This is a genomic window from Desulfosporosinus sp. FKA, from assembly GCF_002196785.1.
GTDB lineage: Bacteria > Bacillota > Desulfitobacteriia > Desulfitobacteriales > Desulfitobacteriaceae > Desulfosporosinus > Desulfosporosinus acididurans.
In genome coordinates this window covers 115344-173014 of sequence record NZ_NAHZ01000029.1, presented here as the reverse complement: position 1 = coordinate 173014, position 57671 = coordinate 115344, and the positions used below count along the sequence as shown (strand labels likewise).

Here is a 57671-nt window from a genome sequence, read left to right as displayed (position 1 = left end):
CGGCAAGCTTCCAGTTGGGATTGCTCTTGATTTTTTCAGTATAGTAGGATACCTGGGCTTCATAGCTGGTTTCCTGCTGCTCCAGCGTAGTGCTGACGCGGCAGTATGCCGCAACCCGCAGGGCTTTAAACTGAGGCTTTATACTCCTGTCATACTCCGGCTTGGAGGGTATCATAGATATGCTTTTCTTTTTTGCTGTCGCTGTCTGCATCATTGTTTCTCCTTCCTTGGTTTAGTATCTGGCTTCCAAGGTTAATCTGTTTATAAATTCAAACACTAGCCGATGGTCGGCATAGACCGTGATTTGCTTTATCACCATCATAAACAGTTCCTCATCAAATTCCGTGAGAAGCTGTCTGCCTGAAAACGCCTGCTTCATCTTTTCGGTGTTATATTTGGCGTCATCGATTTTCGCTGTTTTATAAAAAGCTTGCGCTCGCTTAAAAATAAGAGCCGGAAGCTCTTTGGACGAAAACCGCCCTTCTGCTTCCAGCTCTCTGATCCGCTGATCCAAGCTATTAAATTCAGGGTTATATGAAATTGGTTCTTTCTTAGGCTTCCGGTCGAGGATTTGTAACCTTGCCAGAATCCGGTTAGCTGCCTCAAGGAAGACCTTTTCAAGCTGCTCATCCGTAAGAAAACCGCACCGGCAGCAAACTCGGTTCTTGTAAATATACCTTTTGCACTTCCAGAAGGACTTCTCCGATAGTTTCCCGCAGTGCTCAATGTATTTGCGGTAAACCTCGCCGCATTCTCCGCACCGTAGCTTACCGGTGAATGGATATTGATGGTTTCCGCTGTTTGGCTGGATGCTTCGCCCCAGCTGATCACAGCGTTCCTTGCGGCGTTTCTGCACCTGCTCAAAAAACTCGGTGCTAATCATCTGAGGGTAGAATTCATCACCTAGGTATTTGACATTCTCCAATATCTTGCCGATGGACCCGTGGTTCCAAGAGGCTTTGTTGTTGGCGTTTGGAAATCCCATTTCGGTCAGCCGTTTTGCAAGCGCAGAGGTGGAGACTCCGGACAGATAATCTGAAAATATCTTTTTCACAACAGCGGCTTTGGGTTCATCAAGCCGTATTTTCCCATTTACCAGCTCATACCCGATGGGCATATGCCTTTGTATCATCCTCAATCTCCCCCTTCCTGCAGGGTTCGGACAGTTCGAGCCGGTTGATGAGCCGGAAGGTGATTTGGCCGTTTTTCTGTACGATGACCTTGTCTATTGCCTGTAAAAATAAATCCTCACGGTATTCTTCTATAACGTGGGGATTGTTTCTGATCAGCTCCAGCAGCTGTTCTGTACCGCCAATCTCTATGTCGAAGCCGTTGTTGTCCAGAAGCTGGCTTCTTTTCTTTTTCACAGCGGCAAGCTCTATGGTCAGGCTATTTTGCCGCTCTATAAATACCGCAGGATCGATATACCTTTTCGATACAAGTCTGCTGAGTATATGACCCTGCTCTGTCAGTTCCATGATTCTATTGCTGCATTCCCCAATTTTCTGCTCTTGTTGCTCATCCATCCGGAGCTTTTTAAGCGTATCCAATAAGGGAGTGAGGATTTCGGCATAATTGCTTACGAGCTTGTTCCACATTACGGTGAAAGCCCATTGAATATCATCCTCCCGGATTGCCTTCTGGCTGCATCTGGTGTTGTGCAAAATGTGCTGCCGACAGCACCATTGGACCTTCTCATAGGGCTTGCCGATGTAGATTTTCTGTCTTCGGAACGTACCTCCGCATTCGCCGCAGAGGATTTTACTGCTGAAGGTATATCGGCTTTGGTATTTCTCCGAATCGTCCATCCCCATCTGCATTCTGCGGTATTCAAGGATTTCCTTTACTGCCTCCGCCTGTTCATGTGAGATAATGGGTTCATGGTTATCCTCAACCAGATACTGAGGAAGCTGCCCTTTGTTCCTCTTTTTCTTAAAGGGCAGCACCTCTGTGGTCATGGTTTTCTGATATAGTAGATTTCCTATGTATATGGGATTTAAAAGCATTTCCTTTATCACGCCGTCGTTCCACTTCTCAGCCGAGCGTATTGTGGGGATTCCTTCCTCGGACAAATCCTTGGCGATTGCATAAGTGCCCTTTCCATTTAAGTACTCCCGGAAAATGCGTCGGACTATAGCAGCTTCTTCCTCCTGAATTATCAGCTCGCCCTTATCATCCTTGGTATAGCCGTAGGCTGGAGTGCCGAGGATGAAGGTGCCGTCTTGAAAACGTTTAACTGCTGCCCATTTATTGTTGGTGGAAATGCTTTCGGATTCGCCCTGCGCCAAAGAGCTTAAAATGGTCAGCATCAGTTCGCTTTTCTCCGACAGGCTGTTGATATGCTCCTTTTCAAAATAGACGGCGACGCCAAGCTCCTTCAAGCGACGGATGGCCTGGATGCTGTCCACTGTGTTTCTAGCAAACCGGGTCAGGGATTTGGTTATGACCATATCTATCCTGCCATCCTCGCAGTCCTTCAGCATCCTTAAAAAGTCATCCCTTTTTTGCAGATTTGTTCCGCTTCTTGCTTCATCGGCGTAGATTCCGGCAAACTGCCAATCCTCTTGATTTTCAATCAAAGCGGTGTAATACTCCATCTGTGCGGTAAAGGAATTCTGCTGCTCACGGGAGTCGGTGCTTACCCGGCAATAGGCGCAAACCCGCTTTTTCGGCTGTAATTGCCGGACGATCTGCTGCTTTACAGGATCTATTTTTACTACGTTCTTAGCCATGCGTTCTCTCCTTTCTCTCGTTTTTGACTCCTGTCAGCAACACACAATACCACACAAGCTTTGAGATATCCAGGTGTTTTTACGCATATACCTTGGAAAGCTCCGGAGTGAACGTTTGACGGTTCAATTCATCGATTTTTTTGTACTCAGCAGGGGAGATAAGGCCGTTTCGGAGCAAGATATCCAAAAGCTTTAACGCTGCCTTATACTTGACTTCATTGGCCGTCTGATTATTTGACATATCGCTCACCCCCTATTTTACTGCAGAGAAAGGGATGGGCTTTGATATTCCAATTGGATTTGACCCTCCAACGGCGAATAAAGTTCAATGCCCAGCTGATCCAGACCTCTTTGAAGCTCCAGTAATTTGGCTGTATCCCGCTTCAGGCAGTCAACCTTCTTTACAAGCAATACATCCATTATGCTATTTCCGGCAGCCTTCATGACCTCCGCAAGACCGGTACGGTCAAAATCCAGCTCGCTTCCTATATCCACTGATTCGCCGACAACAACAAATCCCATCTGTTCGGAGTAATCCATAAGTTCCTTTTTCTGGCCTTTCAGAGCGCCGTGGGTATCCTCCGGCGCGTCGATCCGACAGTAAATCCATGCTCGCTTCTGGCTTCCATGGCTTAAAAATTCAAGAGCCTCATCAACGCTCACAATCGGAATATTTACAGGCTCCTTTTCGCCTTGCTGCATGGGTACCAGTTCTTTAGTGATCCCTTTCAGAAGCCTCTGATCCGGGCAGCGGTTGATAAATTCGCCGAAGGTGTCCAGAACCAGCCTGTCCAGCGTATCTGTTAAAACCATCTTGTCCGCATGCTCTTTTTTCAGCATGATAAAGCTTGCAATGCCGGACGGGGATTTCTCAAAATAGAATTCCTGACTCTCTCCGTCAAGCCCGTACACGTAACCGATAATTAGCTCCTTCTTTAGCAATTCAGCCAATGCTTCCTTTTCCATTTCGTTTTCCTCCCTGATATTTTGAATTTAATCTCAGAAGGATACGGCAGGGCGTTAAAAAAATAGCCCTGCCGCATTGTTTCTGAGATCAAAAATGATCTGCTTGTTCTTCATTACGAATTGCCGCTTCTATTCGGCACTACTTCCCGAAGCGGAAAAGCCTTGCGGCTCTCAGGGCGGCAGCATAAACGGTTTGCCGGTTAAGCAAACACCATAAGAATTTTACCTCCCCCAGGATCTCTGGGAGCCGCCCCCATTGCTTAAGCCTGTGGCTGGACGGAAGTAGCATTATCACTGTCCATTTCATTGCGAAACAGTCCACCACGGACCGTTCAATGACCGGGCGTTCCCGCTCGTCACCTTCGATGCCATCGGTTCGACGGATGAAATTCATCCGCAGGCAGTCTTGGCGCGCCCGTCAACGTCGCTGCCGCTTTTCACACGGCTGGATAGCTCATGTATCTATGCTGCCGGATATAATATTTTCAAAGAACAACAGGAGAATAAAAAATTCCCCTCACTTCTTTAGGGAAAAAAGTGAGGGGTTGGACCAAAAAACTTTTATTTTTCTAAAAGTTTTTTGAGCTGACCAAATATTCGTTTTTTGCGATTGTGTATGGTCATGCGAGGAATACCTGTTTCTGCAGACAATTGATGCTCGCTTTTTTTGAGGTAATAAAGCGCTATAATCAGCTGGCGTTCAGATTCATTTAGCAGCAACAGACATTGTTGAAGCCTTTTAATCATATCACGCTGAACAATTTCATCCTCCATGGAATCCTCTGCAGTAGAAATTGTATACTCCACAGAGATGCCTTTCTCATTGCATCCTTCAAGCGAGATATTGTTATCCCCCGCCAGCCTGTCCAGGTATTTTTCTCTGTCCCGGCAGTGGTAATAGGCTTTGTAGACCTCCTTGGTCACTGTGACACGCGTCCCTCTGACCAGCAGGGTATATTTTTTATCATGATTATTCATAAGCTTGTCCTCCATTTCGAGAATCTAAAAATCCGGAAATGAAGAACAAGCGGAGGAGATCTGCAGCGAGCCGCTGTTTTGTTATTGCATAAAATAAAAGCCACTCGTTTTGCTCCTTTCTGGGGAGCCAAACGAGCAGCTTCTTCTAATGCAGAACCGGCCGGGCCTGACGCATAGCAATAGTGCTACTCGTCAGGCCCGGCCGGCACCTTTATAATCACTCCGCTTTACAAGGGGAGGATAGCGTCAAGCGCTGGAATCGAATATCATAAGTTCATTTATTTGATTGTGGAGTCGCCTTATAACTTGAGGTCTGAGAACTTCTTACTCTCATAGACCTCGTTATTGTCCAGCAAAATTGAAACCTGAGACTTGCATAGATGACACTTTACGTTTACAACATCACTTTCAGCCTCACTCGTTTCAGCTAACAGGGCCAGTGCCTCAGCATTTCCGCTGTAATCAGCAATTCGGCGTCCGCAATTTGGACATTTGAGCCTTTTCTTTTTTACCATCTCATACCCTCCTGCATCATTTATCTCTATCAATACAAATACCTGCTCTGAAAAAGGGCAGGCATTCGCAAAGATCGGCAACCAGGCTGTCATAGCGCGTCAAACGCTTTAGACCCTCGGCTTTGCGTCCCTGCCTTTAGACAGGTTTGCCCTTAACTTTATCTATTTTTAGCTGTCAGAGTAATTAAAGCCGTCATGCGCTTTGCAGACGGTAATTTCCCGGCAATCTGTTGGGTTCAATCATTTTCACAGAAGAAATAACTCTTGACACCATATGCAACATGAATTATTATGAATGTGCAGGTTATCTGCATATTTGAATTATATGCAATCTACTTGTATTTGTCAATATATAACATGAAATTTACCTGCTTATACTTAGGAGGGCGGTCTACATGAAATTCGGAGAAAAAATAAAAAATGCCCGCGTCGCAAAAGACATGACGCAGGCGGAACTGGCGCAGGCAGTCGGAGTATCTCTCCGCACAATGGTCAGCTATGAAAACGGAGATTGCTATCCTAAAAAACGCGAGGTGTACGGGAAGCTGGCTGAAGTTTTAGGTGTTGATACGAATTATCTGCTGACCGAGAATGAGGAATTTATAAACGCTGCCGGAGAAAAATACGGCTACCGGGGAAAGAAGTACGCTCAGCAGCTCATCACAGAGGTCAACGGCCTTTTTGCCGGAGGCGACATGGATGACGAGGATTTGGATGCCGTTATGAGAGCAATCTCCGACGCTTATTGGATAGCCAAGGAGAAAAACAAAAAGTACACGCCGAAAAAGTATCGTAAAGCAGACAAGGAGTAGTCCGTTTTTTCGGACTGCTGCTGTGATAGAATTAGCATAGGGGGGGAATTCATTGAACAAGGCGCTTATTTTTGAATCAGCTGAAAAATATATCAAGCGCTTCGGAACGCGTGATCCTTTTGCCATAGCAGACGAGCTGGGCATTGAGGTTCTGTTCCGCAATGACTTCACTAAGCTGAAAGGGCTTTACCGCGTGATTCAGCGCAACCGCTTTATCTTTTTAAATGGTAACTTGCCGGAACAGGTGCAGACCTTGGTATGCGCCCATGAGCTCGGACATGACGCACATCATCGGAATCTTGCCGATGACAGTCCGTTCCGTGAATACGTTCTTTATTCCATGAATACACGTCCTGAGTATGAAGCCAATTTGTTTGCGGCTTCACTGCTTCTTCCCGATGATGAGGTTCATAAGTATGCCCGTGAAGGTTATGACGTTGTCCAGATTGCAGCCATGATGAACACAGATATTAACCTCATGCTGATAAAGCTGGGAGATATGAACTCCAGAGGCTATTCGTTCAATACAGCTTATACACCACGCTCAGATTTCTTGATCAGATAACCGTTCTTTCTAAGGAGGGTTTGAGGGTAATGTCTCAATTACCGAAAATAATATCGGCCGCTGGTTTGTTGAGCGGAGATAAAGATAATAACACGAAAGCCCTTCTTACTGCTCTGTAAGAGGGGCTTTTGGATGACTGATGCTTTTAGATTTTTCTGTGTAAAATATACCGAAATAAAGACTACTCGGTGCACATTATATTTCCATTTTGTAAAATGGACTTAAATTAATAAATAGCTGATTGTCGATTTCCGGTAATTTCTCTGCTGATTATCTCTATTAACTCCTCTTGTCTTGGCTGCCTAATGTCAGTTGATATAACGACAGTATTTTAATTAAGCGATTGTATCGCAAGTGATCCTGGCTCAACTGATACATCGGAACGATACGTTTAATCTTGACTGGAGCTGCTTCTCCATCCGTCAAACACCAGTACGGAACAAGATTCGGCAGATCTCCCTTTTCTGTTTGTGCGGCTTTTTCAAACATAGCATCCCATGTTTTTTCACTGCTGTATTTGTGTGCAATATTCTGGTGCACTGCAAGGCACTTGTACCGATTAATACATCCCTCACGCTGCTCCAGGTCTATAGGGTTTGACGGTAAGTTCCAGCACATGACCTTGCGGCAGTGGAATTGGAAATCCAATCCTTCCTGTCCGATTGATGTAGTGGACAACACAAACGGACGGAATGGTGAATTAAATGCTTTGCGGATTTTCTCAGTTCTCTGCACATTTTCGTTGCTGATGCGAGCATTGAAATATCCAACAGCAAAGTGCGTGCCCAGACACGGCTTTTCTTTTTCTGCTCCTGTAAAGGATTCCAGCGTATCTACCTGCAGAGAGGCCGTATCCGAAAAAGCATCGATCATCGCATCTGCAAGAGCATCTCCCTGTTCGCCAAGTATATGAGCGTATTCATCCAGCATAGCCTGCAGATTACCGCCACACAATATCGAAAGACATTTTCATAATAGGAATCGCCGCCCTTGCTGCCATACAGCAAGTCAAGAACAGCCGAGCTTTCGGCTTTATTAAATAAGCTGACAAATACTTTTTTAGAAAGCTCCCTGGGTATCACTTCGTTAGAATTAAAAAGCCTGTAGGCACAAATGGCAGGTGAACCAATTGCCATGTTGACTAATATGCCAACATTCCAGCTGGGATAGTCGAAGGTGTCGCTGATGGATTGCTGTCCAGTGCTTTTATGAGCTCTATCAGCGACTTTGCACCGGCAGCTCCGCTTTCGGAAAGCTTGTATTTGGCTTTAACGGCATTCAGCTTTGGCTGAAGCTTTTCGGCAAGCTCTCTCCTGATTTGCTTAATATCCTTGCCGATGTGCTCATCTGGATTATAAAGCCGTGCAAGAATGCCGGATACATGGCAAACAATATCTTCCGTCACGTTTTTAAGCCTTGTAGTACCAAAACGACGTTCTTCCCTAGTCGCAAAGTATACTCTGCCATGCTTCAGTTTTGCGTTATGAGAGTTTGCCGATTGTCAGCCTTCCGCTTCATAAGAAAGCATAACCGACACCATTCTCGGCACCATTTCCCATGAGGAAAATACGAGTACCTTTGAATAGTCTTTGTTTTTATCAAATATACTACTTCCTGTAGGAATTATTGTAATTTATATTCTTATTAATTTAGAAGTTAATTCAAAGAAGACTTTACAAACAAGGCCGTGTAGAAACTTAGTTTTCTCACGGCCCCGTCGACATAGCTTATTAGATTCCACAAAGAGGTAAGATTTGAGCTAATACTATTTATTTTCTAGTACAAATTATTTATTCTCTTTTTAAGGTCTAAGACCTTTTGTTCAATTATTTTAACGGTTTTTACAAACTCCTCCTTATCTTTACCAGTTGGATCTTCAAGCCCCCAGTCTTCCCTGTATTTACATGGCAGAAAAGGACACTTTACGTTACATCCCATCGTAATTACAACATCGACAGGGGGAATATCAGATAGTAATTTTGATTTTTGAGTATCGTTCATATCCACAGCATAGAGTTCCTTAATTACATTTACCGCATCCTGATTAATTTGAGGTTTAGTTTCAGTACCTGCTGAATAAGCTTCAAAACTATCTGCAGCCAAAAGCTTCGAGAGAGCCTCAGCCATCTGGGAACGACATGAATTATGCACACAAATAAAAGCGACTTTTATTTTTTCTGACATATTAAGCTCCCTTTACATGACGTTTTGGCAAGCCATTCTCGTCAAAATATTTCCGTTTGAAAATTAAGGCAGCATTAACTAAAGCTATCATTACTGGGACTTCGATCAGGGGGCCTATCACGGCTGCAAATGCCTGGTCTGAACCAATCCCGAAAACTGCTACAGCAACCGCTATTGCAAGCTCAAAATTATTACTTGCCGCTGTGAAAGCTAATGTTACGGTCTGATCGTATTTAAACCCACCTTTGTAGGACATAAAAAAGCTTGAAAAGAACATAATTGCAAAGTATATAAGAAGGGGTATGGCGATTCTAACTACGTCACCAGGAAGCTCTACGATATACTGACCTTTTAAAACAAACATTACAATTATAGTATATAATAAAGCAATTAAAGCAAGGGGAGAAATTTTAGGAATGAATACTTTTTCATACCACTCCTTGCCTTTTACACCTAAAAGGCTAAACCTAGTCAAAAATCCGGCGGCAAAAGGAATTCCTAGGTAGATCAGTACGCTTTGAGCGACACTCCAAATTGTAACTTTTTCTAGTCCCTCAACATTCCATGATAAGCCTAAAAGTCCGGGAATCAACCTTACAAATAGGTATATGAAGAAAGAGTAAAAAAGTATCTGGAATATAGAGTTTAAAGCAACTAAGGCTGCACAGTATTCGTTATCACCTTTTGCAAGAGTATTCCAGACAATAACCATGGCTATGCAACGGGCAAGGCCGATAATGATTAGGCCTATCGCATATTTTGGCATATCAGGTAATAGTAAAACTGCAAGAACGAACATAAGAATTGGTCCAATTATCCAGTTCTGAATAAGGGAAAAAGTAAATACCTTTTTATTTCCTGCTACTTTCCCAATTTCCTCATATTTAACCTTTGCAAGTGGAGGATACATCATTACAATTAAACCAATTGCAATTGGCCATGAGATCGTACCCGTACTCATTCCTTCTAGTGTTTTGCCAAGACTAGGGAAGATAAAACCACCAATGACCCCGATAGCCATTGCCAAGAAAATCCAAAGCGTTAAAAATCGGTCTAAAAAAGATAACCTGACAGTCTTTTCTCTGCTCATAATAACTCCTCCTTAATCACATGCAATATTTTTCCTTTGAAGCCATTCATAAAGACTTTCCAAGTCATTGTTAAACAGTTCTTTACTTCTTAAGTTGTTAAATACCAAAGTGTCTAAAAACTTATTTTCATCATCTTGTATAATTGAATAATAGACCCATTGAGCATGTTTTCTGTCTGAAACTAGTCCAGCATTCTTTAAATAGGAAAGGTGTCTGGACACTTTGGTTTGAGTAACTTGCAGCGTTTCCATAAGATCACAGACACAAAGCTCCTTTTCATATAATAAGTTAATTATTCGAAGTCGGGTTTCGTCAGATAACGACTTTAAGGTATTGAGTAATTTTTGCATTCAATCACCTCCACTAGATCTTATATTCGCTTATGCGGATATACAAATATTATAACTTATACTTTAGAAAAAAGAAACCGTTTAACCAAACTTTATTCATATGTTCAACTAAGAGAAACTTCAAATAGTACCCAATGCTCCTTTAAATTCAGAACATTGGTCATCTAAAAAAACTCACAGATATTATCTGAGAGTTTCATCAAACGTAAAGAAGGGGCTGTCTCATTCAATGAAGAGGCAACCCCTTGTTTATAAAATTACTCTTGATTAATAGTTCGAAAAACCCATATGACGTCTCTTCCCACTCTGCCCTCTAACTGTCAGCAAGATGCCTCATCAAGGCTTCACCTTCTTGAAATTGGTGAGCAAGTATTTTCTGAACGTTCCCAAGTACAGTTAATACTTCGGGGTATTTGATCCTGTACATGACTTTTAACCCCACTTTAGTCGATGAAATAATTTGTTGTTTACGCAAAATACTTAAGTGCTGTGATAAATTCGATTGTTCAATTCCTAAATCCTCGATTAGCTCACAAACACAAATTTCTCCGTCTTTTGCCAATCGTTCAAGGATACGTATCCGGGTTGGATGCGCTAAAGCCTTAAAAAAATCGCTCTTTAAGGATACGATCTGTTCTTCCACACAAATCCCTCTTATCATCTAGATAATTTAAGTCAGTAATAAATTCTTATTATAATATTATAATATATCTTCATTAATTTCAAAGGTTTTTCTTATAATTTGCTAATTTTCTTTTCCAGAGGGGATTAAGGAATTAACAGAAGAGCTAGTCCCCAGCATCCTGACGGATAGTAGTATTTAATGTATAAAGATGTAAAGCACAGTTAATAATACCCAGACCCCTGTAAACAGGACAAAAATTACTCTAGCCCAAACTCTTGTTATCCGACTCGACAACCAAGGGTAACCCAACAGTAAAATGAAAGAAATAATAGGAAACAGCCAGCCGCTGACCCAAGCTGGCCAATGATAAAGAAGGAACTGGATTGCTCCGAATACCCAAGGGGCTTTTGCCTGAATAATGGAAACATCATCAGGAGAACTCCCCAAGGATATATCCATGAAAGAGGCAAAAATCAGTAAACCTGTCAGATACAAGAACAAGCAAATAGATTCCCGCGCCCGCAATTCCAAGATTGAAACCTGACCACGCTCATCCTCAAATTTTATTAAACTATTGATTTTCTTTTCTGCCATTTAGAAATGTCTCCTAAATAAATCCTTTTATACAGGGGTTTAAAATTTGATTTTAGAGGGATCTAATTCCGCCATTACGCCGGATCCGCCAGAAATGATACATTTGAAGAACGCTTATTACCCAGGCCAAAACATGCGAGTGCCAAATATATAGGTGGAGAGTACTACTATTTAAAGGGCTCGGATTACCGAAAAAAATAAAAGCCAGAGCTTTTCCACCCGGGATGACTTGAAGCAAGGATACCCCTACACTTGCAGCTGCCCCGCCCTCTTGATCCCCTCGAAGCAAGTAGCCTGAATAATCCATAATTAATGTAAGTCCTAGTAATAGGACGCCAATAACCCAATTTAATTCACGGGGTGGTCTATAGGCATGGGAAACCACTACCCTTACCATATGTAAAAATATTGATATAACCATAAACTGCCCTGCCCAGAAATGTAACGATCGGATCAAGGCTCCGTATGGAAGTACAGAATTAATTTCTACCAATGAAGAATATGCTTTTTCACCTGGTTGATAGTTAAATAATAACAACATCCCTGTCCCGACTAGAATTAAAAAAGATAAAAAGGAAAGACCTCCCAAACAAAAAGTTGCCTTGAATCTAAGGGACTTGCCGGAGATCCGTTGTGGGCGAATATGTTGCCATAGAGAAGTCTGTTGTCGTCTATGCACGAATTTATTCTCCATAATTAGATATTCTTAGAGATTTATTTGTTTATGAAAATCAGTCAGCTATTTCTTCAATTCAAATCAAAGTAAGAAGATTTTACACTGGTGGTTTTAACAAAAAGTAACCTTTTTGTTCTTCAACCTTAGCCATAGGCAAGGGAAATTTGGCCGGACCGGAAATCGGCTTGCCTTCAAACGAATACTTACTGCCATGACAAGGGCAAACCCAAAGATCTTTGCCGGGGTCGAAACGGACTTCACAGCCTAAATGAGTACAGGTTGCCCAGATAGCCTCCGGCCTTTCTTCCCCCTGTCGGAGCCAAAAGCGGGTATCGGCGACTCTTTGCCATTTGTTAGTTAATTTGATCTCATCTTTAGAAAATCGTTCCACTTCGGTGCGTTTATCACCAAAAGCCAAGTATTTCCCAATAGGAAATACTGTAGAGAGTCCTACTAAAACCAGGACACCTCTACCCAATATTATAAACTTTCGTCTGGAAAATAAATGCTCCTGCGATGACATTTTTAATCCGTCCTTATAAACTCAAACTTTTCTGATGCCTTAACCTTTACGTGCAATATCTCTTTGATCCAGATAAGTTAGTAACGTCAGTCATTAATCAACCCATTTTCCATAGCATATCGAACAAGTTCCGCCCGCTTGTGCAAGTCGAGTTTCTCCATAATACGCGTTTTATAGGTTTCAACAGTTTTTACGCTAATATGAAGAAGGCCTGCAATATCTTGGTTCGTATGCCCTAAGGCCAAATACTTTAGCACTTCTCGTTCTCTCTCGCTCAATCCTTTTTCTTTCTTTTCTTTGCGTTCACGTGTCTGAGGTGCAACAATCTGATAAAGCAGGGACCCAGCCATAGGTGGATAAATATAGAGTTCTCCACGCGAAACCGTCCGGATAGCTGATAGCAGTTCCACATCTGCCGCCTTTTTTAAGACATATCCTTTGCCCCCGGCCCGAATAACAGCCTTCATGTACTCCTCATCATCATGCATGGTTAAAACCAGAATTTTAGTCAGCGGGTGTTTTTCCAAGATACGTCCAATACAATCTAAACCACTGATCTTTGGCAACGTAAGGTCGAGTAACACTAAATCAGGCAAGGTCTTCTCAACCATCCGAATAACTTCTTCACCATCAGCTGCCTCACCAACAACTTCAAAATCCTCTTCAAGGTTCAGCAACACTCGCAACCCTGCCCTCAGCACAGCATGATCATCACCGAGTAAAATCCTCAGTTTCTTTTCAGACATGAAACTCCTTCTTTCCCTGCGCTTGATTCATGTTCACAGGAATCTTAATGAAAACGGTTGTTCCTATTCCTAATTGGGATTCTATGTTAAAAGTTCCCCCCAGTAACGCAGCTCGCTCTTGCATCCCAAAAAGTCCAAGTCCCCGTCCGGGTTGGACAACGACTTGATCAGGATCAAATCCCCTGCCATTGTCTTCGACAATAGCCAAAACCCAGTCGTCCCTCCAGTCCAGCAAGACAGACACCATACTGGCTTCGGCATATTTCGCAACATTAGTTAAAGCCTCCTGGACAATTCGATAAAGCGCAACCTCAATAGCTGCAGAAACGCGGTATTCACGAAACCCGTTGACATTAAAATCTATTTCTATGCCGAATTTTGACTCATACTCCCGGATGTAACGTTCCAGAGCCGGAACCAATCCCATATCATCAAGCACACTAGGTCGAAGCTCCCGTGCAAGATGATGAACTTCTTCTAAGGTCTGCGAAACAACCCGACGCATTTCTTGCAAGCGATCCCCTACGGCACAAAAGGAAGTTTCAGTCTCTAAAACCTTTATTCCCACCATGAGGGAAGTTAATGCCTGGCTTGTTTCGTCATGAAGCTCTCTTGAGATGCGTTTTCGTTCCTCTTCTTGAGCCGTCATTACTTTTTCTAAGAGCTGAAGACGCATCTCTTCCTTCTCCCTTAGAGCATCCATTAAATTTTCTCTTTCACGGTAGTTTTGACTTAGAGATAGTGTCATCTTGTTAAATGCTTCTGTAAGGACTCCGATTTCATCCTGAGAATGAACGATTCCCTGTACGTCAAGTTCTCCTTTTGTCACCCTTTGAGTTAAAGCCACCAACTCACGGATCGGTTGAGTTAACACACGGGTCAGCAATACCGCAGCAATTATACCCAGGGCCGACACAAAAAGTGCAATAAGCAAGAGATTCCATGTCATCTGGAGCACTGCCTTTTGCAGACCTTTTTCATCCATTCCTACCCGAGCTACACCCAGTTTGCCATTCAAGATAGGAATGGCAACATCTCGAACAATCCCCACTTCGGTACGGAAAGCCGTTAAGTGATAATCAGCCGTTCCCGAGACGGTATTTGCTTTGAGCAATTCTTTAGGGAAAGCCTCGCCAAATGTGTGCGCCAGAACATTTCCTTGGGGATCGACGACGAACAGGTAGAGGACATCCTCATTATTTTTTAAGGTGTTTTGCAACAACTCATAAACAGCATAGTCGTTATTAATCAAAAGTTCATTAGTAGCCCTTGCCGCGACATCACTCCCGATCGAAACGGCCCGCTTGTCGAGTTGGTCTCGCAAATTGTTCGTTAGAATATTTCCCATCTGCCAAACAATCATACTACTCAATAGCAACACTACTCCAACAACCAAGCCAAGTATCTTTTTCTGGACACGAACACGTTTAAGTATATCCAGCGCGTACTTAACGAGGATATACTTCTGTAATCTTTCGCTAGTTTTTTTAACCCAGGATATTAAACCCATAAGACCTCCCATCATCACTTCCGCTGTTCAACCCAATTATTTCAGAAACTCATTTCTTTTGATCGATCGCGGAATTTGCGTTCACCATCGACTGAATAGGTCCATAAGCAGCTTCATTGGGCATAACAAAACGATCATATAATAGCGCTTTTAAGGCCATTTTACCTACAGAATCATTATCCATTTGCAACAATGCTTCCAGCAAAGCTGCCTTAAGATGAGAGTCTATATTCTTATTTACCACGACCGGGGGGCTCCCGACCTCAGGAGATTCGGCAATAATCCGGATTTTCTTTGCTAAGGAAGGATCCTTGGCTACAGAATATTGATACACCAAAGAATCCACCCCAGCCGCAGAAACCACATTATCCAGGACAGCTTTGATCGAATTATCATGACTATACGTATAAACTACTCGTTTAAAGAAATCGGTTGGTCGACTGTTTAATTGTGTAACCATATAGGAGGGGGCAATGGTCCCGGAAAAAGAGATAGGATCTGTGAAGCCAAACACTTGCCCCTTAAGATCTTGAAAAGTTTGAAATCGACTGTTCGAATTCACGATAATATAAGACTGGTATGTCGATTTCCCATTCACTTCGGGAACGGCCAACAACATGAGATTCTCTTGTTTTCCCGAAACATAGGCACCTGAACAAATAAAGGCTACATCCACGCCATTATCCCGAACAAGATCATTAATTTCCTTATAACTCTGGCGTTGGATTAATTCCACCGGTCTGCCAATTTTTTTCTGGAGATAATCGGCCAAGGACTGATAGTTTTCCAGTGTTTCACGAGGAGATAAAACCGAAGAAATCCCAACCCTTAAGGCATCCTGATTTTCTAAGGGCTGTGGATTAGTGAGTGAAGGATCTTTTGATTCTATGCTAACCATAGGCAAGCGGTCAGTTCCTTGACAACCTGCGAGCATAAACACCGCTAATATGAGAATTATTGCCAAACTAACATGACGGCCCACCTTTTTTCCTATCTGAAAACTCATGATAGTACCTCCAAATGCATTACACCTATACTAACCTGTTTTATATACCATAATTCGTTTTTCACCCTAGATATCCTGCACACTTAGGTTACTTTTTCAAATTCCCCGAAACATCATGGCATTTATGGCAATCGTTTGAAGACTGGGCTTGGGGGTTTTGCTGACATCCACTTCCTGACACCAAGGGGATTGGATATTTCTCTCCCGTGACTTTACTAGTCAATACCCATCCTTCAGTCTCCAACTTGATATTGGGTAATTCCTCCCCTTTGGCAGTTTTCAGGATTCTATCCCCCACTTTCAATTTCGGTAAATTCGTATTTGCCTGTTCTTCTTCAAAAGCAAGGTCATCCGGCGAACGAATCGTCCATGACGCAGGAAGGTCTTCTTTAGTGCCATGACAGTCGTAGCATTGGAGTTTTAAGGCCTGATATTCCGTAGGGTAGAGATGTCCATCTCCCATAACCTCTTGTCGAGTATGACAGTCTATGCAATCCAGTTCCACTTCGCACTTTGTAAAGACCATTCCGGGCTGGTAGACATTTTTCACTCGCTCACTCAAACTCTCCTTGCCAGTTTCGGAAGACGCTTTTATTTGAGACAGATCTGGCCGGAGATTGAACTGAAGGGTATAAAGATCAGGCATACCCAGATTATGGCATTGATTACACTGAGTATACGGAATCTGGGTAGTGAGGCTATGAGTAAGGCCATGCCCCGCCTCTCCTTTCACAGTGACATCTTGTCCCTGATAGGTATGGTTTCGATCGGTTAGAACATGGCAACTTTCACAGCCATTTCCTAAGGATGCTTGTTCCGGCAGTTTTCCATTGTTCTGGTGGCACACTTCCAGACAATTTTTTATTAATTTTTGTTCAAGTGGTTGCCCATTAAACGGCGCCTGGACTTGCGAAGCAATTTCACCAGGTTTTACGGATAATTTTGGGGAAATATCAAGGCCATACATATAGCGAACCATGGAAAGTTCCCCTCCTTTATTCGCCATCAAGGATGTGGAGACTAAGACGGTTTGATTATCCTCCATTCGCTTATGCCCGGCATGGCATTGAGCGGTCGAAGCTTGAGAGCCGCAGCTTAGCTGACTGACCTCTAAGCGCCCCGGATGTCCTGCCCCATACATTCCGGCGTGAGCCTGATTTTGATCCAGAGAGAGGGCATTTCCTCCGTGACAAACCACGCAGCCAAATGTCTCAGACGGATGGGAAGCGGAAATTTCTTCTATTCCCAAATGGCAAGTCTGACAGCGTTCTACATTCCCATTGGGAAGGATTAAGGTTTTGATCTCCGGCTTTTGTTCTTTCATAATATCCCGTTCCCATTGCTCCTCCAAAGCTTTCTTAAGCACAGGATTTTGAGTCGCCTTGATCTTTTGGTTTAACTGGGCAATTTGAGAACGATAATATTTAGTTTGCCACATTTCCCAGCTGGGATGACTATTAACCCATAGAACACTTAAAAACACTGCCACGAAGAGCAAAACAGAGCCTAGAAATAACCATTCAAACCCTTGTCCCGTTTTCATCCCCGGTAAACGAATTTTAAGCAACGGGAATTCACCTCTTTTTTATAAGCAACATGAAAACCCTAACGTCGAGAAATTCCCACGATCTTTTTAATTCAATCTTTTTAATTCAATCCGTGTAATCAATCTGTCTCTCATCCAGGGACAGCTGGATTAATTCCGTATTCTTAAAAAGCACTGCTTTCAGGGGAAGTTGCATAAAACGAGCCGAGGCCCGGATCGCCCAAATAAATATTACCAATAAAAACAAAGAGTAAAGGATACCTACAAGATGCTGTACTCCTGGGTTTCCAGATAGAAGCTCGGGCCAATTGTAAGCCTGATGAATTAGGACGGTTGAACTGAGCCATGCTTCATGAGCTTTCGGGAACAAAGTGTAGGGAAGGTAGCCAATAGCAAAACCAATAAACCCGATCAGTGTGTTGCCGTAGAGGAGCCCAAGACGCATGTAGGAACGAATCTCACACCCTATTAAGGCTACTGCCCCAAAGCCCAACATCGCCCCACCCAGCAAATGCCCTATGTTAAGCTGATCTTTAATCAAGATGTGATGCCCTAAAGGAATCCCGTAGCCAATCCAGGCAATAATAATAAAGACATTGGTGATGACGATCGCGGTCATTACTCCGATGAAAGGAAACATTCCCTTAAACAAAGTTTGCGTAATCCGGGGCAATCCCAAAGTTTTGCACCACTCGTCGTTGTTACGTATAGCCGGCGATAGTTCCAGAGAGACCGTAGCGCATTCAGTGCCAAAACCACTCTTGGCCATAGCAATCCCAGCTATTATGCCGGCTAGAAGCGTCAATAACGGATAGGCCCAGCCTGCTTGAGAGAATCCCATAGTATAGGAAAGGTTAAACAGGCTGCCCCGTACCGCTACCCCAATCAGTAAAACCAGGAACAATACGCCAATCCAACGCCAAGGATCCCGCCAAGGCCTATACGTTGGCTCATAACCCAAGCTCTCCCCTTTCCAGCCCCTTAACTGTGCTGTTTCTACATAAGAGCGAGTTTCCTGATGTTTAAAATACCCTGCTAAGCCTAGCTTAGTCAATAACATAAAGGTCAGCATTCCACTGAGACTCATGACCACCACGACCACCCAACTATCAATCTGCATCAGAGGAATTCCTCCCAGTAAATGATAGAGAGTACACCCTCCGGCAAGTCGAGTGCCATAACTAAAAACAATTCCTCCGCTAAAGGAAACAATCAGCATCTTTTTATCATACTTTACCCAGCTGCGAAATTCTCCCTCCATTAAACCTACCAAGCTTCCCCCCAGAATCATTCCAATAATCGGCCACCAAACATCCGCTTGAAAGACCTGTCCATACAAATTGGTCTTTCCCCCCAAAAGAAATATTTCCAGTCCGCGGAACATTTGCCCAAGTCCGGCAGTCACTCGCAACGGATCGACGACTGCTCTACCGTAGACCTGGTAATCTCTTTGAATATCCGCAATCATGAAAAGGATTTGGGCGATACCAAAGGTTAGGCCAGCCCAAAAGAACGACCATTGTTTCTTAACCGCCTTTACTACGCTTCCGCCCACATTTTTAACCTCTCTTTATCTCTCATTGATTCTGCTCGATTGACTCAGTTCTCCCAATGAAGTACAGCCCTTGTTTGAACTTTGACAAACAAGGGCTGTACTTCAAACAACCTGAATTTCTTCATTTTAACATCCGCCAATGCTCTCTGTTACCTCGCCGCTCCCTAGGTTTTTCCATTGCTCCATCCCGCCAACCAGAACTTTAACATTGTTGGGGGTATAGCCTTTTTGAGTAAGTATTTGCCAGGCCGTGAAAGAGCGTGATCCATTTAAGCAGACAAGAATCACCTCTTTGTCTTTTGAAATCTCGTTTAAATGAGATGTTATATTCCCTAACGGCATATTCATCGCTTTTTCTATATGGCCTGAAGCGAATTCATTAGGTTCTCTGACATCAATGATTTGCCAAGCGTCATTGGCTTTCATTCCGGCAGCAAGCTGGCTCGCAGAAATCATAGACCCTGAAGGCAGCGTTTTATCCGTGGAACTTGAGGACCCTGGTGTCGATCCGGAAGATTCCGGGTTGGCCGAAGAAGGCTGAACAGATTGTGCAGGACCCGCTGGATTAGATGTGGAGGGCGCTTTCGTTCCGCAGCCGGATAAAAAAGCAATGACCACCATGCTTAGGAGAATGAACTTTAACCTCATTCTTAATCATCACCACTTTTCAAGAGCGTTCAGGGATACTCTCCCACCAATTTTGGAAGAAAGTTTCAATTAAACGTGTTCACGAAGGTTTCTTCTTCTCTTAGAAAAGCCCGAAGCAGCTTTGCGACCCCTCTGTAGAAGGCAGTCTCAGCTTTATTCTCCATATTGTCAAGTAATTCATAAACCCATAGAGAAAGGTGGTTGGCTAAAATCTTCTTCTGCCATTCTAAGAGTCTTTGCCGTTCTTCTTCGTTGGCTTGTCGAGCCGTAACCAGCTGACAAAGATTACCCATGAAGGAAAGTTCAATCGCTATATGATCCGGAATAAGGTCCCAACCCTCGGCAAATTGAATTTCCCACTCCTTGAGAATCCGATACATATTCTGGGCAGGCTCCTGCCATAACCGACCAAAAGTCCCATCGATATTGCGGTGCGTATAACAAGATTCGTAAGGGAAGATTAGCTTTGTCCCGGGAACAATAAAAAGAGCATCATAGTCCAACTGGACTTCCTTAAAGTACCCAGGCTTATCTGCTGCTTGAGACAGGGAGGATAATAGTTCCTCTTTACCCTCCACATCCGGTAACCCACTGTTCAGTTGTCCCTGAAAATGAGGATTAAGCCATGATTCATCCAATTTACGGGCCATAACAGCCGCGAAAATGTTATACAATATAGCCCGAGTCTCTGACTCTTTAATAAATCCGAGATCTTTAGTTGCCTCAATCATCTTGTCACTCTTTTCCTCGATTAATAATATAATAGTCTTTCAATATATTAAGGCACTAGGAGATATCTGTCAAAAAACTCCAAAGTATACCTGCTTAATCTTGCCTAAGTGTGTATACTTTGAAATTCCGATGTAAGATTTTCTCTAGCGTATTTGATCGAATAGTGCAGGATATTCCTGCACTATTCGATTAACAGTGTGATGCTCGTTGGATTAGGCTCTTTCAACTTTCACACGAGAATCATAGAATGAACAACTTCCGCCAATTTTGTCTTCCAAGCAAACATTGCCGATTGAATCATCAACTCGCAGGGCGAAGTTGATATTAACCCCTGTGCCTCGCCTCTTATCTCCCGCAACGGTCTTACCGTCAATAACAGAGTCGATAGCACCATAGTGCCAATGGCCATAACTGGCACAGACTGTAACCACGCCGGGGCGAACACCGGGACGCAAGCGAACTTTGCCTTTAACCCCTTCTTTATTGCTCAGACTGCTGACTTTAACCATATCCCCGTCCTTGAATCCTAATTTTGCCCCGTCTTCATTATTCATTTCAATAAAGTTTTCGGGTTGGATTTCCGTTAACCAGGGAGCTGAAATTGTCCGACTGTGCGAGTGAAAAGCTTGTTTATACGTCGTAGCGATAAAGTCATAACCATCGTCTTTGACGAGCTGATCTTTTGCATCTCTGACAGGGTAATATTGAGGAATCCCATCGAAGTTTTTACCTGTCATAGAATCTTTAGTGGTCGCCACTTTCTCCGCGTAAATCGTGCAAAGACTCGCCACTTTGTTCTTCATCATGGAACCATCATAGGCTCCTCCGGAATCAAAGACACCCCCGCGATCCAGAATATATTTAACTTGTGCTTCCTCTGTAGCACCGGGGATTTTGCCGTATTGGCTGGCAAAATTAGCGACCAGCTTCAGGTACCAATCCTCTTCTTTGTTCAGTGGCATGCCGGCTCCAAACCCATTGTCGCCAAAGCCTGGGAGATTCATTTTCTTGGCAATATCGATAAACATATTCTCCACTGATTTTGCTTGCGGGAATACATGGGTCATCGGTTGACGAACATCTGCTACCATACCCAGAATCGTTGGAGGTGCCCCAAGAGCATTCCATTGCTCCAGATAAGTAACATCCGGGATAATGTAATCGGCGAACATCGTGGTATCCCCAATGACGATATCGGTAGAAATCAGAAGCGGTATCTTCTTCGTGTCTTTAAAGGCACTAATAATTCGATCTTTCATGCCTGGGATGGAATAAGCAGGAGTAGCCATATGGAGCCATAGAATCTTTACCGGATAAGGATAACCATCAATACAACCTGCTACAACCTCCTGATACACATCCCCTGTCAACGGGAACCAAGGACGTTTTGCCGGGTAGCCATTCTTCTTAAATTCCGTTGAATCTTCATATTTGGCCTTTTCGCGAGAAATCCGGATTCCTGTCATTTTTACGGCTCCGGGGTGTAGTTTAGCCACTTGATATTTGCCGTTCTTATCGCCCATGTAGCTAAGGGTGCTGCCGCCTGATTGATAACCGCCACGGTGATCCACATTCCCCATCAGCATGTTGAGAATGCAGATCGTACGTCCAGTCTGGAAGCCATTGGTATGCTGGACCGGCCCACGGTAGAAATCAGCCACTGCCAGTTTACCATAAGAAGAGAATTGATCCGCTACCCGCACGATTTGTTCTTGAGGAACTCCGCAGATTTTAGCATACTCATCCAGACTTCTTTCTTTTGAACGCTCACTGAGCAATTGGAAGACGGTCTTACAAGCTATTCCATTCACGGAAGCCTCTCCAACCAAGTCAGCGGCATTTGCTTTGGCGGCAAGCGAAGGGGTGCCTCCAACTAAAACGACATAGTCATCTTTCGTACCACCCAAACCGGCTTCATCGCCACGGAGATATTTCCCGTTATCTGTACGGACTAGATAGGTTGCATCTGACCAGCTTGACTCTCCTCGAAGTGCCGCGGCATCTTTAGAAGGCGCCTCCAAAAAGGACTTATCATAACGTTTGTTGTCGATGATCCACTGAATCATACCTAAAGCCAGTGACGCATCGCTCCCAGGCAGAATTGGAACCCATTCATCAGAATGCGAAGCGCTGACGGAAAAGCGGGGGTCTACTGTGATTAAGCGGCCGCCCTTGATGCGAAAGTCTGCTAACTTTCGACTCAGACCATTCATGGGGAAGTTCGCTTCGCCATAGTTGGCACCAAAGTTCATAATCAATTTGGCATTCTCAAAATCAGGTTTCAAATGGCCTTTACCGGCAAAGGTGTTCGCTGTCGCAATATGATGGCTTTGTTCACAAACCGTTGTGTGCTCAAACCAGTTAATAGAACCGAAGGAATTATTCACGAAGCGTTTGACCAATTCTGCACGGCTGTTTTCAATCCGACCCGCTAAAAATACGAATTGATTCGCTTTAGGCCCCAGTTCCGGCGCCTCCGGATCGATGGGCGTGGATAAATCACGCACTGAGCGTAAGCCCTCAACATTCCCCTCGCCGAAGAGATTGCCGCCCTCGATGATCTCTTTATAAGCCTGATCCCAGCTGATCGCCTGCCATTTGTTTTCTCCTCGTTTGCCCACCCGCTTTAAGGGCTGCTGAACACGTAAGGGATCATAGAGGATTTGCAATCCGGCTTGCCCACGCGGACAAAGCTTTCCGGCAACTTTGCGGGCCTCTTTTGGATCGGTAGAATATTTAATCGGGTCATTCAGAGTCATCGGACTATAGGGATTGCCATCTAATTTAATAACAACGCCATCTTTGACCTTGCCTCGTAAGCTGCAGTCACTCCGACATCCTAAACAGGTTGAATAGATAAAACTGACACTTGGATCTGTATCCAAAGTATCCTCAGCGGGAGAGCCTTCTGTCCAACTAGGAATGGGCTTCTGAGTAATATCTCCAAAGGCTAACGGCGAAACGGCCATCGTGGCTCCCAAAGCAGCAGCCGCCTTTAAAAAGTTTCGGCGTGATGTTTTCATATTATTGAGCTACCCCCTTCGTGGCTTGACTTGTCAATTTGACTTGAGCACCCGGACGATTCATCGGCAAGACAGCATAGAGGAAAGAAAGTACCACAGTTGTTGCCACGGCTAAGCCGATAACAATGGTTAGATCATGTCCTGAAACAGCATACTCAAGCATCTTGCTGCCAGTCAAAGGAAGCTCTTGTCCGCCTATTACCAGATTGATCCTCATTGCTAAAACCCCAATAATCGTCAGCAAGGAAGCTACAACCACAGCGGGTATACTTTGGCGTGCTTTCTTAGAAAGGAGGATCATGAGCGGAAGGAACATCCCTATACCGTTTTCCAGACCTAAGAAACTCCATGCATCTCCGTGTAAGAGATAATAGGCTGCGGCATAACCCGCTTCACTGGAATACCACAGTACAATAAAGTAAATAATCATCAGAGCCCCATCAATGACAATAAACCATTTCATAAGATTGGCAATATCAGGAATGAGGGATTTGATATCGTCACTTACCTTGCCAAATTTAAATTTCTCAACCAAAAGGAGCACAATGATAAAGAGTCCTGTTCCCGATACCATAGCAGACATCAAAAAGATAATTGGCATTAACGGTGTATGCCAGATTGCCCGTGCTTGAACATTGCCCAGAATGAAGCCCGTGTATCCGTGAACAGCCAAGGCTAAAGGGACACCTAAAGTTCCGAAAAACTTAGACTTCTTCTTGTCATTTTCTTTGGCCGCAGCAGACATGTCAGTCTTGCCAAAGAGTAAGAAACGATAAAGTCCTGCTTTAAAGCCTGATCCACTCATATTATTGACAAAATCCTGACGGAACATATACCAAGCATAGATGAGTAAACAAATCGGATATAAAACAAGCAGGTAGACACCCCAGGACATTGCCGAGGTTGGATTGACGTGCAGAAAAAGATTGAGGGCGCGACTCGGCTGCTCAAGATCAAAAAGCAGGTGTAAGGGCGCAAAGAGCAAAAGGACGATAGCCATTAATACACCGACTTTGGACACCTTTTTATATTTCTCTATCCCAAAAACAGTTCCCAGGCTGGTCAGAATAAAGGAACCGGCGCTCATGCCAGTGTAGTAGAAGTATACGGCAATGAGTAATCCCCAGTAAATTTCGTGATTCGTGTTAAATAAATGCACTGTCGTCATTACTTCTCACCTCCCACAATATTTAGGAGATTTGGCCGCAGGGCTTTGTCGTCAGCCCCAATGTAATATGTCTGTGGTCGATTGTTCGTTTCCGGCTTACTGACATTCACGGGTTGAGTGGCCACGAGTTTAAAGACTTCGCTCGTCGGATCATTTAGGTCCCCAAATACCCGAGCTCCCGAAATACAAGTATTAACACAAGCGGGTTGTAACCCGGCCTCTAGTCTTTCGTGACAATAAGTGCATTTTTCGGCGGTTTTTCTCACCGGATTGATAAACCGGGCATCATACGGACAGGCCGCAATACAATACTTACAGCCGATACAACGATCATAATCAATAAGAACAGTGCCATCTTCGAGTTGATAAGTTGCTTTAACCGGACAAACATTGAGGCAGGATGGATTTTCGCAGTGATTACACAGTCTAGGCAAACGTTGACGGGATACAGTGGGGAATTTACCCGTCTCTAATTCGTCGACCCAGTTCCTAAAGACGCCAAGAGGTACATTGTTTTCGCTCTTACAGGCCACTTGGCAAGCGTGACAGCCGACACATTTGCGCAGGTCTATCACCATGGCGTAGCGTTTTCCCATTATCTCATCTCCTTCATATAATAAGTGCTTGCCACCTTCGCCAAATACGGGCAGGCGCAGATTTCCGCACCCTATCGGTTCCAACTTGAAACAGCCGGAACTCGGAGGCAGATGAACTCTTTCATCACTATAAATTTTAGATTAATTTTAGCTATTTACTAGAAGGTAAACACCTGATTTATTTACTCAAAATCCCTATGAGGACTGATTGCTTTGTAAGGGATTTACCTTACAAAGCGGTCTCCTTTAGCTAATAAATAAGTGGATGTGTAATAAATCAGTCCTCAGAATTCCAAGTGGTTATTTCGAGCAAACAAAAAGCGTCCTCCTTTTCACTTATCCAAGTGGAGTGAGAACGCTCATGTTTTATTGTGCAATCTTTTAATATTACCCTTCTTATACGATAGTTTTAGCGTTATCTTTTGCGTTATCTTTCTGAATTCCAATAGTTTCAACTATTTTAATAGGTTCTTGAGATGCATTCTTGAACTCGTTGATTCCTCTGCCTAAGGATTTTCCTAACTCCGGCAACTTGCCTGGTCCAAAGATGATTAGAGCCACAACCAGAACAACAATCAATTCGGTTGGCGCTAGAATACCGAAAGAAATTAACACATATTCTGCCTCCGTTTCTATCAGATGTGTTAAGCATAAACGAAATTAGGCGAATTGACTATACGTGAAAACCCCGACAAATTATCCGTCTAATACCATGAAAGATCCTGCCACCAAGAATCTAAACGGCTAAAAGATAATTATAGGTTAACTAACCTGGTATAGGTATATTAGGGTACCCCTTATTCACATTGGACTTTGAATCGCTAACTATTGTCTCATCCAAGTAAGATTAACGAAAGTTAATGCTCTACTGGCTCCAACGATTAAATAAAATAACTTGACAGCCATCTCCATCATTTAAAACCGCTCCGGGTGCTAGATCAATTACACCATTAGCCTCCGCAAGTGATTTCAAGACACCCGATTTTTGTTTTGGGGATATCTTTGCTATTATCCCCTCTGAAGTCTCCACAATTTGCACTCTTATCATTCTGCGTGTTGAAGCTGGTTTACGGATATCCCCACGGACTCTCGCATAGCACCTTTTAAGATTCGCCTCACGGTGTCCTAGAATCATTCTAATTAAGGGAGCTAAAAATAATTCTGCTCCAATCATGGCGGCAGCAGGATTCCCGGATAAGCCGATAATGAGTTGATCCTTATAAAGACCGATAACCATCGGAGTGCCTGGCCTAATGGAAACTTTCCAAAATAGTATCTCACCTCCCATATGAAGAATCGCTTCTTTTAGTCGATCATAATCTCCAACTGACACCCCACCGGTTGTCACTAATAAATTCACTTTTTTTAGAGCATTTTCTATTGCTAATGAGGTTTTTTCGAGGGAGTCAGAGACGATACCTAAATCTAGCGCTTCTCCCCCTAAATCCTCTACTAAAGCAATAAGAGATGGTAGGTTGCTGTTAAATATCTTACCCGGAGTTAAAGGCTCACCCAAGGCAACTAATTCGTCCCCCGTTGAGAGAACCCCGACCTTTGGCTGTCTAAAGACAGGGACTTTAGAGATTCCTTGGGCTGCCAGCAACCCAATATATGCTGGTGTAATAACTGTCCCTTTACTCAACAAAGGTTCACCTTCAGTTACATCTTCACCACGTAAAGCGATATTATCTCCCGGCTTCCATGGTTTTTTAATAACTATTTGTTCCCCTTGGACACACACATCTTCTTGGCGGATGACCGCTACGATTCCCTTAGCAACCGGAGCACCTGTGAAAATCCTTAGCCCATTGCCAGGGTTTATTAGATCTTCATAGGTATAGCCTGCGGGTGTTTCCCCTATGATCTTAAATTGATTGAGACCCGTATCTTTTGAACTTATCCCGTAACCATCAACTGCCGAACGATCAAACGGCGGTATGTTTGTTTGGGCTGTAAGGTCCTCTGCCAATACTCTTCGGAGGGAATCCCTAAGCAATACGTGCTCAACACCTAATGTTTGGCCATATCTACTTAGAATATGGTTGGATTCCTCAAGCGAAATCAGTTCAAGCATAAACACTCTCCTCATCTGGTTTATAAAAATAGAAGTTGAATTTATTGTGTAATCTGATTAAAGAAATTTATCAGCCGATGTATTGTTGGATGCACAAGCTATGCAAAGATGCGCATCATTATTCTCAAAAATTTGTTTTCCACAGCAGCTGCAGTTTAGCGGAATCCCCTCGTGCAACAACACTTTTCCAGTCAAATACTTGTATGAAAGATGTTTCATTTCTGATTTCATCGCTTGGGGGCGGCAACTATCGATGCAACGGTTGCATTGAACGCATTTATAGGGTTCTAATATTATCTTGATCGAATCCCCGTTTTCCATTTTCTGCAGGGCATTCTGAGGGCAGATTAAAGTGCAAATACCACAACTCGTGCAACAATCAGATATCGTTGGTACCTTAAACGGAATTTTAATGTCAGTTCTGTCTTGGAGTAATTGAATTAATCTTTTCCTTGATTTCGGTATGAGATATCCTTTTGTATTAATTAAACTTGGCAACACATCTTCCAATTTCCTTTTGTTTTGATTCAACCACCCAGTGAGCTCCTGACGTCTTGATAACCCAGATTCTTTATTGCTGTTATCCTTTGGAGGTTGTGCTTTATTCAAATCATCCCCAGAATCTGAGGAGACTCTGATTTTTAATGAAGTATTCAATAATTGTTCTGAGTAATATTCCTTTAATGTTTGGATACTTTTTTTACATGCTTGTTTGTCCAGGCAGTTTCCGCATTCACCTGTGTAAATGCTAACCGGTTTTTCCCGTGCCATAATAAGCAAACTTCCCCAGCTATCCTTATCAAAGATACCTAAACATGGGATTTCGAAATCCATTCTGATTGCCTGAGGACAATTTAATGACACACTTTGGTTTAGAGTTACATAATTCAAAAGCTCATCATACATCCTGTTTACAAATCCATCGCTTGGACAAATCGACATACATAGACCGCACTCTGTACAATGATCCGCTTTAATTTGCATTGAATCTTCAATTGCTTTATGGGGACAGGAATCAAAGCATATACGGCAGGGATTGGCAATTGGCCGTTTTGTATTAAGACAATTATCCTTGAGATAAATTACATCACATGTCACTTTAGCCATTGTAATCTCCTTAAGTCCTCGGGGGTATTAATATTGCAGAATATCCTATCCAAGTTTCCAAATTGAGAAAGTGCCTGTTCGGAAACAACGTTAACAGTACAGTAATGGTAAAAATCAAGAATCTTAAATAGACCCTCTTTAATATTCTTCTCAATAAATGGAATACACTTTTTGGAATAAAAGGCATGTAAGGGATGCAATCCCCTGAACTGAGGTACAACAATATCAGCACATGATGTACGTTGATAAAGCGTTCGGATAAGCTCAGAACTTAAAAACGGCATATCACAAGCAACAAAAAATAGTTTATCGTAATTTGCTCCCCTCATGCTACTGTAAAGCCCTCCTATAGGACCCTTATCAATAATCTCATCCTTAATAACCCGTACATCATACTTGGAAAACAAAGATGGTTCATTACTGCTGATTAACACTTCTGAAAAGACACGTTGGAGCACTTCAAGGCTTTTGTCAATAAACAGACGTCCATCAAGTTCCAGAAAAGCCTTATGTCTCCCCATTCTTGAGCTCTTCCCGCCTGCTAGTAGTACACCGGTAGCCTTAATTTCCAACTTATCGACCCTCCATTTTTTGTTATGCCTTCCCGAACGGGCATATTGGATATTTACACTCCGGACATTGTAAACATAATCCACCGTGTGATAATTCGACAAGATTCTGTCTGACTAAACGTTCTCCACATAAAATCCGAGGAAGCACGAGATCAAGAATTGAAGCCTTACTATACATCACACACCCTGGAAGGCCCATGATCGGAATGTCTCCATAATACGCCAAAAGAAACATTGCCCCCGGTAAGACTGGCAGTCCATAGGTTACTATCTCGGCACCAGTTTGCCGAATTCCATATGGAGTTACATCATCAGGGTCGACTGACATTCCCCCAGTCACTACAATAGCCTCTGCACCTTTACTAATAAGGCTCTTAATAGTATCTGAGATTTTCTCTGAATCATCCGGAACAAAAACTTGTTCTAACACTGAGCTGCCTAACGCCTCAAGCTTTTTAGTAACCACCGGCCCAAATTTATCCTCAATTCTTTTGTAAAACACTTCATTGCCAGTTGTTATCAACCCGACCTTAAACGATTGAAGAGGTAATATTGTCACTAATATATCCTGATGTAATACTGCTTCGGCTTCGATTATTTTGTCTTCTTCGATGACTAGGGGAACCACTCTTGTTCCTGCAACTACATCGCCTTCATTAACCAAGGTATTATTATGCCTCGATGCAAAGATGATCTGATCGATTGAATTCAATGAATATAGCAAGTCCATGTTGATTTTAAGCAATCCTCGTTCTTTGGAAATAAGATTGACTTTTCCTTCAGAAGGTTCAGTTAAGGTTAAATTTCCCCCACAGGCTGCGCTAGCAAGCCGTAAGGCTGCTTCATTTTCATGGATTGTCCCCTTTGTTATCTCCCAAACATAAATATGCTCTTTTCCCATGCTGAGAAGAACCTCTACGTCCTCTGGGCGTATTATATGCCCCTTTTTAAAAGCGGCTCCTTTGAATTTACCGGGAACAATTTTTGTGAGATCATGGCAAAGCGCACTGCCTACAGCTTCTGACACATGAATCATTTTCATAAATCTCGCCTCCATTTTTATATTCGTAAACAAACAATAAAAAATCCTTGTTTGGAATATGTCAAACAAGGACTGTGTAAACACAACCCGAATTCTCCTTTCCAAAAACGCGGAGGCACGGTTGTTTCCTTCCGTACCCGAAACGGCCAAATCACCCTGCTTTTATCAGTTTAGGTAAAGAGGCTCGGAGATTCTCTATAACTTTTACGAAAAAATTCACTTCGAGTTATCCTATGCTTATTAAGGTATCTTGTCTGTTATCTTGTTTATGAGTCCACTTCTTTTTCATTGTCCTCATAGAGTCTTTAATACCCTGCCCCTCAAGAATAACGACTATAAATTCAATTATAAGAAATGATATGATAATTGAAAACTAGGATAAATGCTAGTCCCTGTAAGGGAAAACCCTAATATTTATAAATACTACTAGAATCAAAAAGCGTCCTCCTTTCACAATCAAAGTGGAGTGAGGACGATTGTGTTTTTTTATGGCGATCTGTTAATGATTACCCTTCTTCACTATCTTTAGCGGTATCTTTCTGAGTCCCTATAGATTCAACTATTTTAATAGGTTCTTGAGAAGCCGTTTTAAACTCATTGATTCCTCTGCCTAAAGATTTGCCTAACTCCGGCAACTTGCCTGGACCAAAGATGATTAGAGCAACAACCAGAACAACAATCAATTCGGTTGGAGCTAGAAAACCGAAAGAAATTAACACATCTCCCGCCTCCGTTTCTATAGATGTATTAAGCATAAACGAAATAAACCTTCTTTGCTATACGTGAAAACCCTGACATTTATCTGTTTAATATCCATGAAAATTCCCGACACCGAGAATCTAAGCGAAGCTAAAAAATAATCATAGGATACCTCTTGTTTTTAAAAAATAAAGTGATAAAATTATTATATTAGAATTTACTAATATAATAATAAGGCAAATGCCATGTAGTTCTTCACAAATACTCTAAATTTATGGCATTAAAAAAAGAGGAGGCAAAACTCATGTCAACAGTAAAGCTTATCCAAGATCAAGAGGCATCCCCAGAAGTAAAACAAGTGTTTGCGAACCTTGAGAAAGAAAAAGGGATGGTTCCTCCGACGTTTCGCGCTTTAGCCAATTTTCCCGATTACATGAAAGCGACGCTCATGAAAATGAAAACAGCAATGGCTCCCGGGAAAATCGACGCTAAAACAAAAATGCTGATTGCCTTAACTACATCCATCAACAACGGCTCAGATATGTGCATTGCCAACTTCAGCAAACAGCTCAAAAACATGGGGGTTACCGATGAAGAACTCTTAGAAGTTATCGCGGTCATTGACAGTGCAACCGGCATGAACCGAGTTAATACTGGGCTGCGCATCTTCCCTCAAGAGTAAAACCTTCCGACCCAACCCAGGAATGATCGACATTTTCCAATCATTCCTGGGTAAACTACAGTCTTGTAAACCATAAAAATTTAAAGAGGTGTATTTATATGTCAGACAATAATGTACGATGCTCCTGTCAAAGTGGAGAATCTCTCCAAGATAACTTAGTGAAAAATCTCCCGAACACAAGCGTTTCCGACTCCTCCGGCTCACCTAAGCCTGAGGGAGACAAAGACACGAATTGGTACCTTCCCTATATGAATGCCATTACAGAAGGAAAAGAAGTTGAAGAGAAAAAGAGCCCTGTTGCCCTGTTTTATTGCGCAGGGGCTTCAAATGTTGGGCAGTCCACCGTCACAGGCTGTGTGGAAACAGCTGATATCTTAGGCTATAACCGTGTCGCACTCCTTTGCCTAGCCAGTATATCCGCCGGCTTGAAAAATATGATGAATGGTGCTAAAAACGCTCGAGGAATTGTCGCCGTAGATGGATGTCCGATGTCCTGTGCTAAAAGAACCTTAGAAAAGGCCGAGCTCAAGGTTGATCAGCATCTTATTGTCAGTAAAGATTTAAATGTTCCTAAAAACTTTCGGCTCAGTGATTCGAGCGCAATTAAACAAGTAACGAATGCTGTGGTCCAAGCCGTTCTCAGCATTGACTAAGGAGGTTAGGAATATGTCTTCTCCTGTATCTCCCTTACCGGCAGCTAAACAAAAACGTTCCTATGTATTAGCCTGTGTTGCCACAGGCGCCTTTCTCTCCACCTTTGACGGTGGAGTCGTAAACGTCGGACTCCCACGTATGGCTGCGGAATTCAAGGTCAGTTTGTCCATGATTCAGTGGGTACCCTCCGTTTATTTGCTCACCATGTCCGCGCTGCTTCTGATTTTTGGGACTTTAGCCGATATGTTCGGCCGGAAGAGAATTTATAACGGCGGGTTTGCGTTAGTTGGCATTTTTTCTCTTCTCTGCATAATCAGCAATAATGTCTATCTCTTGATCTTTACCCGAGTCTTGCAAGGAGTCGGGGGAGCCATGATCATGGCTAACGGCTTAGCGATCGCCACGGAAAATTATCCCCCTGAACAACGCGGGAAAAACATTGGTTTCCTTGGCTCAGTAGCAGCTATAGGGAGCTTAGCCGGGCCTTCGCTCGGCGGGATTGTGATCGGACTTTGGGGATGGCGAATGATTTTTTTGCTTATCGCTATGGTTGCAGCCACTGGTTTCTTAGCCTCGCATTTTATTATCCCGGCAGATCATGGTAAAACCCGCAATAGTAAAAAGTTTGACACTTGGGGAGCTATTTACGTCATCATTGGGATGGTTAGCTTTATCTACTGTGTTTCTAATCTCAATGATTTTGGTTGGTTCTCTACACCAATTCTGACGAGCAGTACAATCTTTCTCCTCTGTCTGATCGCTGTCTATTTTCAGGAAAGAAAAGCGCTCAACCCCATTTTAGATTTCGAGCTCTTTAAAATGCGTATTTTCTGGACATCTATCGTGGCTGCACTAATCTCCTTCATCACCATGTATTCCAGTACGGTACTCCTTCCCTTTTATTACCAGAAGGTCTTGGGATACACGCCGCAGCTGGCAGGACTGTTTATGATGGCCTTTCCTCTTGGCATGGCGATTATGGCGACCTTTGCCGGGCGGCTCTCTGACAAAATCGGCTATACGTTTCTAACCAGCAGCGGCATGATTCTTAATGCCTTCGCTTTGGTCCTCTTGGCCAATGTCGGCGAAAAAACTCCGGTTATTCAAGTTATCCTCGCTGTCTTTGGTATGGGAGCCTCCTTGGGTCTTTTCCAAGCCCCCAACAATTCCTGCATTATGGGTGCAGTACCCAAAAATAAATTGGGCGTAGCCTCTGGCATCAGCCAATTAGTCAAAAACTTAGGGATGGTCTTAGGGATCACTCTTTCGGTCGCGATTTTTCAGTATGGTATGAACTCCAGAACTTCCCTTCCTTATGTCGCCGCTTTTTTACCCAGCTCTGCGATCGTTTACTATATAGCTGCTGGGTTAAGTATTATCGGTTCCCTGTTCTCTCTCAATCGCGGTGACAAAAGAATTCCTAAGAATCAATGATACCTTATCAATAATCTGCGCATAGTGTTCACAATTTGAAACTCAAAATATCTGAGAGGAGGAGTCATTTTGAACTTTCTTGGCCATCACCACTTCTGCCATACAGATTGCCAAACTCCGCAACGTTTAAATGAGCTGGTACACTCTGTCGAACAGATTAAGCGAGTGACTCCTCTTTTCAACGCTCTGGCTGATAAAACACGCGTTAAGATTATTTATGCCCTGCTTCTGAAACCAGATCTTTGCGTCTATGAGATTGCTCAGCTTACAGATTTGACCATCTCTGCGGCTTCCCATCATTTGCGGCTGCTAAAGTCAATGGGTCTCGCCCGGTCTAGCAAAGAAGGAAAGCTTGTTCGTTATAACCTTTACGACAAACACGTCAAGATCATCTTAGAGAAAGCGCTCGACCATAGCAACCACCTTCCTACGTTTTAGGTGTTATATTTTTTAACTTTACATTCAAACGTATGTCTTAATATTCATATAACCTAAACATATTTATAAAAGAAACAATAAAACTAAAAATTTGATATTTATAGAGGGAGGGAAAATTGAATGTCAAAACCCAACAATTTCGATATTGGAACTCATAACCATAACCATAAGCATGAGCATGAGCACAACCACATTCATGACCATGACTATACTCAGAATCAACTTGATATTGGCCATGATCATCACGGACACAACCATGGTGCTCTTGGAGGGCATGTTCATGCCACAGGAACGAAGTTAAAATGGGCCTTTTTTGCTACTTTCTTAATTTTGGCTGTTGAAGTGATTGGAGGAAGCTTAGCGAATAGCTTAGCCCTGCTCAGTGATGCCGGTCACGTACTGACTGATGTTGCCGCCTTAGGTCTTGCTTGGTTTGCGGCCGTCCAAGCGCAGAAATCTCCGACTCTTGATAAAACGTTCGGCTACCATCGCACTGGAATTTTAGCGGCTTTAGCCAATTCTCTTACCCTGATTATTATTGCCTTCGTAATTCTTTATGAGGCTTTTTACCGTTTTCAATATCCCCAACCCGTTGAAAGCACCATTATGTATTTGAGCGCGGGCGTTGGTGTGCTCGTTAATCTAGCAATTGCTTTAGGCTTCCGGGGAGGGGAAGATAACCTCAATGTCCGCTCGGCCCTGCTCCATGTCTTAGGGGATGCTGCAGCCTCGGCCGGTGTCATCTTTGGTGCAGTGCTCATGCAATTTACTCACTGGTATGTTATTGATCCAATCATCTCCGTTTTAATTGCTCTTCTGATTGCTTGGAATGCCTGGAAGATCGTAAAAGAAACGCTGCACATTTTAATGGAAGGGGCTCCGAGCAATTTCGAATTTGATCGTTTATTATCGTTCATTCGCACCCTGCCCGGTACTAAAGATATCCACGATCTTCATGTCTGGAGTGTGACTCCGGAACGAGTTGCCCTTAGTTGTCACCTTGTGATTGATTCCAATAGCTCTCTGGATCAGAGCAGGGAAATAATGCAACAATTAAAAGCTTATATTCTTGAAAAGTTCGGAATTTCACATACAACCATCGAAGTCGAGTTTGAAACATTTCCCTGCGGCTGTAATGCACTCCTTTGTCAGGAAACTCTCTGGAGAAAAGCCGAGTAAACATTTTTGCGAACAATTTACTTTCATAGAACGCAACCGCAAGGGAATTTGGAATAAATAACAGGTGCATCTATACCAACTGTAAAGATGCATCTGTTCGCCGCTTGGGATGAATACTAATCATGCTATACCAATGATGTCGAGTATTCGCTTGCGACCTTTCTCACTACCTGCAGTACAGTTTCAAGTTCTTCCTCACTCGTGAAATGGGAAGGGCTAAAGCGAACAACTCCCTGACTTAGGGTTCCGAGCATCCTATGGGCATGGGCCGCACAATGCAGCCCTGCTCGGGCAACTATTTCTGCTTCTTCTTCTAAAGCAAAGGCGGTTTCCACGGAATCTAGTTCTCCAATGTTAAAAGCCACAATGGGTGACCGTCGCTCCACCATGTCGCTTCCATAAAGCTTAACCTCCGGAATCTCCTGTAAACCGTTCCATAATTTCCGGCAAAGTTCCTGTTCTCTTACCCGTATCCGATCGATTCCCTGGTCTAGGATGTAGCGCACGCCCGCCCCTAGTCCAGCAATTCCTGGACCGTTCAGTGTACCGCTCTCCAAGGCATCCGGCAGAAATTCCGGCTGACGGTCCTCTTCGGAGAGGCTCCCAGTGCCACCATAAATTAATGGCTCCAAGTGAATTCCCGGCTTGAAAATGAGCCCGCCAGTTCCTTGAGGTCCTAAAAGGCCTTTATGTCCCGGAAAAGCAAGTAAGTCCACGTCAAGGCGTCCTAAATCAATAGAAAAAACCCCTGCCGTTTGCGCAGCATCTAATAAATATAACGCCCCATGCTCATGAGCAATTTGACCAATTTCTCTGATCGGTAACAATGTTCCGGTGACATTTGAGGCATGTAAGGTTACCACTAACTTGGTATTGGGTTGAAAAGCTTTGTCGTAGGCCTCAAGATTGAACTCTCCTCCTAGCGTCCCGGGAATTTCGCTTAACTCTACCCCGCGATTTTTCAAGGAGAAAAGTGGTCTGGCCACTGCATTATGTTCGATCGAAGACGTAATAACATGATCCCCCGGCTGCAACAGTCCAAATAAGGCTTGATTCAAAGCATGAGTGGCATTTTGAGTAAAGACAACTCTCTTCGGATCATCTGTACCGAATAAAACACACAAGTCTTCTCTCGTCTGATAGATCAACCTGGCCATCTTCATTGCTGCGCCATGTCCACCTCGGCCGGCATTTCCCATTTTAGTTACAAGGGCCTCTTCGATAGCCTCCACAACTTGTTTTGGCTTCGGCCAAGTCGTTGCCGCATTATCTAAGTAAATCATGAGTTTTCAACTCCTTTCTGAACAACCGGATTTTGTATTTGCTTAAATCATCGTCACCATACTAATGAGAAAAATCCATCCTCGCGTGCTTCATACGCTCCCGTCAGAACGACTCCATCATCAATCACTTCATCGACAATTGCTTTGCGCTCCAAGGGAAAGCACAATGACGTATTACAGCCGGATCTTAAACTTCGTGGAGTCGGAATACTGGCAAAAGGACAATCGAACCGAGTGAGGACCTTCTCTGCTCCCAATGCCTCCGTTAACGATGGGAACGTGATTACAGCCCTATACTCTTTTAATTTTCCGTATAACATCATAATTCCCCCCTTACTGCGAAGAACATTTCCCCTTAGCTGTCTTAAGCAACGTTACCCGCCTGATCATAGATGTATTGCTTTTCTTTTTCATTAAGTATTTTGGCCGTGATATAGGCAATTAACATAATCCCCGGTATATCGATGACAAATCGAGTCATCATAAACTTCCACCCCATGGAAGAAGCCTCAAATAAAAGCATCGGTATTTTAGTGGTTGACCAGGCCCCAATAAAAATTAAGACGTTAGAAAACTTGCTCCCCTTCTGCAGGAGTACTCCAGCAATAGGAAACGCTGCATATAACGGTCCGGCCGCGGCCGAACCTAAGAAGAATGCGATGAGAATGCCCAGGATTCCTGATTTCTCGCCCATCAACTTGATCATTGTTTCTCGTTGTACCCAGACATCTAAGAGACCTAACAGAATAAATATGGGTGGAATAACCGAAAGCATTTCCACCGTATTGCTCCAAGTGATCTCAGCAGACTTTTGACCGACTGTTGGATACAAACAATAAACGACGATATTAATGACGAGCAGTACTAAGAAATACTTATAGCGTTTAAGCAGCATTTTCATCTCAGCACCACCCCGATTGCAATGGCTACGATAAACGAGAAGGCGAAGGCTAAGCTATTTCTGAGTAGTGCAGCTTTTCTACCGAAATACTTGATCTCTAAAGGGATGGTCACGATGCCAACCATCATGAGGGTTGAAATAAATACGGCAATTTGCATGAAACCAGCACCGTTTTTCAATAAAGCTGACGCTAAAGGAAAAGCTACAAATCCAGGTATCAAAGTAACAGAACCGACCAGAGAAGCCATCAACATCCCTAACCACCCGGATTTTTCTCCGATTAATCCCGAAATCACTTCAGGACTCAAAACCGCCAGCATGATCCCTATAATCACTAAAATAGCCAAGAACTGAGGCAGGATATTTTCAAACGATTTCCAGGCCTTTTTTAAGGCCATATAGGTCTTTTTCTTATCCTTTATAAAGGAAAGGACAAGAAAGCCGAAAGCTGCTATATACATCAAAATCGTAAACATAGTCCAACTCCCCTTCTTAATATTATTAAATTATAATATACTTATAATAATACTCCCATTACCTTCTCTGTCAATATCTGCATAGAAATAATCAAGGGTTAGCAACAAACATTGATGTTTGTTGCTAACCCTTGATTTAGATAGTTCAAGGTTGTTACATTACTTCTTCACATCGTACTTAACCATTAGGCAAACTTCTTAATCGGTACTTTAACCCGGGAGAGATCTCCTGCTTGAAAACTGACGCTGATCTGACCTTCCCCTATTACTATTGGCAAATCTTCTTAACCTCATCATAGACCCTACTGTGGCTGATTCCGCCATAAAAGCGTACCACCCCGTTAACCGCAACCAGTGGTAAAGCAAATCCGTTCTTAAACATTGTGTGCTCAGTATCGTAGCCCTTTAGATCATCTTCAAAAACATCAATGAACCGCAATTTTATGTTAGAAGCTAAATCACTTTCCTGACAAAACCGGACCAAATCCTCAAACATTTCCCCCATGGTCTTTTCCGTCGTTGACCCACAGGCTCCACCGCAACTGCACAAACCAGACGGAGCCTCTTCGCGGATTCCGAACACATCCACTTGAACCACGCGTCTCCCCTCCCCCGTTAATTGTTTCTCAGATTTGTTACGCAATAATATTATCATAATTTTGGAAATTTTGTGCTTCTGATAATTACCTATTGAAATTATGATGTATATTCACCGGATCACCCCTTTGTGTCTAAGCGAGAATAATTCAGAAGAATATGTTACCCATCATCATTCGTGATCAAGGGTATGGTATTGCTGCCGATTAACTCTCCTTCCTTTGGACCGTTTCTACAAAGTCGATAAATCCCGTCAAGGCCTTGGCACAAGACTAGGACTTGCGATAGCTAAGCATTTATTCGATCTACATAACGCCAAGGGTAAATTATCTGATGGTAATACCCTTCTTGGCCAAAATAGTGAGCAAGTTCACTTTCTAAAAATATCATTTAGAAACTGAATTAACCCGGGGAACTCGTGTACCGGTACCTCGGGTTAATTCAATTACCTAGCGGTCCTAATTCAGACAACAGTCGAACCCAATAATCGTTCGATCACTTCCTGAACTAAGGATACCTCTTCATCAATATTTAATAACTCTGCATATTTTTCGTTATTTTTTGGATCAAAATCCTTAGTCATGACGATTTCTTCATGTGGTTTAATTCTCGCTATCTCAAATTCCTTAGAAGCACATTTTGCCGGGCAGCCATTTAGGGCAATAAACTTTTCGTGAATAACACTTTCATTGTCAAGAGGTAAACCTACATGGGGTAGTACGCGTATTATTTCGTCATCTACGAAAAATTCAGCCACCGTTTTTGTCATCATACTGACGTTACAACGACCTTGACATGGGAAAATCCCGATATTCATAATTGTAACCATCCCTTTCGATGCACTCTAATGACGTGGCGCCCACAATATTATAGAAACACCAACTAAACATATTGCAGCCCCGATCCAATCGTAAATATCCGGTACTTTATGATCAATTCCCCAGCCCCATAATACGGCAAGAAAGATAAAAATTCCTCCATAGGCGGCATAAACTCTGCCAAAGTCAGGAAACCTCTGTAAGGTGGGTATGACGCCGTAAAGTATGAGAATGAGTCCTCCTAGAATTCCATACCAAAATGACTTGGCTTCCCTGAGCCATAGCCAAACCAGGTAACCTCCCCCTATTTCCGCTAAACCAGCGAGAATAAAAAGTATCATGGCGTTAAACATGATTTAGCTCTCCTTAGTAATTGACTCCAAGAGACATTTTACGTTACTGAGGCAGCAAGAACCCTCGGGGTTATTTACATCACACCCACATCGGCCAGCCTTCGTATGAGCAGTAATCTCCTCTAAGGCGGTAGCTCTGCCCGTTTCCTTAAATTCTTGCAGCACTCTTTTTTTAGTCCAGCCGAAACAGTAACAAACTGGGCAGTCTTCATCCTCGCTTTTTGTGTAGACTTCGACTTTGATGTCTATCGTTTTAAATACCCCTTGTCTTTCGTTAAAATAAACTACGGAACAAGCTTTGTTGGTACACATTTTGTAAGAAGCTGAAGGTTCTAGTTTAGCTAAGGCACTTGGTACTAACAGACTTTTCAACGTAATAATTTTTATGGGTCTGCCTTTATCACCGCACTCCGGGCAAGTAAACCCTAAGTCAAAGTTTATTGGTTCGATTTGAAGAGCACAACAATCCACTACTTTTTCACCATCTTTCTATCAGTCTTCAAACTCATTCCCTTCTAATTTAAGCAAACAAGCTGCATTTTTACTGTGCAAGGGGGATGGAGTCGGTCTTTGATTGCACAAGCTTCGAATGGGTTCAGCATAGTCTTTGAAGACAGAAGGTTCATCTTCAGGAAATAGTGATTGAAGAACATCGGCATTGAGAGAATAATAAACCCATTTACCTTCCTTCTTGGCGTTAATTAATTCTGCTTGCCTGAGGATTTTCAGATGGTGGGAGACTGCCGGTTGAGACAGACTTACCCCAACAATGAGCTCGCAGACACACATTTCTTGCTTTGTTAACATTTCTAGAATGGTTAGCCTTGTTTCATCCGCTAGAGCACTATAGAATTCAGCAATTTTCCTTAGTCGGCCCAAACGTTCCACCTCCTTGAACTTAGTAAATTAGGCTACGCCATAATGGCATTAAAGAGATAACCCACAAAAATAATCGTTACGGTCATAATCCCAATAAATATTCCAATCAACTTCGGCTTTAAGACTTTACGTAAAATAATCATCTCAGGCAAGCTCAGAGCGGTCACAGCCATCATGAAGGCGAGTACCGTGCCTAAGGCCATTCCTTTTTCCATCAAAACATTGACAATCGGGATGATTCCTGCAGCATTGGAATAAAGCGGTACGCCAATTGCGACGGCTAAAGGTACAGCAAACAGGTTGTCTTTCCCGGCATATTTAACCAAAAAATCAGCAGGTGCATAGCCATGCATAAAACCGCCGATGGCAATCCCAATGAGTACATATAGCCAAACCTTTTTCAAAATATCCTGAACATAACCCCAGGCGTAGTCCACCCTTTCTTTCCAGGTCAACTTAACTAACTCATTTTCCCCCATCTTGATGTCATAGACATAATCCTCAACCTGGTGTTCCAATTTAAGCCTGCCTATTATTATCCCACCGATGATAGCTACAAAAACTCCGGTCGAAATATATATTGCAGCGATTTTCCAACCAAACATTCCCCAGAGCATGATAAGAGCCACTTCATTGACCATTGGTGAGGAGATGAGGAAAGAAAAAGTTACCCCCAATGGCACACCCGCCTCTACAAAACCAATGAAAACCGGGACCGCAGAACAGGAGCAAAAGGGCGTTACTATGCCCAACAGGGCCGCCAGGATATTCCCGATAAACTCGCGTAAGCTGCTTTCTGCAGCGACGGTTACGGCATCGGCTCCGTCGGCTGTATTAACCCTTACCTCTCGCTTGCCACTGAGGATTTTCCTGGTCTTCTCCGGTGGAAAAAAACTTCGGATAACGGAAACTAGGAAAATGATTACCGCTAACATTAAAAAAATCTTCACAGTATCATAGATAAAAAAGTCTAAAGCTGAACCTAAATTACTCTTAGGAGATAACCCCATGACATGGTAGACAAAATAATCCACAAAAGCTTGCCACATATAAGTCACCTTCTTTAAGCATCTTCGCTCATAATAAGTTCTTTAATCGTGTTCTTGGGGGGCACTTTGCCAGCAATCTTCACTTTGTTATTAATGACCAAACTTGGAGTAGACATCACTCCGAAGGACATGATTTCTTTAATTTCCGTTACCTTAATTAGCTCGGCCGCAATTTTTGTTTCCTTTAGCACCTCCAAAACAAGCTGTTCCATTTCCTTGCAATTGGCACATCCGCCTGTACTTAGAATCTTGATTTCCATTGTTTTGCACATCCTTTCAAAAGTAAGGGTAGTAGTTTTATTAAGTCTTAGTCTTATCTTTAGTATACTTTTATATTTAGATATTTCAATATATAAATATATTTTTTTATAGATTAAATAATGGTACAAACCATAAAGATGACAAATGAACGCAAAAAAGAATTAACCAGGGATAAGTAAACGAGCCTTTCGTTTTAAGAAAGAAAAGAGAAAATGCGAAACAAGAAAATATGAGAGTCTCTCGCCAAAACGAAAAACTCTCTAGCAACTTTTGTTAAATCTTGAGGGAGCATCATAAAATTACAATGCTTTACTAAAGGCAGCACGTAATTCAGTTAGTTTCTTAATTGCACCAGCAGTCTCCGTTCCTGGCGTCAAACCCACTCCACAAAAATAAGTATCATTCACAGGGAAAATAATCATGGTCATTTTTGATGCTTCAACTATAAGTTTATCGGGTATTCCTCCATCAAGATTATTCAAGGATGTCCCTAACGTCTTCAATATAGTAGTACATTGCTGTGGGAAAAAATTTGCTGGATCACTTGGATCTGATTCTTCGTTGACTGCAGAAACACCCTTCTGGTAATTAACCAAGCCATGACAGATATAGCCTTTGGTTTCAGATAATTCCTTTATCCACTTAGTCATTTCGTCAGTAATTTGCATTAGTCATTTCCCCACCCTTTCTATAACTATTTAATGTTGTTTAATTATTACTATTTTATAATAACATAGTTGTAAATATAATCATAGTATACTATTTTATACCATTATTTCTTATAACTCTATACCTACATGAACTACCCTTAAAATCAGGTCAACCCGAGGAACTCATGCTGTTCCTCAGGTTGATTCGATTACCTAATGGTCCTAATTTCCATTCAGTTAGATTAGAGGGTAAGCAGCTTATCTCCTTTGATCTCCTCAGCACTCCAAGCGATAACGGCAAAATTCCCCTTCGAATGTGTATCAACTTTGTTGATCCACTCGATCTCATTGCTAGCCTTAGCGGACAACAGTTGATTCGTTGTCCCGGTATGATACAGCGAGGAATTGATAACCCACCATTTGGTGGCTATATCCGCCCGTTGCAAATCCTCCTCCAGACGCATTGCTTCATACACGGGTGTAGCTTCCGCAAGAGTAACAATGATGACCTCGGTTTCGTCGGCATTACGCAATCGTGGCAGCAGCTTGACCACAGATTCGGGAATATCCCCTTGGGAACGTTGGATCTCCTTGTGGTAGCTCTGCGTGGAGTCCAGCAGCAAAAGCGTATGACCAGTCGGTGCCGTGTCGATGACAACGACTTGATCTTCTGCCTTTTCCACAATTTGAGCAAAAGCTCTGAATACGGCGATTTCCTGGGTACAAGGAGAGCGCAAATCCTCCTCGATATAGGCTATATCCTCTTCGGACATGGTTTCTCTGGCCTTGGCAAGCACTTCCTCTTGATATTTTTCCAATTCTGCCTGCTCATCAATATGACTCATAGTGATGCCGTAGGTCTCTTCGATCACAAATTTGAGATGTGCCGCAGGATCAGTAGTGGTAAGGTGTACCTTTTTACCCCTAGCGGACAATCCCATGGCAATGGCTGCTGCAATGGTCGTCTTACCCACTCCCCCCTTGCCCATGGTAAAGATGACCTTTTTATGGGTATGATGGAGATCCTCAATAACATCCTTAAGCTGAGGGATTGCCTGAGCCTGTAACCGTTCCTCGCGGACGATATAATTATCCTTAGTCAGCAAGGCTCTTACATTCTCCATACCTGTAATGTTATACGCTCTGAGCGGCACGGTGAAAATAGTGAGGGATTGCAACCCCTGGGGCATATCGGCCAGCGCTTTCTGCTGCTTGTGATAGAGACTTTCAGAAATACGATCATCGTATGAGGTCAATACACCATTTAGGATCATTACCTGATTGTTGACACCAATATCCGCCAGCTCTTTCGACGCTCGTTCAGCTTCTTTAAGAGGTGCTGTTTCAGGACGGGATACAAGAATGAGGGTCGTCAGATTGCCGTCGGCTAAGGTTTCCACTGCCTTTTTATAAATCTCTTTTTTGTCTTCCAAACCGGAAAGCTGTCCTAAACAGGAGGCACCATGGGTGCTTTCACTGATAAAATTGCTCCAGGCCGAAGGTAATTGAAGCATTCTGAGGGTATGCCCTGTTGGAGCGGTATCAAATATAACATGGTCGAAGTCTAATTGTGTTTTTTCATCCGTTATAAAGTTGGAAAACTCATTAAAAGCAGCAATTTCCACCGTACAAGAACCGGAAAGTTGTTCCTCCATATTGTTAAGCACCGCATCGGGCAGTTTACCGCGATACGGAGAGATGACACTTTCTCTGTATTCTGCTGCCGCCTGGAGGGGATCAAGGTTAGCTACGATGAGATTCGGTACTTCCTTAACGGGAACCCCTTTATTCGTCAACTCCGTCTCAAAAACATCCTGCAAGTTTGAAGCAGGATCCGTGCTGATGAGCAGCACCTTCTTCCCACTGTCGGCAAGATTCACGGCCGTTGCACAAGCGGTGGAGGTTTTCCCGACGCCCCCTTTGCCGGTATAAAATAAATACTTTGTCAGCGTAATTTTCTGTGGATTGAAAATCTGCATTGTTTGTCACCCTCATTTCCGGAACTCACGATTTGAATTTACTGAATCAGCAGTTCCCGTCCGAACAACCACATCCTGAGGTTTTAGGAAGAATTGTAAACGTCTCGTCTTTTTCTTTCTCACTTAGTAAGGAAATTGGAATGTTGAGAAGCTTTGCGAACTCTTCATTACTGGGGTATCGGCCTGTAATCAAAATTTCCCCATCTAAGACCGTAGCCGGCAGTTGCTCAACCCCTTTAGTTTGGAGAAGGTCATTCACTGCCTTATTGTTGACAAATTCCATCGGTGCATTCGTAAGATTGAAACGGTCAACTTCAACGCCGTTTTTCTTCAATGAATTAAGAACGGTAGAAATCCGAAGCAATTCCGTGTCAACCCCTACACCACAGAGTCCGGTGGAACAACACATAGCAGGTTCAAATATTTGCATCTTTTTCATATCATTCGCTCCCCGTTTTAATTTATAGGACGGTTCAAATTTTTAACTAACGATTCAATGCATGATCCTATATTTTGTGTCATTCCTCTTATGTTTATTGCAAATCATGCACTAAAAATCGTATTACTAAGTAGGACATCCTTTAGACATCATAATCTTTTTTTCGTCCTCTTCTGACTTGGGCAACATAGGAATAAGCGGAGCCAGCAGAGAATTTTCCATATTCAGCGTATAATAGATCCATTGCCCTCCACGGCGTTCATTCACAAATCCCGCTTTATGCAGGCGTCTCATTTGTTGGGATACCCCAGGCTGGCTTATACTTAAGACTTCCGTCAAATCGCAAACGCGTAGTTCCCGACCTTGCAGTAGCACTAAAATTCTCAACCGTGTTTTATCTCCCAAAACCTTGAATCTTTCAACCATTGCATCAATACGCGGTTCATAAGCCAAAAGTCTCGACCCCCTCCCTTATCTATAACTCATTAATTATATAAGCATATTATTATATGTTAAAGTCTTTTGCAAGTAACTTTACCTTTAAGAATGTCCTTTATCCGCTTCATCTTAAAATTTATCGTCAGGCAGCAATAGTTTTAGTGACTAAATGCCGTAATAGTGAACTTCACAAGTACTGAGAGACAATGGCAGCTCGTACTAATACTTTTAGACATAATTTTTGAAAAAAGGACACAAAACTCAAATTCCCACTCTAAAATCCTAAATAAAACATATAAAACGCTATGAGCAGAATTGAACTACCCAAGACAATTCTCAGTACAACGGTGAATGTACCATAGCGATGGGTTGCTGTCATGTTTTTTACAAATCCGATTGATGTTCCTGCAGCCAACACCAAGGTACTATGACCGATAGAATAGAATAATAACAAGACGATCCCCCATAGCAAACTTCCTCGTTCTGCCACAACTGCAAGAAGTGTAATCAGTACCGGCGTTGCACAGGGGGATGAAAAAACACCCCCTAATATTCCTGCTATAAAGGCTCCAATGTACCCCCTTCGAGTGTTCTTGGCAATGAGGAAAGTAGAAGGTACGAAATTATAAATCTCCCAGGTTTGCATAGCCATAAACACCATGAGAACTCCCAATAAAAGATACCACCAGGATGATGTTGTTCCCATCAGTTTCCCAACAAGTGACGATACTGTTCCCAAGATTGTAAACGTAACTGCTGAACCCGCCGCAAAAGTAAGTGAAAGCCAAAAGGCCCTTTTCGTGTTATTGTTTCCAGTGCCGCCTACATAGCCTATGACAAGTGGAACACTTGATAAAGCGCAAGGGGTCAGGGACGTCAGTACACCGGCAAGCAAAGCAAGCACTGGAGCTATCCACATATTTTGAAAAATAAGTGTTGAAAGAACATCAAGCCATTCCGTGATCATTCCACACCCATCTCCTTCAGAACAGCTCTAAGCTGTGCTTCCGTCATACCTCCTTGATGTGCAGTATAAATATGTTTATTGGTATCCTTCGTGGAATACATCATCATTTGCATGGCTTCCGGGTCTTTGGGCACAAAGGGATTGCCGTCTTTATCAAAGTAGAACTGCGTTGGGATTAAGTCTACCGGGAAATTATCAGCTGCATTTTTATTTTTCCAAACGTCTACGAACTTTATAATAGCCTTGCCTTGCATCTCCTTATTAAGTTTCTTAAGTACGGGTGCCATTTCTTTGCAAGGAACACAGGAATCTGCACCAAAATCAATCACAATCGGTAATCCGTAAGATTTTAGCTGCTTTAGATCTATTGATGTTGCTTCAAGAGCGAATTCATCATTTGTATCTGCCACAAGCTTCTGTTCGCTACTTTTTAAGATAAAAATTCCCGCTATTACTCCGATAATAAGGAGAGGAACAATAAATTTGAGGACAAATTTGGTTTTATTGTCTTTATAATTCATTAAACTTTCCAACCTCCCACGTTTTTTACCGATACAACCTTCGGTGTCTGAGATAATATCATTAAATGACTTTTGCGGAGTCTTGGCGAAAGCAAAGCCGCTGGTAAAAGTCGAACCCCGAAACAAGCTGTTTCAGGGTTTGCAGAGAATATAAAGTGGATTCAAGGATAAAAAATAATGTACCGGTATCGTTTAACCATTAATACGTTAGGTGATCACGACGAAATAAACTCATTGTGTATTTGAGCCGCTTGATGTACCTGCGCTTGGCACTGTATTATAACCCCAAAAACCGCCATGCATACCTCTGCCGCCGCCCATGCCACCGTGCATTCCCATTCCTCCGGAAACAAAAGTACCTTTCTTAAGGGCATCTTCTTGCACCTTTATTTGGGCTTGCATGGCATCAGTCCAGGCTTTAACCTGATCATCCGTCATAGGTTGACCGTTATTATACATCATGCCGCCACGCATCCCCCCCATGCCCGGGCCAAAAACCTGACCACTCGCTATTGCTTGGGTACTGTATTGCTGGCGCAGGTCAATAGAGCTCTTCATAGCGTCAGCCTGTGCTTGAGTAATGATACCAGCCTCAACTTCTTTGTCAGCTATTTGCTTTTGAATTCCGAACACTTGCTGGGTTAAGCTTTTGATCTCATCAAGCTTTGATGAATCTGTGGCAGCAAACGCTGCCGTGGCTCCTCCAACCAATAACACAACACTTAGCACCCCTATGGCGAGTTTCTTTTTCATACAGTAATACCTCCTTCGTAAATCGACCTCAATTTATTTTTCACCGGTACAATAGTATCTTAACCAGCAATCGTGTCAAAACTGTTACATTTTCAAACTACGTGAAAAATATATGAGTGTTCAATATTTAAGAAGGAGGTTTGATAAAAGGAAGCATTAAAATCGAAATATTACAAGCAATTCAGTTGCCTATAGTAGATGAAAGAATTATAATCGAAAACCATTGTTAATACTAATTTTCATTTTTCCCTTCCCTAATTCTTGCTCGACCAAAAGAAGATGTTGTATTGGAGGCAAAGGCTCGCCATCCTCAATAATCTTATCAATGAAATATAGGCAGTCGGATTTCTCCTCATCTGAATTGCTCACCGTCTTGTATTTAAAACAGCTTATTAGGTCGTTGCTTGCCTCAATACCCAACCCACAATTACGACAAGTTTTCATGTTCTCACACCCTCCTACTATTTTCCAATCCAAGTCATCATCTTCTCTCTAATCAAGCACAATGTTAGCTACGGGTTAAGGCTAAATTAAAGATCCCTCTGGAATAGAACAATAAGTAAATCTATACAGGATGTTTTTTAATCTAAATCTCTGTTTCACTGAGCCATAGGGCTACATCTTTAATAATAAGCGCCTGATTTTCAGATTGACCATCCATCTTTATCAGACGCTCAATCATCCTGTCTTTCTTAAAAGAGCATCCTTTAAGGCCTTTTCCTATATCTCTGATTAAGCGCTCTTCAATGGCATCAGAAAAAACTTGCACTGAATCAATGCGGCCGTTTTTTAAACAAAACCCTAATTCCATTTCTCCCCAAGCAAAGCGGCGACAAATAGAAATGTCAAACTTCGGAGTGTTGCCAAACCGCCATTCCCAAGAGGAATACTTCCTAACCAACGGTTCAATATTGAAGTCATTGCGGTCCACAGCTATTTCTTGGGCGCTTCCCCGGTAATTATGAAAAAAGCTCTCTTTCATGCTTTGGGTCACATCGGATAAAGTGATAGCTCTTTTAACTTCCACTAAATTCACCACTCGGGACCGAACAGAATCAACCCCTTTGGAAATTATTTTTTCAGGGGATACCTGTAGGTAACGACTAAGTTTCGTCAAATCGCTGTTAATTAGGATCGTGCCATGATGCAAAGCCCTGTCGTGATTAAAATAGTAAGCGTTACCGGAAAACTTTTTTTCCTCAATCACCAAATCGTTACGCCCAGAAAACTCGGCCTTTATTCCAAGTTTTGTTACTGCCTGTAAAATTACAGTTAGCTGTTTTGATAAGTCATAATGCTTTTTATTCATAATAAAGGTGAAGTTCAGATTGCCCAAATCATGGAAGACCGCACCACCTCCAGATAAACGCCGGGCTAGTTTTCCGCCCTCTTGTTCCAAATCAAGATGCCGACACTCTTTCCAGGCGTTCTGATTTCTACCAATGACCACCGTGTTGTCATTTTGCCATAAATAAAGGATAACTTCATCCTCGGCTATTTGTTTTAATAAATATTCTTCGATGGCCAAATTTACCCACGGATCATACGATAATGATTCAATGACACGAATTTGAAGCTGCGTAATCATAGTAGTTTCTCTTTCTATATCTTTTTACAAATTTCTGATCATTTCCTTTGTTTCATTAGGTTCCACGACATGATCCCGGATCAAGACAAAGCTTAAAAGCAGTGTAATAACCAGGGCAAGCCCGTTAATCAGGAAAAGGTTGTCGAGTCCGGCGGCGGCAATCACCCTTCCGCCAATTGCCGTACCGATACCGCCACCACCCATGAAGCAAAAGGCAACCAAGGACATGGCTGCACCCCTAGCCTTCTGGGCAAACTCTGTAGCTCTTGTGAGAAGGGTAGAATGCGTAAAGATGAAACCAAGTCCCAGCAAGGCAATACCTAAGATCAGCATCCCCAGAATATCCCCATACAAGTAGATAATGATATCCGCCACGGCTGCTGACACAAGCCCTAAGCTCAATACTTTGCGCGCCCCCATTTTAGCCGCTAATTTACCGCTCATTCTCCCGCCGATAACGGACATGATTCCGAAGGCCGTCATAATTAAACCAATATATAAATAGTTAAATCCATAGGTTTTAGCAATGTAAGCCCCTCCATATGAAAAGCTTCCCACAATAAATATCCCTTCCAGTAAAACAATGATATACGTAAACAAACTTCTACTGGTCCCCAACAGTTTCGCATACGGTGCAAAAATTTTGTTGCCGGGGTGTTTTTCCGAAGGCAGCGACTTGTAGTTTTTCATGAGCAGCAACGTTGGAATGATGGCCAGTAGAGCATAGATGCCAAAAACCCCTCTCCAATTAAGGAAGTAAGCAATTGTGCCTCCAATGGCCATACTGAGTCCTTGACCCAGAAAGGAAATTCCCATAAACGTTCCTATGGCGCCCTGTCTTTCCTGGATCGGGAACATGTCTCCGATCAAAGCTAAGGATATTGGCATGACCGAGGCAGCAAACACTCCCGTTAATGCTCTGTATATCGCTAGGTTAGTCAGACTCGAACCTAACGCACAAAGTCCAGTCGCAATCGTAAACATGATCATCGCCAACGTTATGACCTTTTTTTTCCCATAGCGATCTGCCAAGGGACCAAAGATAATCTGAAAAATTCCAAAGGGAATCATATAGGCTGTGATTAAAAGTCCGGCTTTTGAAATATCAAGCGTCAAATTTTGAGAAATGGCGGGCAATATCGGAGATACAACCCAATTGTCTGCCATAACGATAAAACCAGCTAAACCGAGCAACAGGATGATCCTGTTCCCATCCCTATTCATAGCGTTTCACCCCTCGATTCTTAATAATGATTCTCGTCTGTTCTTCTATGCTTAGTGGTTATTTATGATACTGCGAAACTTGATCTTGTTCATGGCATCCCCACATCCACTCCTTTAATATATTAGTAATTTATAATATATTAATTTTATTATACTTAAATTTTATAATACTTCAAGAGGTATATAGAAATAAAGAAATGCTTGGCTGGCGCAGGCGGCTGCCAAGTTACACTTATGCATAATAGAACAAAACCTTGCTCTTCCTCCTTACCAAGTTAGAGTCTGCCCTTTCGGTTACCTTATATTTTGTACATAAATTTTTAGTGACTCTTGCATAGAAAGACAGAAAAGAATAAAATTAATATTATTATATTATAAATTTATCATATTATTATTTCGTAATAAACTTCTGTGTTACATATTTATTGTTAACGTCTAAACAAACTGATTCAAGGAGTGAAAAATAATGAAAAGATGGCGCTTAGGAACTCAGGTAACCGCCCTTATAGTACTCATGGCTTTAGCCGCTGGAGTGGTCGGCATAATTGGAGTTTTTGAAATGTCTCAAATGCAAAATACCTTCACAAAGCTCCAACAACAAGGGATACTTCCGGTGAATACCCTTTCCGATCTACGCTATCATTTGCAAGCCTATCGTTTCATCTCCAGTGTTCTCGTGGTCCTCGATATCATTGGCAGCCTCTTAATCGGAATCTTCCTTAGCCGGGCGTTAACGAAAATGTTGAGTTCTCTTATCCTTACTGCCAATAAAATCAGCGCTGGTGATATAACCCAAAGGAAACAAGCCCTCTGGAGACCTTGGAACCGAGAGGGAGAAGAGATTCAACAGGCCTTTCGTGGGATGATACAGTCGTTACGCACAACGATCGGGAGTGTCGGTGAATCGGGAGAGCAGCTTAAAAGTACCGCCGAACAGATTCGTCTTGGAGCCGAACAGTCATCCCTGGCGGCGGAACAAGTTGCAGTCACCACAAGCACCATTGCTGGGGATACTCAGCTTCAGTTAAATCACATGGCCGAAAACCAGGAACGAATGCGAAGGGTGGTTGAGGAATTGTCCCAAGCTGAAGCGCAGGCAGAACAAGTCAGTTACTCTTCCAATCGTTCAGTGGACCTATCCAAAGCAGGAAGTGAATCTCTACAAAATGTCGTTACTCAAATGGAGGCTATTGAATTACAAGTGAATAGTCTCAGCGAAGTCATTGGACAAGTTGACGACAAATCTGAGCGGATTGCCCAGACGGTTGAAATTATTAACAACATAGCGCAACAAACAAACCTGCTGGCTTTAAACGCAGCCATCGAAGCAGCGCGGGCAGGCGAACATGGCCGTGGATTTGCAGTTGTGGCTGAAGAAGTACGAAAATTAGCTGAGCAGGTTCAACAGAGCCTTGGGGACATCACGGCGCGTATACAAGAAATGCAGCATGCCTCGCAGAGGGCACATTTGGAGATGGAGGCTAGTGTCCGGAGCGTCAATCAAGGCGGGACATACTTAAGAGGAATTTTTACTCAATTTGAGACTATCCAGTCTTCTGTCGAAGATAGTGCAGTTTTAGCGCAAGCAATTGAATCCTCTGTGCGTCGAATTCAAGTCGAGGGACAAAACATGAGGACTAGTACCAAGAAAATCGTGATGGAAGCTGAAAGAATTTCAACGGGCACACAAACAGCGGCCGCTGCTGCAGAGGAACAAAATGCTACTGCTGCCTCCTTATTTACTTCGGCAGAGAACCTTGATAAACTGGCTAAGGATCTTCAAAATAGTATTGCATCCTTCAAACTTTAGAAAATTGCATTATGGTTTTAACGCATTTTTTATATAAATGAACCCTCAATCGATTACCGGGTAATGAACGATTGAGGGTTCATAATTATATTTTAGTAATTTACAGCAGAAAGTTATTTCTCACCCCCAAAGACAATCTCCGTAGGAAGGCGCATTATCCCTGGTACAAAGAGACGTGCCCTAAGCACGTCTCCCAAAGGACTATTTTCGCTGTTCTTAATCTATTCCCTATGACTATTGCTATCAATAACCGCAGCTGCATGTAGTCTTAGGACCGCCACCATTATCTCCATAATACCGAATCGCTTCTGCCGGGCATAATGCCTGACACCCTGTACAATGATCAATACATCCCTCCGGATAGATGACAATTGGTTTCGTACTCTCTTTGTCATAGACACCATGTGAGCATTTATTAATACAAGACCCACATTCAATACAATTATCATAATTAATAATTGGATACCAACTCGTCGTCATTTTAGCCTCTCCCTATAATGCAATTTCTTTTTTACTTTGTCCCACAGCCGCAACCACAGCCTCCGGAAGGACCACTACCTACCATGGCCAGGCCTTTAGCCTCCAGGTCTCTTTGCGCAGCCCTCAGTACTTCATCAAACTTCACCGTTATCTCGCTGACCACCTTCTCAACCATTGCTGAGTGTTCATCCGTCAGGTTTCTGATGGACAAGGCTCCTGCTTCAGCTACTTCTTTTCCGATAAGATCTGAAACATCAATTACGGCGCTTACCTTGCCACTATATTTCTCAGTAGCCCTTTTGGCACAAGCTTTAGAGCAGCCATCCACGGAAATCGTCGGGAACTTTTCGGCAAATCCCCGTTCTTCCACCCCCCCTGCCAGAAATAGCGGCAGACATATTGTCACTGTCGTATCCGGCCGAATTTCGTCCAGCATTTTCCGAGTAGCAAGTCGAGAGATAGTCCCTCCCAAACAGTCCTCGCCGCTGCAGGATACTACTCCGACTTTCACCATATTTATAGACATTATTAACCCTCCTTGCTCAACAGTTTAACTTTTTCAGCAATTTCGCCGGCTATTTCATCCACAACCAGCCAGCCTTCTTCTGTGAGATCTGTCGCGGTTCCCGGCTTGGCTCCCTTGTGCTTGCGAAACGAATCGATAACCCTTACCTTTTCCGTGACGACACCACCTGCCAACTCAGCGTTTTTCGCCGCACACATGGCAGGACAGCCATCGAGCGTAATACACTTTTGCCCTTCGATCAATTCCTTAGCCTCTTGATCTCCTGTTACGATATAAGCAAGGCATACTGTGCTGGATTCCTGCGAGCACAGCTCCTGAACAACCTTCAAGGCACTTTCCCTCGCCACGAGACCGTAGACCTTGCCCATTCCGCTACAGGGGATTACTTTAATCCTCTCAGACATGAAATTCATCTACCTTTCTTTTTAAAATCGTGAAGTATCCCGCAAAATCAAGCAAAAGTTCTTTATCACTTTCCAAATCAGAGAGTTCGACTTCGGCGATCCAGCCCTTTTCATAAGGATTCGAATTAATAAGTTCTGGTGCGGCAGAAAGTTCTTCATTGACAGCGATGATCTTACCCGACACAGGGGAGACCACTTCGAAGACAGCTTTGCCCGATTCTACCGTGCCTAACTCTCCAAACTGCTCTATTTCGCTCCCAACAGTTGGCGGGGTAAAAAACATGATATCCGATAGGCTTTGCTGGACATAATCAGTAACCCCTATTCGAGCTTTATTACCGGATATATATACCCAACTGTCGTTTTCATTATATAAAAATCCGTCTTTGGGCACTCGGAAAATGAATTTATCCTTTTGATAAACTTCATAATCATGCGTTTCAGGGTAGACTATCTCACTTTCTGAAACCTTTTCTGTTTCTTTTACTTTTAGCAGTTCAGTTACAAGATCCTGAGCTAGTTTCAATTCCTTTTCCCTAAGCCTTAAGGAATCTCCCAGTTCAATTCCTCTGTTTTTGGCTTCCTCGTTTACCATAAGTTTTATGTTAACTTTTAACCCTTTTTCCGAAGCAAGCTTACTGGCACACCGTGTCTGACAACCGTCAATCACAAGCAATGGTTTCTCTTGAGCAATTTTAGTATATCTTGCATCAGCGATCCGATATAACACAGGGCAAATCATCTCGCAATCAGAATTCTCGACAATGTTTAACGCTATTTCTCGGGCGATACAGCCCGCTGCTTTGTCCAGACCATTGCAAGGTAAGACAGCAAAATTTTTACTCATCAGCTCCCATCCCCTTTCGAGTTTCCTTGATCTTCTTGGTTGTTTCCCCCTTGTTGGGGAAGGTTATGGCATCCACGCCACAGGTTTTTCCACATGCACGACAGAAGACAACGCAGTTGTCCGGATTTTTTACGATTAGCTTTTTCTCGTCAGTTTCTCGGATTTCGTATACTTGATGCGGACAAAATTTTACGCACTCCATACAATAATTACATTTGTCATAGTCAATAATAGGGCTCCAGTCGATGGTATTTCTCGGAACCCCCATAAACGTTTCTTCACTCATACTTACCCCTCCGCTTCGATTTGTTCTACCAATTCTTCCACCTTTTTGAACGCTGCTTCGTTGGTCATATCCCTTATGTCTAACATATAAGCGTCCTTTTCAATGTCCAAGCCTGCATCTTTAAATGCCTGTTTGAACATCTTTCGCTGCATATTCGGAGCACATGCACCAATGATGACCTTCCGGTGGGCTTTTAGGTAATCCGCCAAGAAACGGTCACCGTCTTCCTCGCATAACTGAGGATGGATAAATCCATATTCCACCGGCAGCTCGATTCTGACCTGATTGATGAAATCCCAGATGTCCATACTTTGAAAACCTGGGCATTTTCCTGTACATACGCACATAATAAATCCTGGTAATTCTTTTTCTGACATTTTTGTTCCTCCATTTATTGGAATGTGTAGGCTTCTATAAATAGAAACCAAAAACTAATGTTCATTGTCTAACTCCAACGGACTATTTATGAATGGCCCTGCCGATCGCATCCCCGCACGCTTCCATGACAGCTTCCGCTAAGGCTGGATGAGGATGAATCATGTCTGCCAAGACCTCTGCCTTAATTCCCAGACTGACTGCCAAGGTAATTTCGGAAAGCAGTTCAGAAGCATGAGGTCCTAGAATCCGAGCTCCTAAAATAACCCCAGTGCTCTCCTCCGTTATGATCTTAACGAACCCTTCCCGTTCTCCATGGCATAGGGCCCTGCCGTTATTACGGAAATCAAAACGTCCAACCTTGACTGAAATACCTTGTTCCTGAGCTTCTTGTTCGCTCAAGCCTACTGAAGCTACTTCTGGATTTGTATAGACGCAAGACGGCACAGCCTTATAATTTAGTCTGCTTTGAATACCCATTGCATTTTCAGCAGCAACTCGCCCTTCGGCAAAGGCTAAGTGCGCAAGTAAGCTGCCGCCGATGACATCACCGGCAGCATAAACTCCAGGGACATTAGTTTCCATCTGGTCATTTACCACGATGGAGTCTTTCGTTACCTCGATGCCAAGAGCTGTTATGTCGGGGGATACCCCTGCTAATTTTCTTCCCACGGCGACTAATACCATTTCTGAAGACAAGACAATTTCTTTCTCTTCTCCATTTGTGATAAAGGTCTCCAGTCCATTTTCAGAGTTAGAAATCTCTTGGACCTTGGCTTTAAGAATAAATTTGATTCCCTGCCTCTTCATGATTTTAAGGAGTTCCGTTGTTATTTCTTTGTCCTCGTTCGGAATGATTGTTTCTTGCGCTTCAACCACTGTTACCAAAGTGCCCATAGAGTGATAAAACGCGGCAAACTCCATGCCTATGGCCCCAGCTCCAATAATAGTAATGCTCTCCGGAATCTTCGTGAGCTCCAGGGCCTCATCGCTGGTGATAACTCCTGCCAGCTTTATGCCAGGTATACCTGGAATCAAGGGTTCAGAGCCAGTGGTGATAATTAGGTGGTTGCAGTTAACTGTCACTTCCTCTCCATCGGCAGTTTTAACCATCACCCTTTGTGCTGAGTCAATCTGGCCGTTTCCATTTAGAACTTCAACCCCATTCTTGGCAAGCAAATGCTCCACACCCATCCTAAGGCTTTTTACGACTCGATCCTTTCTAGCTCTGATCACATTAGCATCAATCGATGCGACCGTTGCTGCGATACCCAATTCCTTTGACTTGGTGAACAAGGATATGGCCTCAGCAGATTTAAGAAAAGCTTTTGTCGGTATACATCCCCGGTTGAGGCAAGTCCCTCCGACATCCCTTTCCTCAATAAGCGTCACTTTGGCACCAAGCTGAGCAGCCCGTATGGCTGCAACATATCCTGCAGGGCCACCGCCAAGAATGCAGATATCTGTGATTTGCTCCTTACTGTTGATTTGAAACGCCTCCCAAAGTTAGTTTATTATAAAATTATCATATTCTAATATTATTTTACTATTATTCGGTTAATATTTCACTAATTTTAATGTGATTTATTTCGACAAATGTAGCCAATATTTAAACAAAACAAAAGAAGCAAAGAGGTGCTTCATGCCCCTTTGCTTCTTTGTCATGATGAGTGGTTCGTTTATCAATCACCTATATCGTTAAACAAACTAAGTTCCAAGAATGACCTTCTTCTATCTCTAATTTCTCAATTATCAAATAAAATGAGTTTAATACTATTAACGGATAACTTAACAGCTTCTTCAATATAGTTTTTAATATCTTCAACGTTGAATATCCCTAAGGGATTGTCGTAGTTTCTTTTTCAAGGTTAAAATCATTTTTCAATTCATCAAATATATGCTTAAAAACATTCATATCAATTTCTTGAATAGAAAAATTGTCAAGAAAGAAACGTTATTTTCTAATTTGTAATATCTAAAAAGTATAGTTGTTAAACGATCATAGTCTTCATAATGGTGCCTATTAAACTCCAGCTTTTTGTAATATTTGTTAAACCATAATTGATCTGATAATAAATGACAATAGCTTCAATGAAGTCACGCCAACGTGCCTGGACGCTTCACAATGTCGTAAAGTGTCTCGAAGGAAAACACAGTGAGACTGAAAAAAGTCGGTTTAGAAAATAGTTGACGAATCGATGATCATATGCATAAGGAAATGCCCAATCAAGCTAATTTTAAGCCCGGAACTTTCATTTCCTTCAATTCCATAGCTATATTTCTGCAATAATTTCGCCAGTCTTGGATACATCATACCCCCCCATACCTTTCACTTCATCCTGAAACTCTATCGATCTAAGAACGGCCAGAAGCGTTTGGAAATTAGATTTTTCAAAATCCTCACGATGAAAGACAAGGTCATAGCGTTCTTGTTTCAGGGGTATAAACTGAACACCTGGCACCTGTAAGGCTGCCTTTTCCGTTCCAACTCCCACATCGGCAATACCTCTAGCTACGGCACTGGCTACAGCAATATGACTCATTTCTTCTCTTGGGTAACCTGTTATCAATCGAGGATCAACTTGCATATTTCTAAGCATCTCGTCAAGCAATACCCTTACACCCGACCCCTTTTCCCTGTTAATAAACGTTACTTCAGGATTGGTCAAATCTGTCCAATCTTTAATTCCTTTAGGATTTCCTGGTGCAACATAAAAACCTTGCATTCGGTATACCAGATTAATG

General features: G+C 42.8%; 69 protein-coding genes and 2 riboswitches (2 of these 71 cut by a window edge). Of the genes, 8 read left to right on the top strand and 61 right to left on the bottom strand.

Features of this window, described 5'->3' with window-relative positions; translation table 11 throughout:
• The 7 genes from B5771_RS13690 to B5771_RS13665 form a co-directional block, all read right to left on the bottom strand.
• Positions 1-211 carry the beginning of a recombinase family protein gene (locus B5771_RS13690; protein ID WP_088188022.1) on the bottom strand. The gene continues 1445 nt to the left of window position 1, outside the view, so the window shows 211 of its 1656 coding nt (coding positions 1-211); the start codon lies at positions 209-211; the stop codon falls past the left edge of the window.
• A 21-nt stretch (positions 212-232) separates the two neighbouring features.
• A complete protein-coding gene (locus B5771_RS13685) occupies positions 233-1132 on the bottom strand; it encodes a recombinase family protein (protein ID WP_088188021.1) in 900 nt (299 codons plus the stop codon).
• The gene (locus B5771_RS13680) at positions 1101-2732 is read right to left on the bottom strand and encodes a recombinase family protein (protein WP_088188020.1); all 1632 of its coding nucleotides are present in this window, start codon (positions 2730-2732) and stop codon (positions 1101-1103) included. The genes B5771_RS13685 and B5771_RS13680 overlap by 32 nt, the downstream gene beginning before the upstream one ends.
• Before the next feature lie 79 nt (positions 2733-2811).
• The gene (locus tag B5771_RS24335; RefSeq protein WP_170932606.1) at positions 2812-2973 is read right to left on the bottom strand and encodes an SHOCT domain-containing protein; all 162 of its coding nucleotides are present in this window, start codon (positions 2971-2973) and stop codon (positions 2812-2814) included.
• Positions 2974-2990: 17 nt separating this feature from the next.
• Positions 2991-3698 (bottom strand): recombinase family protein, encoded by a 708-nt coding sequence (locus B5771_RS13675; protein WP_088188019.1) that lies wholly within the window; start codon positions 3696-3698, stop codon positions 2991-2993.
• A gap of 561 nt (positions 3699-4259) precedes the next feature.
• The gene (locus B5771_RS13670; protein WP_088188018.1) at positions 4260-4676 is read right to left on the bottom strand and encodes a sigma-70 family RNA polymerase sigma factor; all 417 of its coding nucleotides are present in this window, start codon (positions 4674-4676) and stop codon (positions 4260-4262) included.
• Between the two features lie 299 nt (positions 4677-4975).
• Positions 4976-5191 carry a hypothetical protein gene (locus B5771_RS13665; protein WP_088188017.1) on the bottom strand — a complete coding sequence of 72 codons (216 nt, stop codon included), beginning with the start codon at positions 5189-5191 and terminating at the stop codon, positions 4976-4978.
• 73 nt (positions 5192-5264) lie between these two features.
• A riboswitch (cyclic di-GMP riboswitch) is annotated at positions 5265-5352 on the bottom strand.
• 234 nt (positions 5353-5586) lie between these two features.
• On the opposite strand from B5771_RS13665, the gene B5771_RS13660 reads away from it, so the two are divergent.
• Together B5771_RS13660 and B5771_RS13655 are read left to right on the top strand one after the other, a co-directional pair.
• Entirely contained in the window at positions 5587-6003 is a 417-nt protein-coding gene (locus tag B5771_RS13660; protein ID WP_088188016.1) for a helix-turn-helix transcriptional regulator, read from the top strand.
• A gap of 52 nt (positions 6004-6055) precedes the next feature.
• The gene (locus B5771_RS13655) at positions 6056-6568 is read left to right on the top strand and encodes an ImmA/IrrE family metallo-endopeptidase (RefSeq protein WP_088188015.1); all 513 of its coding nucleotides are present in this window, start codon (positions 6056-6058) and stop codon (positions 6566-6568) included.
• Between the two features lie 279 nt (positions 6569-6847).
• On the opposite strand, the gene B5771_RS13650 is transcribed toward B5771_RS13655, so the two are convergent.
• From B5771_RS13650 to tatA (B5771_RS13530), 25 genes are all read right to left on the bottom strand, one after another.
• Positions 6848-7498, bottom strand: coding sequence for a helicase-related protein (locus B5771_RS13650; protein ID WP_088188014.1), 651 nt, complete (start codon positions 7496-7498; stop codon positions 6848-6850).
• A 211-nt stretch (positions 7499-7709) separates the two neighbouring features.
• Complete coding sequence (locus B5771_RS13645) at positions 7710-7973, bottom strand: hypothetical protein (RefSeq protein ID WP_088188013.1); 264 nt, start codon at positions 7971-7973, stop codon at positions 7710-7712.
• 371 nt (positions 7974-8344) lie between these two features.
• Positions 8345-8752, bottom strand: coding sequence for an arsenate reductase ArsC (locus B5771_RS13640; protein ID WP_088188012.1), 408 nt, complete (start codon positions 8750-8752; stop codon positions 8345-8347).
• A 1-nt stretch (position 8753) separates the two neighbouring features.
• Positions 8754-9842: an ACR3 family arsenite efflux transporter gene (gene arsB / locus B5771_RS13635; protein ID WP_088188011.1), complete on the bottom strand. Its 1089-nt coding sequence runs from the start codon at positions 9840-9842 to the stop codon at positions 8754-8756.
• A 12-nt stretch (positions 9843-9854) separates the two neighbouring features.
• The gene (locus tag B5771_RS13630; RefSeq protein ID WP_088188010.1) at positions 9855-10193 is read right to left on the bottom strand and encodes a metalloregulator ArsR/SmtB family transcription factor; all 339 of its coding nucleotides are present in this window, start codon (positions 10191-10193) and stop codon (positions 9855-9857) included.
• 313 nt (positions 10194-10506) lie between these two features.
• The gene (locus B5771_RS13625; RefSeq protein ID WP_088188009.1) at positions 10507-10836 is read right to left on the bottom strand and encodes a metalloregulator ArsR/SmtB family transcription factor; all 330 of its coding nucleotides are present in this window, start codon (positions 10834-10836) and stop codon (positions 10507-10509) included.
• Between the two features lie 177 nt (positions 10837-11013).
• Positions 11014-11412 (bottom strand): hypothetical protein, encoded by a 399-nt coding sequence (locus B5771_RS13620; protein ID WP_088188008.1) that lies wholly within the window; start codon positions 11410-11412, stop codon positions 11014-11016.
• 52 nt (positions 11413-11464) lie between these two features.
• Positions 11465-12091, bottom strand: a complete 627-nt coding sequence (locus B5771_RS13615) for a cytochrome b N-terminal domain-containing protein (RefSeq protein WP_088188007.1) — start codon at positions 12089-12091, stop codon at positions 11465-11467.
• Between the two features lie 94 nt (positions 12092-12185).
• Positions 12186-12611: a Rieske 2Fe-2S domain-containing protein gene (locus B5771_RS13610; RefSeq protein WP_088188006.1), complete on the bottom strand. Its 426-nt coding sequence runs from the start codon at positions 12609-12611 to the stop codon at positions 12186-12188.
• An 86-nt stretch (positions 12612-12697) separates the two neighbouring features.
• Complete coding sequence (locus tag B5771_RS13605) at positions 12698-13357, bottom strand: response regulator transcription factor (protein WP_088188005.1); 660 nt, start codon at positions 13355-13357, stop codon at positions 12698-12700.
• On the bottom strand, positions 13350-14867 hold the full coding sequence (locus B5771_RS13600; protein ID WP_088188004.1) for an ATP-binding protein: 1518 nt from the start codon (positions 14865-14867) through the stop codon (positions 13350-13352). Before B5771_RS13600 ends, B5771_RS13605 begins: the two co-directional genes overlap by 8 nt.
• A 49-nt stretch (positions 14868-14916) precedes the next feature.
• Positions 14917-15873 (bottom strand): phosphate/phosphite/phosphonate ABC transporter substrate-binding protein, encoded by a 957-nt coding sequence (gene phnD / locus B5771_RS13595; protein WP_242966838.1) that lies wholly within the window; start codon positions 15871-15873, stop codon positions 14917-14919.
• An 88-nt stretch (positions 15874-15961) separates the two neighbouring features.
• Positions 15962-17440: a hypothetical protein gene (locus tag B5771_RS13590; RefSeq protein WP_088188003.1), complete on the bottom strand. Its 1479-nt coding sequence runs from the start codon at positions 17438-17440 to the stop codon at positions 15962-15964.
• A gap of 85 nt (positions 17441-17525) precedes the next feature.
• Positions 17526-18974, bottom strand: a complete 1449-nt coding sequence (locus B5771_RS13585; protein ID WP_088188002.1) for a YeeE/YedE thiosulfate transporter family protein — start codon at positions 18972-18974, stop codon at positions 17526-17528.
• A 126-nt stretch (positions 18975-19100) separates the two neighbouring features.
• Positions 19101-19622 (bottom strand): rhodanese-like domain-containing protein, encoded by a 522-nt coding sequence (locus B5771_RS13580; protein ID WP_088188001.1) that lies wholly within the window; start codon positions 19620-19622, stop codon positions 19101-19103.
• A gap of 65 nt (positions 19623-19687) precedes the next feature.
• Positions 19688-20353, bottom strand: coding sequence for a molecular chaperone TorD family protein (locus tag B5771_RS13575; protein ID WP_088188000.1), 666 nt, complete (start codon positions 20351-20353; stop codon positions 19688-19690).
• Positions 20354-20566: 213 nt separating this feature from the next.
• Positions 20567-23377, bottom strand: coding sequence for a molybdopterin-dependent oxidoreductase (locus tag B5771_RS13570; RefSeq protein WP_088187999.1), 2811 nt, complete (start codon positions 23375-23377; stop codon positions 20567-20569).
• Position 23378: 1 nt separating this feature from the next.
• Positions 23379-24545 (bottom strand): NrfD/PsrC family molybdoenzyme membrane anchor subunit, encoded by a 1167-nt coding sequence (gene nrfD / locus B5771_RS13565; RefSeq protein WP_088187998.1) that lies wholly within the window; start codon positions 24543-24545, stop codon positions 23379-23381.
• On the bottom strand, positions 24545-25141 hold the full coding sequence (gene dsrO / locus B5771_RS13560) for a sulfate reduction electron transfer complex DsrMKJOP subunit DsrO (protein WP_088187997.1): 597 nt from the start codon (positions 25139-25141) through the stop codon (positions 24545-24547). The genes nrfD and dsrO overlap by 1 nt, the downstream gene beginning before the upstream one ends.
• A 396-nt stretch (positions 25142-25537) precedes the next feature.
• Positions 25538-25756: a twin-arginine translocase TatA/TatE family subunit gene (gene tatA / locus B5771_RS13555; RefSeq protein ID WP_088187996.1), complete on the bottom strand. Its 219-nt coding sequence runs from the start codon at positions 25754-25756 to the stop codon at positions 25538-25540.
• Between the two features lie 250 nt (positions 25757-26006).
• Positions 26007-27215 carry a gephyrin-like molybdotransferase Glp gene (gene glp / locus B5771_RS13550; RefSeq protein WP_172408272.1) on the bottom strand — a complete coding sequence of 403 codons (1209 nt, stop codon included), beginning with the start codon at positions 27213-27215 and terminating at the stop codon, positions 26007-26009.
• A gap of 57 nt (positions 27216-27272) precedes the next feature.
• Positions 27273-28322, bottom strand: a complete 1050-nt coding sequence (locus B5771_RS13545; protein ID WP_088187994.1) for a 4Fe-4S binding protein — start codon at positions 28320-28322, stop codon at positions 27273-27275.
• Positions 28310-28894, bottom strand: coding sequence for a molybdenum cofactor guanylyltransferase (locus B5771_RS13540; protein ID WP_242966837.1), 585 nt, complete (start codon positions 28892-28894; stop codon positions 28310-28312). The genes B5771_RS13545 and B5771_RS13540 overlap by 13 nt, the downstream gene beginning before the upstream one ends.
• Positions 28895-28916: 22 nt before the next feature.
• On the bottom strand, positions 28917-29936 hold the full coding sequence (locus tag B5771_RS13535) for a molybdopterin-binding protein (RefSeq protein ID WP_088187993.1): 1020 nt from the start codon (positions 29934-29936) through the stop codon (positions 28917-28919).
• 78 nt (positions 29937-30014) lie between these two features.
• Positions 30015-30138, bottom strand: a riboswitch (molybdenum cofactor riboswitch).
• 304 nt (positions 30139-30442) lie between these two features.
• Positions 30443-30655, bottom strand: coding sequence for a twin-arginine translocase TatA/TatE family subunit (gene tatA / locus B5771_RS13530; protein WP_088188065.1), 213 nt, complete (start codon positions 30653-30655; stop codon positions 30443-30445).
• A gap of 284 nt (positions 30656-30939) precedes the next feature.
• Between tatA (B5771_RS13530) and B5771_RS13525 the strand changes: the two genes are divergently transcribed.
• From B5771_RS13525 to B5771_RS13505, 5 genes are all read left to right on the top strand, one after another.
• The gene (locus tag B5771_RS13525) at positions 30940-31317 is read left to right on the top strand and encodes a carboxymuconolactone decarboxylase family protein (protein WP_207652702.1); all 378 of its coding nucleotides are present in this window, start codon (positions 30940-30942) and stop codon (positions 31315-31317) included.
• 98 nt (positions 31318-31415) lie between these two features.
• Entirely contained in the window at positions 31416-31970 is a 555-nt protein-coding gene (locus B5771_RS13520) for a putative zinc-binding protein (protein WP_088187991.1), read from the top strand.
• A gap of 13 nt (positions 31971-31983) precedes the next feature.
• Positions 31984-33405: an MFS transporter gene (locus B5771_RS13515; RefSeq protein WP_088187990.1), complete on the top strand. Its 1422-nt coding sequence runs from the start codon at positions 31984-31986 to the stop codon at positions 33403-33405.
• Positions 33406-33474: 69 nt separating this feature from the next.
• Positions 33475-33843 carry a metalloregulator ArsR/SmtB family transcription factor gene (locus tag B5771_RS13510; protein ID WP_242966836.1) on the top strand — a complete coding sequence of 123 codons (369 nt, stop codon included), beginning with the start codon at positions 33475-33477 and terminating at the stop codon, positions 33841-33843.
• A gap of 120 nt (positions 33844-33963) precedes the next feature.
• Positions 33964-35022 carry a cation diffusion facilitator family transporter gene (locus B5771_RS13505; protein WP_088187988.1) on the top strand — a complete coding sequence of 353 codons (1059 nt, stop codon included), beginning with the start codon at positions 33964-33966 and terminating at the stop codon, positions 35020-35022.
• 125 nt (positions 35023-35147) lie between these two features.
• On the opposite strand, the gene B5771_RS13500 is transcribed toward B5771_RS13505, so the two are convergent.
• The 21 genes from B5771_RS13500 to B5771_RS13400 all read right to left on the bottom strand — a co-directional run bounded on the left by B5771_RS13500 (position 35148) and on the right by B5771_RS13400 (position 50198).
• Entirely contained in the window at positions 35148-36305 is a 1158-nt protein-coding gene (locus tag B5771_RS13500; protein WP_088187987.1) for an aminotransferase class V-fold PLP-dependent enzyme, read from the bottom strand.
• A 53-nt stretch (positions 36306-36358) separates the two neighbouring features.
• Positions 36359-36625 (bottom strand): DUF3343 domain-containing protein, encoded by a 267-nt coding sequence (locus tag B5771_RS13495; RefSeq protein ID WP_088187986.1) that lies wholly within the window; start codon positions 36623-36625, stop codon positions 36359-36361.
• Positions 36626-36669: 44 nt separating this feature from the next.
• The gene (locus B5771_RS13490; RefSeq protein WP_088187985.1) at positions 36670-37206 is read right to left on the bottom strand and encodes a permease; all 537 of its coding nucleotides are present in this window, start codon (positions 37204-37206) and stop codon (positions 36670-36672) included.
• Positions 37203-37682 carry a permease gene (locus tag B5771_RS13485; RefSeq protein ID WP_088187984.1) on the bottom strand — a complete coding sequence of 160 codons (480 nt, stop codon included), beginning with the start codon at positions 37680-37682 and terminating at the stop codon, positions 37203-37205. The genes B5771_RS13490 and B5771_RS13485 overlap by 4 nt, the downstream gene beginning before the upstream one ends.
• 268 nt (positions 37683-37950) lie before the next feature.
• Positions 37951-38280 (bottom strand): hypothetical protein, encoded by a 330-nt coding sequence (locus B5771_RS13480; protein WP_207652701.1) that lies wholly within the window; start codon positions 38278-38280, stop codon positions 37951-37953.
• A gap of 462 nt (positions 38281-38742) precedes the next feature.
• Positions 38743-39108: a putative zinc-binding protein gene (locus B5771_RS13475; protein WP_242966835.1), complete on the bottom strand. Its 366-nt coding sequence runs from the start codon at positions 39106-39108 to the stop codon at positions 38743-38745.
• 15 nt (positions 39109-39123) lie between these two features.
• Entirely contained in the window at positions 39124-39450 is a 327-nt protein-coding gene (locus B5771_RS13470; protein WP_088187982.1) for a YnfA family protein, read from the bottom strand.
• 3 nt (positions 39451-39453) lie between these two features.
• Entirely contained in the window at positions 39454-39921 is a 468-nt protein-coding gene (locus tag B5771_RS13465) for a (2Fe-2S)-binding protein (protein ID WP_207652700.1), read from the bottom strand.
• A 21-nt stretch (positions 39922-39942) separates the two neighbouring features.
• On the bottom strand, positions 39943-40329 hold the full coding sequence (locus tag B5771_RS13460; protein WP_140417736.1) for a metalloregulator ArsR/SmtB family transcription factor: 387 nt from the start codon (positions 40327-40329) through the stop codon (positions 39943-39945).
• A gap of 32 nt (positions 40330-40361) precedes the next feature.
• A complete protein-coding gene (locus B5771_RS13455; RefSeq protein ID WP_088187981.1) occupies positions 40362-41378 on the bottom strand; it encodes a permease in 1017 nt (338 codons plus the stop codon).
• 14 nt (positions 41379-41392) lie between these two features.
• On the bottom strand, positions 41393-41638 hold the full coding sequence (locus B5771_RS13450) for a thioredoxin family protein (RefSeq protein ID WP_088187980.1): 246 nt from the start codon (positions 41636-41638) through the stop codon (positions 41393-41395).
• Between the two features lie 300 nt (positions 41639-41938).
• On the bottom strand, positions 41939-42307 hold the full coding sequence (locus tag B5771_RS13445) for a hypothetical protein (protein WP_088187979.1): 369 nt from the start codon (positions 42305-42307) through the stop codon (positions 41939-41941).
• Positions 42308-42531: 224 nt separating this feature from the next.
• Positions 42532-44268 carry an arsenical pump-driving ATPase gene (gene arsA, locus B5771_RS13440; RefSeq protein ID WP_088187978.1) on the bottom strand — a complete coding sequence of 579 codons (1737 nt, stop codon included), beginning with the start codon at positions 44266-44268 and terminating at the stop codon, positions 42532-42534.
• A gap of 46 nt (positions 44269-44314) precedes the next feature.
• On the bottom strand, positions 44315-44707 hold the full coding sequence (gene arsD / locus B5771_RS13435) for an arsenite efflux transporter metallochaperone ArsD (protein WP_088187977.1): 393 nt from the start codon (positions 44705-44707) through the stop codon (positions 44315-44317).
• Between the two features lie 126 nt (positions 44708-44833).
• Complete coding sequence (locus B5771_RS13430; RefSeq protein ID WP_242966834.1) at positions 44834-45160, bottom strand: metalloregulator ArsR/SmtB family transcription factor; 327 nt, start codon at positions 45158-45160, stop codon at positions 44834-44836.
• Positions 45161-45419: 259 nt separating this feature from the next.
• Positions 45420-46112: a cytochrome c biogenesis protein CcdA gene (locus B5771_RS13425; protein ID WP_088187976.1), complete on the bottom strand. Its 693-nt coding sequence runs from the start codon at positions 46110-46112 to the stop codon at positions 45420-45422.
• Complete coding sequence (locus B5771_RS13420) at positions 46109-46633, bottom strand: thioredoxin family protein (protein ID WP_088187975.1); 525 nt, start codon at positions 46631-46633, stop codon at positions 46109-46111. Before B5771_RS13420 ends, B5771_RS13425 begins: the two co-directional genes overlap by 4 nt.
• A gap of 231 nt (positions 46634-46864) precedes the next feature.
• Positions 46865-47386, bottom strand: coding sequence for a DUF2680 domain-containing protein (locus B5771_RS13415; protein ID WP_088187974.1), 522 nt, complete (start codon positions 47384-47386; stop codon positions 46865-46867).
• A 207-nt stretch (positions 47387-47593) separates the two neighbouring features.
• Complete coding sequence (locus tag B5771_RS13410) at positions 47594-47830, bottom strand: hypothetical protein (protein ID WP_088187973.1); 237 nt, start codon at positions 47828-47830, stop codon at positions 47594-47596.
• A 142-nt stretch (positions 47831-47972) separates the two neighbouring features.
• Complete coding sequence (locus B5771_RS13405) at positions 47973-48974, bottom strand: lipoate--protein ligase (protein ID WP_088187972.1); 1002 nt, start codon at positions 48972-48974, stop codon at positions 47973-47975.
• A gap of 24 nt (positions 48975-48998) precedes the next feature.
• A complete protein-coding gene (locus B5771_RS13400; protein WP_088187971.1) occupies positions 48999-50198 on the bottom strand; it encodes an MFS transporter in 1200 nt (399 codons plus the stop codon).
• Positions 50199-50664: 466 nt separating this feature from the next.
• Here B5771_RS13400 and B5771_RS13395 point away from each other — a divergent pair, with 466 nt between their 5' ends.
• Complete coding sequence (locus tag B5771_RS13395) at positions 50665-52008, top strand: methyl-accepting chemotaxis protein (RefSeq protein WP_088187970.1); 1344 nt, start codon at positions 50665-50667, stop codon at positions 52006-52008.
• 243 nt (positions 52009-52251) lie between these two features.
• Here B5771_RS13395 and B5771_RS13390 read toward each other — a convergent pair whose 3' ends face one another.
• The 8 genes from B5771_RS13390 to B5771_RS13355 form a co-directional block, all read right to left on the bottom strand.
• A complete protein-coding gene (locus B5771_RS13390) occupies positions 52252-52488 on the bottom strand; it encodes a 4Fe-4S dicluster domain-containing protein (protein WP_088187969.1) in 237 nt (78 codons plus the stop codon).
• Between the two features lie 31 nt (positions 52489-52519).
• Positions 52520-53014, bottom strand: a complete 495-nt coding sequence (locus B5771_RS13385) for a putative zinc-binding protein (RefSeq protein ID WP_348982949.1) — start codon at positions 53012-53014, stop codon at positions 52520-52522.
• Between the two features lie 2 nt (positions 53015-53016).
• The gene (locus B5771_RS13380; RefSeq protein ID WP_242966833.1) at positions 53017-53418 is read right to left on the bottom strand and encodes a putative zinc-binding protein; all 402 of its coding nucleotides are present in this window, start codon (positions 53416-53418) and stop codon (positions 53017-53019) included.
• Positions 53411-54265, bottom strand: coding sequence for a glycine cleavage system protein GcvH (gene gcvH / locus B5771_RS13375; protein WP_088187967.1), 855 nt, complete (start codon positions 54263-54265; stop codon positions 53411-53413). Before gcvH ends, B5771_RS13380 begins: the two co-directional genes overlap by 8 nt.
• Positions 54258-54551, bottom strand: coding sequence for a ferredoxin family protein (locus B5771_RS13370; RefSeq protein WP_088187966.1), 294 nt, complete (start codon positions 54549-54551; stop codon positions 54258-54260). Before B5771_RS13370 ends, gcvH begins: the two co-directional genes overlap by 8 nt.
• 2 nt (positions 54552-54553) lie before the next feature.
• Complete coding sequence (locus B5771_RS13365) at positions 54554-54928, bottom strand: hypothetical protein (protein WP_088187965.1); 375 nt, start codon at positions 54926-54928, stop codon at positions 54554-54556.
• An 82-nt stretch (positions 54929-55010) separates the two neighbouring features.
• Positions 55011-56381, bottom strand: a complete 1371-nt coding sequence (gene lpdA / locus B5771_RS13360; protein ID WP_242966843.1) for a dihydrolipoyl dehydrogenase — start codon at positions 56379-56381, stop codon at positions 55011-55013.
• Positions 56382-57199: 818 nt separating this feature from the next.
• On the bottom strand, positions 57200-57671 hold the 3' portion of the coding sequence (locus tag B5771_RS13355; RefSeq protein ID WP_088187963.1) for a helix-turn-helix transcriptional regulator. Its footprint extends 464 nt past the window's final position; the window shows 472 of its 936 coding nt (coding positions 465-936); its start codon lies beyond the right edge, outside the window — the gene reads right to left on this strand; its stop codon occupies positions 57200-57202.

Coding starts and splice junctions, on each gene's coding strand:
- B5771_RS13600 (WP_088188004.1), bottom strand. CDS start 14,867: ATGGGTTTAATATCCTGGGTTAAAAAAACTAGCGAAAGATTACAGAAG.
- B5771_RS13580 (WP_088188001.1), bottom strand. CDS start 19,622: ATGAGGTTAAAGTTCATTCTCCTAAGCATGGTGGTCATTGCTTTTTTA.
- phnD (WP_242966838.1), bottom strand. CDS start 15,873: ATGAGTTTTCAGATAGGAAAAAAGGTGGGCCGTCATGTTAGTTTGGCA.
- B5771_RS13505 (WP_088187988.1), top strand. CDS start 33,964: ATGTCAAAACCCAACAATTTCGATATTGGAACTCATAACCATAACCAT.
- B5771_RS13665 (WP_088188017.1), bottom strand. CDS start 5,191: ATGGTAAAAAAGAAAAGGCTCAAATGTCCAAATTGCGGACGCCGAATT.
- B5771_RS13500 (WP_088187987.1), bottom strand. CDS start 36,305: ATGATTTACTTAGATAATGCGGCAACGACTTGGCCGAAGCCAAAACAA.
- B5771_RS13670 (WP_088188018.1), bottom strand. CDS start 4,676: ATGAATAATCATGATAAAAAATATACCCTGCTGGTCAGAGGGACGCGT.
- B5771_RS13520 (WP_088187991.1), top strand. CDS start 31,416: ATGTCAGACAATAATGTACGATGCTCCTGTCAAAGTGGAGAATCTCTC.
- B5771_RS13685 (WP_088188021.1), bottom strand. CDS start 1,132: ATGATACAAAGGCATATGCCCATCGGGTATGAGCTGGTAAATGGGAAA.
- glp (WP_172408272.1), bottom strand. CDS start 27,215: ATGCTTGAACTGATTTCGCTTGAGGAATCCAACCATATTCTAAGTAGA.
- B5771_RS13620 (WP_088188008.1), bottom strand. CDS start 11,412: ATGGCAGAAAAGAAAATCAATAGTTTAATAAAATTTGAGGATGAGCGT.
- B5771_RS13610 (WP_088188006.1), bottom strand. CDS start 12,611: ATGTCATCGCAGGAGCATTTATTTTCCAGACGAAAGTTTATAATATTG.
- nrfD (WP_088187998.1), bottom strand. CDS start 24,545: ATGACGACAGTGCATTTATTTAACACGAATCACGAAATTTACTGGGGA.
- B5771_RS13365 (WP_088187965.1), bottom strand. CDS start 54,928: ATGTCAGAAAAAGAATTACCAGGATTTATTATGTGCGTATGTACAGGA.
- B5771_RS13605 (WP_088188005.1), bottom strand. CDS start 13,357: ATGTCTGAAAAGAAACTGAGGATTTTACTCGGTGATGATCATGCTGTG.
- B5771_RS13410 (WP_088187973.1), bottom strand. CDS start 47,830: ATGAAAACTTGTCGTAATTGTGGGTTGGGTATTGAGGCAAGCAACGAC.
- B5771_RS13475 (WP_242966835.1), bottom strand. CDS start 39,108: ATGGTTACAATTATGAATATCGGGATTTTCCCATGTCAAGGTCGTTGT.
- B5771_RS13400 (WP_088187971.1), bottom strand. CDS start 50,198: ATGAATAGGGATGGGAACAGGATCATCCTGTTGCTCGGTTTAGCTGGT.
- B5771_RS13380 (WP_242966833.1), bottom strand. CDS start 53,418: ATGTCTGAGAGGATTAAAGTAATCCCCTGTAGCGGAATGGGCAAGGTC.
- B5771_RS13640 (WP_088188012.1), bottom strand. CDS start 8,752: ATGTCAGAAAAAATAAAAGTCGCTTTTATTTGTGTGCATAATTCATGT.
- B5771_RS13370 (WP_088187966.1), bottom strand. CDS start 54,551: ATGAGTGAAGAAACGTTTATGGGGGTTCCGAGAAATACCATCGACTGG.
- B5771_RS13525 (WP_207652702.1), top strand. CDS start 30,940: ATGTCAACAGTAAAGCTTATCCAAGATCAAGAGGCATCCCCAGAAGTA.
- arsD (WP_088187977.1), bottom strand. CDS start 44,707: ATGAAAAAGATGCAAATATTTGAACCTGCTATGTGTTGTTCCACCGGA.
- B5771_RS13470 (WP_088187982.1), bottom strand. CDS start 39,450: ATGTTTAACGCCATGATACTTTTTATTCTCGCTGGTTTAGCGGAAATA.
- B5771_RS13630 (WP_088188010.1), bottom strand. CDS start 10,193: ATGCAAAAATTACTCAATACCTTAAAGTCGTTATCTGACGAAACCCGA.
- B5771_RS13675 (WP_088188019.1), bottom strand. CDS start 3,698: ATGGAAAAGGAAGCATTGGCTGAATTGCTAAAGAAGGAGCTAATTATC.
- B5771_RS13535 (WP_088187993.1), bottom strand. CDS start 29,936: ATGAAAATGATTCATGTGTCAGAAGCTGTAGGCAGTGCGCTTTGCCAT.
- B5771_RS13425 (WP_088187976.1), bottom strand. CDS start 46,112: ATGATCACGGAATGGCTTGATGTTCTTTCAACACTTATTTTTCAAAAT.
- B5771_RS13495 (WP_088187986.1), bottom strand. CDS start 36,625: ATGTTATACGGAAAATTAAAAGAGTATAGGGCTGTAATCACGTTCCCA.
- B5771_RS13575 (WP_088188000.1), bottom strand. CDS start 20,353: ATGATTGAGGCAACTAAAGATCTCGGATTTATTAAAGAGTCAGAGACT.
- B5771_RS13390 (WP_088187969.1), bottom strand. CDS start 52,488: ATGACGACGAGTTGGTATCCAATTATTAATTATGATAATTGTATTGAA.
- arsB (WP_088188011.1), bottom strand. CDS start 9,842: ATGAGCAGAGAAAAGACTGTCAGGTTATCTTTTTTAGACCGATTTTTA.
- B5771_RS13650 (WP_088188014.1), bottom strand. CDS start 7,498: ATGCTGGATGAATACGCTCATATACTTGGCGAACAGGGAGATGCTCTT.
- B5771_RS13450 (WP_088187980.1), bottom strand. CDS start 41,638: ATGGAAATCAAGATTCTAAGTACAGGCGGATGTGCCAATTGCAAGGAA.
- B5771_RS13420 (WP_088187975.1), bottom strand. CDS start 46,633: ATGAATTATAAAGACAATAAAACCAAATTTGTCCTCAAATTTATTGTT.
- B5771_RS13490 (WP_088187985.1), bottom strand. CDS start 37,206: ATGAAAATGCTGCTTAAACGCTATAAGTATTTCTTAGTACTGCTCGTC.
- gcvH (WP_088187967.1), bottom strand. CDS start 54,265: ATGAGTAAAAATTTTGCTGTCTTACCTTGCAATGGTCTGGACAAAGCA.
- B5771_RS24335 (WP_170932606.1), bottom strand. CDS start 2,973: ATGTCAAATAATCAGACGGCCAATGAAGTCAAGTATAAGGCAGCGTTA.
- B5771_RS13485 (WP_088187984.1), bottom strand. CDS start 37,682: ATGTTTACGATTTTGATGTATATAGCAGCTTTCGGCTTTCTTGTCCTT.
- B5771_RS13570 (WP_088187999.1), bottom strand. CDS start 23,377: ATGAAAACATCACGCCGAAACTTTTTAAAGGCGGCTGCTGCTTTGGGA.
- B5771_RS13545 (WP_088187994.1), bottom strand. CDS start 28,322: ATGGCTAAAGTGACATGTGATGTAATTTATCTCAAGGATAATTGTCTT.
- arsA (WP_088187978.1), bottom strand. CDS start 44,268: ATGCAGATTTTCAATCCACAGAAAATTACGCTGACAAAGTATTTATTT.
- B5771_RS13405 (WP_088187972.1), bottom strand. CDS start 48,974: ATGATTACGCAGCTTCAAATTCGTGTCATTGAATCATTATCGTATGAT.
- B5771_RS13455 (WP_088187981.1), bottom strand. CDS start 41,378: ATGTGGCAAGCTTTTGTGGATTATTTTGTCTACCATGTCATGGGGTTA.
- dsrO (WP_088187997.1), bottom strand. CDS start 25,141: ATGGGAAAACGCTACGCCATGGTGATAGACCTGCGCAAATGTGTCGGC.
- B5771_RS13680 (WP_088188020.1), bottom strand. CDS start 2,732: ATGGCTAAGAACGTAGTAAAAATAGATCCTGTAAAGCAGCAGATCGTC.
- B5771_RS13515 (WP_088187990.1), top strand. CDS start 31,984: ATGTCTTCTCCTGTATCTCCCTTACCGGCAGCTAAACAAAAACGTTCC.
- B5771_RS13660 (WP_088188016.1), top strand. CDS start 5,587: ATGAAATTCGGAGAAAAAATAAAAAATGCCCGCGTCGCAAAAGACATG.
- B5771_RS13445 (WP_088187979.1), bottom strand. CDS start 42,307: ATGCAAATTACTGACGAAATGACTAAGTGGATAAAGGAATTATCTGAA.
- B5771_RS13385 (WP_348982949.1), bottom strand. CDS start 53,014: ATGTCTATAAATATGGTGAAAGTCGGAGTAGTATCCTGCAGCGGCGAG.
- B5771_RS13415 (WP_088187974.1), bottom strand. CDS start 47,386: ATGAAAAAGAAACTCGCCATAGGGGTGCTAAGTGTTGTGTTATTGGTT.
- B5771_RS13395 (WP_088187970.1), top strand. CDS start 50,665: ATGAAAAGATGGCGCTTAGGAACTCAGGTAACCGCCCTTATAGTACTC.